Origin of the sequence: Streptomyces sp. NPDC007917 (assembly GCF_042959105.1) — a bacterium.
Classification (GTDB): Bacteria; Actinomycetota; Actinomycetes; order Streptomycetales; family Streptomycetaceae; genus Streptomyces.
This window is the reverse complement of record NZ_JBIBKK010000007.1, coordinates 1-57671: the sequence shown is the minus strand read 5'-3', so window position 1 is coordinate 57671 and position 57671 is coordinate 1. Positions and strand designations below refer to the sequence as shown.

Here is a 57671-nt window from a genome sequence, read left to right as displayed (position 1 = left end):
CGCGCTCGGTCCGCCAGAAGGCCAGGGCGGTCGAGCGGGCCTACGCCACGCTGGAGGCGGCCCTGCGCCGCACCCCCTCGGAGGCCGAGGTGGCCGCCGAGATGGACATCGGCCTCGATGAACTGCACGGGGTTTTCAGCCAGTTGTCGCTGGCCAATGTGGTCGCCCTGGAAGATCTGCTGCATGTCAGCGGGGAGGGCGGCGAGCGGCTGAGCCTCATGGACACCCTGGAGGACACCGCCGCCGACAACCCCGTGGAGGTGGCCGAGGACCGTGAGCTGCGCAGGCTGCTCGCCCGCGCCATCAACACGCTCCCCGAGCGGGAGAAGACCGTGGTCACCCTCTACTACTACGAGGGGCTCACGCTGGCCGAGATCGGTCAGGTCCTCGGAGTCACCGAGAGCCGGGTCAGCCAGATCCACACCAAGTCCGTGCTGCAGCTGCGGGCCAAACTCGCCGATGTCGGACGCTGAATCGTCCCGCCAGTATCGCTCCCGCCTGGGGGCCTTTCGTAAAGTGGTGGCGTGCCCAGGATTCGAGCGGCCTCAGTGGCCGAGCACCGGACGATGCAGCGCGGCGCCCTGCTGGACGCCGCCCGCTCCCTGCTGTCCGAGGGTGGGACGGAGGCCTTGACCTTCCCCGCCCTCGCCGAGCGCACGGGCCTCGCGCGGTCCTCCGTCTATGAGTACTTCCGCTCCCGCGCGGCCGTGGTCGAGGAGCTGTGCGCGGTGGACTTCCCGGTCTGGGCCGCCGAGGTCGAGGCGGCCATGGAGCGGGCCGACTCGCCCGAGGCCAAGATCGAGGCCTATGTGCGCCGGCAGCTGGCGCTGGTCGGCGACCGCCGCCACCGGGCGGTCGTGGCGATCTCGGCCGGGGAGCTGGACGCGGGCGCCCGCGAGAAGATCCGGGCCGCGCACGGCGGGCTGATCGCCATGGTCGTCCAGGCCCTCGGTGAGCTCGGCCATGAGCAGCCGCGGCTGACCGCGGTGCTGCTCCAGGGCGTCGTGGACGCCGCGGTCCGCCGGATCGAGCTCGGCGCCGAGGACCCCGCGGGCGTCACGGAAGCGGCCGTCACCATGGCCCTGCACGGGGTGCGCCCCTGACGCCCGCCTGTCCGGCGCCCGCCGCCCCCGCGCGGCGCAGGCGCACACCGGCCCAGGCCGCCGCGAGGGCCAGCACGGCGGGCGAGGCCAGGTCCACGGGGCCGGAGGGGCCGGCGGTGCGCGACGCGAGGGCGTAACGCACATGGCCGCCGGCTGTGGACGACCTGCCCCCGGCAGCCGCTCCCGTCGGGCCGCCCGCTCCCGTCGGGCCGCCTGCCTCTGCTGGGACACCCGCTCCCGGCGGGGCAGCCGCCCCGTGCCGGGCGCGCGCATCCGTCAGGGCGCCCCCTTCCTCCGGGACACCTGCTCCCGGCGGGGCATCCGCCCACTTCCGGGCGCCCGCATCCTCCGGCGCGTCCGCATCCACCAGGCCGCCCCCTTCCTCCGGGAGACCTGCTCCCTTCCGGCCGCCCGCATCCTCCGGGGCGCCCGGCCCTTCCGGGACGCCGAAGACCGGCAGCAGCCGGGAGGGGCCGCGGCCCAGCATCGACGGGGCGAGCAGCGACAGCGGGTCCAGATAGCGGTCCCCGCGGCGCAGGCCCCAGTGCAGACAGCCGGACGGGCAGTGGAAGGGGCCCGCGCCCAGGACGCCCACCACCTGGCCGGCCCGCACCCGCTCGCCTTTGGCCACCACGGCCCGCACCGGCTCGTAGGTCGTGCGCAGCGGCGGACGGCCGGTGCTTGACAGCTGGATCGTGAGCACCCCGCGCCCCGCGACCGGGCCCGCGAAGGACACCCGGCCCGCGGCCGCCGCCCTCACGGGCCGGCCGGTGCGGGCCGCCAGGTCCACCCCGCGGTGGCCCGCCGCCCAGGGCGTGGGCGGCGGCTCCCAGCCCCGCAGCACCGTCGGTCTGCCCGCGCCCGCCTCCGGCCCCACCGGCCAGACCCCCTCGGCACGAGCCGGGGCCCCGGGGGCCGGGGCAACGGCGGCCGGCGCCCCTGCCCCACCCGGCACCGAACCCCGGGATGCCGCCGCTGCCGTGGCCCACTCCGGCTCCGCCGCCGCCGCGGCCGGCCGGGCCGACAGCAGCGGGATCAGGCCGAATAAGACCACGAACGGCAAGGTCAGCCAGGTCGGCAACGCCGGAAGGATCAGCGCGGGCCGGTCGGGGGCCGGGGTCAGGGCCGGGCGGAGGCCGGGGTCCAGGGCGGGGCGGCGGGTCGGGCGGCGGGGTGGGTGGAGGGCCGGGGCGGTGGCGTGCGGTCGCATGGGAACACGGTGACGCGACTCGCCCGATCCGCGTGGATCATGGCCACGATCTGGGGACAACTCACGGGTTGTGGATATCGCCGTCACCCGGCACCGCACGGGTCCCGTACACTTCTTGTGGCGATCCGGGTCACCGGGTCGACTTCGCACGCCCCGCCACCGGCTCCCCGATCGGCGTCGATCCGCGCATCGATCCCCTCGGAACAGCACGGCGGCCGCGTCCCTCGGTCCTCGGACGAGCCCCCCGCAAGGGCCCCGCCCGTGGCAGACGCGCCGGGGCGTCAGGCGCGGCGGCCGCCCGGCCGCCGTGGAACCGAGCACTTCAAGGAGTACGGCCATGGCCGTCGTCACGATGCGGGAGCTGCTGGAGAGCGGCGTCCACTTCGGGCACCAGACCCGCCGCTGGAACCCGAAGATGAAGCGTTTCATCTTCACCGAGCGCAACGGCATCTACATCATCGACCTGCTCCAGTCGCTGTCGTACATCGACCGCGCCTACGAGTTCGTCAAGGAGACCGTCGCCCACGGCGGTTCCATCATGTTCGTCGGCACCAAGAAGCAGGCGCAGGAGGCGATCGCCGAGCAGGCGACCCGCGTCGGCATGCCGTATGTCAACCAGCGCTGGCTGGGCGGCATGCTCACCAACTTCTCGACCGTCTACAAGCGTCTGCAGCGCCTCAAGGAGCTCGAGCAGATCGACTTCGAGGACGTGGCCGCCTCCGGCCTCACCAAGAAGGAGCTGCTCGTCCTCTCGCGCGAGAAGGCCAAGCTGGAGAAGACCCTCGGCGGTATCCGCGAGATGCAGAAGGTGCCGAGCGCCGTCTGGATCGTCGACACCAAGAAGGAGCACATCGCCGTCGGTGAGGCGCGCAAGCTCCGCATCCCGGTCGTCGCGATCCTCGACACCAACTGCGACCCGGACGAGGTCGACTACAAGATCCCGGGCAACGACGACGCGATCCGCTCGGTCACCCTTCTCACCCGCGTGATCGCCGACGCGGTCGCCGAGGGCCTGATCGCCCGCTCCGGTGTCGCCACCGGTGACGAGAAGGCCGACAAGGCCGCCGGTGAGCCGCTCGCCGAGTGGGAGCGCGACCTGCTGGAGGGCGAGAAGAAGGCCGACGAGCCCGAGGCGGCCAAGCCCGCTGAGGCCGAGCAGCCCGCCGAGGCCGAGCAGCCGGCCGAGGCCCCGGCGGCCCCGGCCGCGGACGCCGAGCAGGCCTGACCACTCGGACCACGTGTGACGGCGGGGGAGGGTGCCTGGGGCACCACCCCCGCCGTTCCCCCGTAGAGCTTTCGACTTTCGAGAAGAGATTCACAGATCATGGCGAACTTCACCGCCGCCGACGTCAAGAAGCTCCGTGAGCTCACCGGCGCCGGCATGATGGACTGCAAGAAGGCGCTGGACGAGTCCGAGGGCCAGGTCGACAAGGCCGTCGAGATCCTGCGCGTCAAGGGCCAGAAGGGCGTGGCCAAGCGGGAGGGCCGCAGCGCCGAGAACGGCGCCGTCGTCTCCCTCATCTCGGACGACAACACCTCCGGTGTGCTGGTCGAGCTGAAGTGCGAGACCGACTTCGTCGCCAAGGGCGACAAGTTCGTGGCCGTCGCCGACGCCATCGCCGCCCACGTCGCCAAGACCTCCCCGGCCGACCTGGAGGCCCTGCTCGCCTCCGAGATCGAGGCCGGCAAGACCGTCCAGGCGTTCGTCGACGAGGCCAACGCGACCCTCGGCGAGAAGATCGTCCTGGACCGCTTCGCGCAGTTCTCCGGCGGCTACGTCGCCGCGTACATGCACCGCACCAGCCCGGACCTGCCGCCGCAGGTCGGTGTGCTGGTCGAGCTGGACAAGGAAGACGCCACGGTCGCCAAGGACGTCGCGCAGCACATCGCCGCGTTCGCGCCGAAGTTCCTGACCCGTGACGAGATCCCGGCCGAGACGGTCGAGAACGAGCGCCGGGTGGCCGAGGCCACCGCTCGTGAGGAGGGCAAGCCCGAGGGCGCCCTGCCGAAGATCGTCGAGGGTCGCGTCACCGGCTTCTTCAAGGAGAACGTCCTGGTGGACCAGGCGTTCGCCAAGGACAACAAGAAGTCCGTCCAGAAGGTGCTGGACGAGGCCGGTGTCACGCTCAAGCGCTTCGCGCGCTTCCGCGTCGGCGTCTGAGCGTCGGCGTCCGAGCCGAGCAGCGAATGACCGGCGACCCCGATAGGGTCGTAGGCAGCCAACCGTCAACCGGTCGGCCGCAGATGTGACGAGGAGGCCATTGCCGCAGAGGTCGATCAAGGACCCGTCCGGCAATGGCCTTCTTCGTATGTGCACGAGGAGATCTCCAATGAATCAGGGCGCGGGCGCCGGACAGGCCGCCGACGAGAACAACGCTCAGGGCAGGGTCAGACGCCGTCGGTTCCTGCTGAAGCTCTCCGGTGAGGCGTTCGCCGGAGGCGGGGGACTCGGGGTCGACCCGGATGTCGTGCACGCCATCGCCCGTGAGGTCGCCGCTGTCGTCCGGGACGGCGCGGAGATCGCCATCGTCATCGGTGGCGGCAACTTCTTCCGCGGCGCCGAACTGCAGCAGCGCGGCATGGACCGGGCGCGCTCGGACTACATGGGCATGCTCGGCACGGTCATGAACTGTCTCGCACTCCAGGACTTCCTGGAGAAGGAGGGCATCGACTCCCGCGTCCAGACCGCCATCACCATGGGCCAGGTCGCGGAGCCGTACATTCCGCTGCGTGCGGTGCGCCATCTGGAGAAGGGGCGCGTGGTCATCTTCGGCGCGGGTATGGGCATGCCGTACTTCTCGACGGACACCACCGCGGCCCAGCGCGCCCTGGAGATCCATGCCGAGGCCCTGCTCATGGGTAAGAACGGGGTGGACGGGGTCTACGACTCCGACCCCGCCCGGAACCCGGACGCGGTGAAGTTCGACGCCCTGGAGTACGGCGAGGTGATCACCCGCGACCTCAAGGTCGCCGACGCCACCGCCGTCACGCTGTGCCGCGACAACAAACTGCCGATCCTCGTCTTCGAGCTTCTCGCCGAAGGAAACATCGCGCGCGCGGTGAAGGGTGAGAAGATCGGCACGCTCGTGAGCGACCAGGGCTCCCGGGCCTGACGGCTCATACGGGGGATGGACAACGGCCTGCCGGTCGGACACCGTGCAGGAGAAGACGCACGCAGGGGCGAGGCTCTGCTTACTGATAACACCAGGAGCAAGTGGTGATCGAAGAGATCCTCCTCGAGGCCGAGGAGAAGATGGAGAAGGCCGTTGTGGTCGCCAAGGAGGACTTCGCCGCGATCCGCACCGGGCGTGCGCACCCGGCGATGTTCAACAAGATCGTGGCGGACTACTACGGAGCGATGACGCCGATCAATCAGCTGGCGTCGTTCTCGGTGCCGGAACCGCGGATGGCCGTGGTGACCCCGTTCGACAAGAGCGCGCTGCGCAATATCGAGCAGGCGATCCGCGACTCCGATCTGGGCGTCAACCCGAGCAATGACGGCAGCATCATCCGGGTGGTGTTCCCGGAGCTCACGGAACAGCGCCGCAAGGAATTCATCAAGGTGGCCAAGGGCAAGGGCGAGGACGCGAAGATCTCGATCCGCAGCGTCCGCCGCAAGGCCAAGGAGTCCATCGACAAGCTGATCAAGGACGGCGAGGTCGGCGAGGACGAGGGCCGCCGCGCCGAGAAGGAGCTCGACGACACCACCGCGAAGTATGTCGCGCAGGTGGATGAACTGCTCAAGCACAAGGAAGCCGAGCTGCTCGAGGTCTGATGAACGACTCATCCTGGGGGGCTCCGCCGAGCGCCCGCCTCCGGGGACCGGCCCAGCAGGGGCCCCCTCCCTCGCTTCGCGCCAAGGTGCCCTCGCCCTCGGCGGGTCCCGCGCACGACGTGGGCGAGGCGGCGCAGACTCGGCCCATGCCCACCGTGCCCCACGCAGGCGGAGACCCTTGGGATGCCGCCGACCGTGACCGGGGGGCCGCTCAGCCGAGCGGCCCCCTGTTCCGCGACGACCGGGAGCCGGAGCGCGGGCCGCGGCAGCCCGCCGCGCAACCGCCCACGCCCCCGGACCGCCCCCACCCCACGCCCTCCGGCGGCGCCGCTCAGCCCGGCGCACCGGGCAGCGCCGACCAGAGCGGGAGCGCCGACGAGATGGGCGGCTCGAAGAAGAAGAGCGCGGGCCGCAATCTGCCCGCCGCGATAGGGGTGGGCGTCGGCCTCGGCGCGCTGGTCGTCGCCTCGCTCTTCATCTACAAGCCGGTGTTCATCGGCGTCATAGCGGTCGCGGTGGTCGTCGGACTGTGGGAGCTGACCTCGCGGCTGGCCGAGCGCAAGGACATCCGCGTCCCGCTGGTGCCGCTCGCGGTGGGCGGCGTCGCCATGGTGGTCGCCGGTTATGTGCGCGGTGCGGAGGGCGCGTGGGTGGCCGTCGCGCTGACCGCCCTGGCCGTGCTCGTATGGCGGATGACCGAGCCGCCCGAGAACTACCTCAGGGATGTCACGGCCGGCGTCTTCGCGGCCTTCTATGTGCCGTTCCTGGCCAGTTTTGTCGCACTCATGCTCGCGGCCGACGACGGGCCGCGGCGGGTGCTCGTCTTTCTGCTGCTGACCGTGGTCAGCGACACCGGTGCGTACGCGGTCGGCTGGCGCTTCGGCCGCCACAAGCTCGCCCCGCGCATCAGCCCCGGCAAGACCCGGGAGGGGCTGCTCGGCGCGATCGCCTTCGCGATGGTCGCGGGCGCGCTGTCCATGCAGTACCTGATCAAGGACGGCGCATGGTGGCAGGGGGTGCTGCTCGGGCTCGCCGTCGCGATCAGCGCGACCCTCGGCGACCTCGGCGAGTCCATGATCAAGCGTGACCTGGGCATCAAGGACATGGGCAAGCTGCTGCCCGGCCACGGCGGGATCATGGACCGGCTGGACTCCCTGCTGCCCACCGCGCCCGTGGTCTGGCTGCTGCTGGTGATCTTCGTGGGGGGCGGCTGACCGGCCCCCCGACCGAAGGCTGTACGGCCTCGTGCCACGCGTGGCGCGAGGCCGTTCGCACGTCTGCGACACTGGTTGGACCATGCCCAAGCCCGGAGAACTCACATTCGTCGCGCCGCGCGGAGCCAAGAAGCCCCCGCGGCATCTCGCCGACCTCTCGCCCGCCGAGCGCCGCGAGGCCGTCGCCGCCCTCGGCGAGAAGCCCTTCCGCGCCGGCCAGGTATCGCGCCACTACTTCGCCCGCTACAGCCACGACCCGGCCCAGTGGACCGACATCCCGGCCGCCGCGCGCGAGAAGCTGGCGGCCGGGCTGCTGCCGGACCTGATGAGCGTGGTGCGCCACATCAGCTGCGACGACGACACCACCCGCAAGACCCTGTGGCGGCTCTTCGACGGCACGCTCGTGGAGTCCGTGCTGATGCGCTACCCGGACCGGGTCACCATGTGCATCAGCTCCCAGGCGGGCTGCGGCATGAACTGCCCGTTCTGCGCCACCGGCCAGGCGGGCCTGGACCGCAATCTGTCCACCGCCGAGATCGTCCACCAGATCGTCGACGGGATGCGGGCGCTGCGGGACGGTGAGATCCCGGGAGGCCCGGCGCGGCTGTCCAACATCGTCTTCATGGGCATGGGCGAGCCGCTGGCCAACTACAACCGCGTCGTCGGCGCCATCCGCAGGCTGACGGACCCGGAGCCGGACGGCCTCGGCCTGTCCCAGCGCGGCATCACCGTCTCGACCGTCGGACTGGTCCCGGCGATGCTGCGCTTCGCCGACGAGGGCTTCAAGTGCCGTCTCGCGGTGTCGCTGCACGCGCCCGACGACGAGCTGCGCGACACGCTCGTCCCGGTCAACACCCGCTGGAAGGTCCGCGAGGTCCTGGACGCGGCGTGGGAGTACGCGGAGAAGTCGGGCCGTCGCGTCTCCATCGAGTACGCCCTGATCAGGGACATCAACGACCAGGCATGGCGGGCCGACCTGCTGGGGCGGCTGCTCAAGGGCCGCCGGGTGCACGTCAACCTGATCCCGCTCAACCCGACGCCCGGCTCCAAGTGGACCGCGTCCAGGCCGGAGGACGAGAAGGCGTTCGTGGCCGCCCTGGAGGCACACGGCGTGCCCGTGACCGTGCGGGACACCCGGGGGCAGGAGATCGACGGGGCGTGCGGGCAGCTGGCGGCGGCGGAGCGCTGAGGGCCGGCTGATACGGTGCCCTGGCACCACCTCGTACACAGCTCTTACATCTCGTACAAGTGAACATTCCGACAGGGGAGCGCGAACAGCGCTGAGAGTGCGGCACGGCCGCAGACCCTCGGACCTGATCCGGGTCATACCGGCGTAGGGAGTCAGCCTCATATGAACAGCCGTCTTCGGCATGCCGTCGTCGCCGCCCTCTTCGGCTCGCTCGGCCTCACCACGCTCGTCGCCTGCGGCGAGGACTCTTCCGGCTCCTCCGGAGGCTCCGGCTCCAAGACCGTGAAACTGGTCACGCACGACTCGTTCGCCGCGTCGAAGGCCGTGCTGCGGGAGTTCACCCGGCAGACCGGCTACAAGGTGCAGGTGCTGCCGGGCGGCGACGCCGGGGCCGCTGTCAACCAGGCGATACTCTCCAAGTCGCATCCCCAGGGAGACGTCTTCTTCGGCGTCGACAACACCCTGCTCTCCCGCGCGCTCGACAACGACCTGTTCGCCCCCTACCAGGCCAAGGGCCTGGACAAGGTCCCGGCGGCCCTCCAGCTCGACCGGGCCGAGCACCGCGTCACCCCGGTCGACTTCGGCGACATCTGCGTCAACTACGACCGCGAGTACTTCGCCGACAAGAAGCTGGCCCCGCCGAAGACCCTCGACGACCTGACCAAGCCCGCCTACAAGAACCTCCTGGTCACCGAGAACGCGGCCACCTCCTCGCCCGGCCTCGCCTTCCTGCTGGGCACGGCCGCCCGGTATGGGGACGACGGCTGGCAGGGCTACTGGAAGAAGCTCAGGGCCAACGGCGTCGAGGTCGTCGACGGCTGGGAGCAGGCGTACTACGACCGCTTCTCCGGCTCGGCCGGCGGCGCCAAGGGCGACCGGCCGCTGGTCGTCTCGTACGCCTCCAGCCCGCCCGCCGAGGTGGTCGACGCCAAACCGCGGCCCGCGCAGGCCCCCACAGGGGTCGCGACGGGCACCTGCTTCCGCCAGGTGGAATTCGCCGGACTCCTCAACGGCGCGTCGAACACCAAGGGCGGCAAGGCACTGCTGGACTTCCTGCTGACCAAGCGGTTCCAGGAGGACGTGCCGCTCAACATGTACGTCAACCCGGCCCGCGAGGACGCGAAGCTGCCCGAGCTGTTCACGAAGTACGGCGTGAAGATCGCCGACTCGGCCACCCTGGAGCCCAGGAAGATCGCCAAGAACCGTGACCAGTGGGTCAAGGCATGGTCCTCGCTCGTCCTGTAAAGGGCCGCGAGCCGTCCTCGAAGACGCCCGAGGCGGCGAGCCGGCGCCCCGGGCGGCGTCGCTCGCGGCTGCGCGGGGCGGCGCTGCGGCTGGCCCTGATGGCCGTGCCCACCGCCTTCTTCGCGCTGTTCTTCCTCTATCCGGTGGCCGCCATCGTCGCCCGCGGGCTGCGCGTGGACGGCCAGTGGCGGCTGGGCCGCATCGGCGACGTGCTCACCGACCCGGCGGTCCTGGACATCCTGTGGTTCACCGCCTGGCAGGCGGCCGCCTCCACCGCCCTGACGCTGGCCGTCGCGCTGCCCGGCGCGTATGTCTTCGCCCGCTTCGCCTTCCCCGGCAAGCGGCTGCTGCGCGCCGTGGTGACCGTCCCCTTCGTCCTGCCGACCGTCGTCGCGGGCTCGGCGTTCCTGGCCCTGCTCGGCCACGGCGGGCTGCTGGACAACCTGTGGGGGGTACGGCTCGACACCACCGTATGGGCGATCCTCCTGGCCCACGTCTTCTTCAACTACGCGGTGGTGGTACGGACCGTCGGCGGGCTGTGGGCGCAGCTCGACCCGCGGCAGGAGGAGGCCGCGCGGGTGCTCGGCGCGAGCCGCCTGGCCGCGTGGCGGCGGGTGACGCTGCCGGCGCTGGCGCCCGCCGTGGCGGCAGCCGCCCTGATGGTCTTCCTGTTCACCTTCACCTCCTTCGGCGTCATCCAGATCCTCGGCGGCCCCCGGTACGCCACCCTGGAGGTCGCGATCTACCGGGAGACCGCCCAACTGCTCGACCTGCCGACCGCAGCCGTGCTGACGCTGATCCAGTTCGCGGCCGTGGCCGCGGTCCTGGCCCTGCACGCGTGGACCGTCCGGCGCCGCGAGAGCGCCCTGAAGCTGGTCGACCCCGAACAGACCGCGCGCCGCCCCCAGGGCGCGGCCCAATGGGCGCTGCTGTGGGGCGTGCTCGCCGTCGTGGCGCTGCTGATCCTGCTGCCGCTCGCCGTCCTGGTCGAGCGGTCCCTGGACGCCCCCGGCGGCTACGGCCTCGGCTACTACCGCGCCCTGCAGTCGGCCGCGGACAGCGGCGGGACGTTTTTCGTGCCCCCTGTGGACGCCCTCTGGAACTCCCTGCGCTACGCCGCCGTGGCAACCGTCTTCGCACTCGTCGTGGGCGGCCTGGCGGCCGCGGCGCTGACCAGAAAAGCGGGCAGACTGGTACGGGGATTCGACGCGCTGCTGATGCTGCCGCTCGGCACCTCCGCCGTCACCGTCGGCTTCGGCTTCCTCATCGCCCTCGACGAGCCGCCGCTGGACCTGCGCGCCTCATGGATCCTCGTACCGCTCGCCCAGGCCCTGGTGGGCGTGCCCTTCGTCGTACGGACCATGCTGCCCGTGCTGCGCGCGGTGGACCACCGGCTGCGCGAGGCGGCGGCCGTGCTCGGCGCGTCCCCGCTGCGGGCCTGGCGGGAGGTGGACCTGCCGCTGGTCGCACGGGCCCTCGGGGTCGCGGCGGGCTTCGCCTTCGCCGTATCGCTCGGCGAGTTCGGCGCGACGGTCTTCATCGCCAGGCCTGACCACCCGACCCTCCCGGTGGCCGTCGCCCGCTTCCTGGGCCGGGCCGGGCAGCTCAACTACGGCCAGGCCATGGCCCTGAGCACGATTCTGATGCTGGTGTGCGCGGGCTCCCTGCTGGTACTGGAGCGGATCCGCACCGACCGTTCGGGGGAGTTCTGATGACGCTGCTGCGCCTGGACGAGGTGACGGTCCGCTACGGCGAGCGGGCGGCGCTGGACGCCGTGGACCTCGAGGTCGCCGAGCACGAGACGGTGTCGGTGCTGGGGCCCAGCGGCGGCGGCAAGTCCACGCTGCTGCGCGTGGTGGCGGGCCTGGAGCGGGCCCACACCGGCAGGGTGTTGCTGGCCGGGCGGGACCAGGCGGGGGTGCCCACCCACCGGCGCGGCGTGGGCCTGATGTTCCAGGACCACCAGCTCTTCCCGCAGCGGGACGTGGGCGGCAACGTCGCCTTCGGGCTGCGGATGCGCAAGGTGGCGCGCGCCGAGGCGGAGCACCGGGTCGCCGAGCTGCTGGAGCTGGTCGGCCTGCCGGGCGCGCAGCGGCGCGCGGTCGCCTCGCTGTCCGGCGGCGAGCAGCAGCGCGTCGCGCTGGCCCGCGCCCTGGCCCCGCGGCCCACGCTGCTGATGCTGGACGAGCCACTGGGCCAGCTCGACCGCGGGCTGCGGGAGCGGCTGGTGGTCGAACTGCGCCAGCTGTTCGGCGAACTGGGCACCACAGTCCTCGCGGTCACCCACGACCAGGGCGAGGCCTTCGCGCTCGCGGACCGGGTGGTGGTGATGGACGACGGGCGCATCGCGCAGTCCGGCACCCCGCTGGAGGTGTGGCAGCGCCCCGCCAGCGAGTTCGTCGCCCGCTTCCTTGGCTTCGACAACCTGGTTGACGCCGTCGTACACGGCGAGAGCGCCGACACCCCCTGGGGCGAGCTGCCCGTGCCCGACGGCACTCCTCAGGGGCCGTGCCGGCTGCTGGTCCGCCCGGCCGGGGTGCGGCTCACCTCCCCCGAGAAGGGCCTGCCGTGCACGGTGGCGGCGCGCACCTTCCGCGGCGACCGCGTGGCCCTCGTCCTCCAGCCGGCCGGCGCGCCGCGCCTGGAGGCGGCGTGCGCGCTGCGGGACGCGCCGAAGGAGGGGGAGCGGGTCGGCGTCGCGTTCGACGCGGACGACGTGGTGGTGCTGGGCGCGTCGGCCGCGCATCCGGTCAGCGCCGCTCCGGCTGCCCAGGAGTAGGCGGGGGCGTCGCCCCAGCCGCGCGCCCGCCGCCCGCGGACAGAGCTCATGGCGCCATTCTCCGTACCGCGGTGGCGGGCCGCGTCACCGCACGGGATGATCCTCAAACACCGTCTTCAGCCCACGGCGTGACCCTTGGTCACACCACGGCGTGACGATGGAGTTACCCCCTCCGTGTGACGCGGCGGGGCGGCGGTCGTTCCTAGCCTCGGGCCGTATGACCGAACCGCCACGCGGGATGCCGCGCACCCTCGTGATCACCAATGACTTCCCTCCGCGCCAGGGCGGCATCGAGACCTTCGTCCACGCCATGACCAGCCGCTTCCCACCGGAGGCCGTCGTCGTCCACACCTCCTCCGAGCCGGGCGCGGCACTGTACGACGCCGATCTGCCCCACCCCGTGGTCCGCGACGGCGCCCGCACGCTGCTGCCCACCCGGCGCGCCACGAGCCGCGCGGTGGAGCTGGCCCGCCGCCACCGCTGCGACAGCGTGTGGTTCGGCGCCGCCGCGCCCCTGGGGCTGATGGCCGGGCGGCTGCGCCGCGAGGCGGGGGTGCGCCGGATCGTCGCCACCACGCACGGCCACGAGGTGTGGTGGGCCCGCACCCCGGGGGCCCGCGCGCTGCTGCGCCGCGTCGGGGCCGGGGCGGACACCGTGACCTACCTCGGAGCCGCCACCGGCGCGTCCATCGCCGCCGCCCTGGGGCCCGCCGCCGCGGCCCGGATGACCCGGCTGGCCCCCGGAGTCGACACCTCCGCCTTCCGCCCCGGGCTCGACGCGCGCCACGTGCGCGAACGCCACCGGCTCACAGGCCGTCAGGTGATCCTGTGCGCCGCCCGGCTCGTCCGGCGCAAGGGCCAGGACGCCCTCATCAGGGCGCTGCCGCTGGTGCGCCGGGCCGTCCCCGGGGCCGTCCTGCTGCTCGTCGGCGACGGCCCCGACGCGTACGGGCTGCGCCGGCTCGCCGACGCGCACGGCGTCAGGGACGCCGTGGTCTTCGCGGGCGGGGTGCGGCACCGCGGGATGCCGCCCTACTACGCGGCCGCCGATGTCTTCGCGATGCCGTGCCGCACCCGCAGGGGCGGTCTGGAGGTCGAGGGCCTGGGCATCGTCTTCCTGGAGGCGGCCGCCGCCGGGCTGCCGGTGCTCGCCGGGGACTCCGGCGGCGCGCCGGACGCCGTCCGGGACGGCGAGACCGGGCACGTCGTCGACGGCCGTGCCACGCGCGCCATCGCCGACCGGCTGATCGCGCTGCTCCGGGACCGGCCCGCCGCCCGGGCCATGGGCGAGAAGGGGCGGGCCTGGGTGCGTGAGGAGTGGAGTTGGGACACCTCGTACCGGACCCTGGCCCGGCTGCTCAGCGCGCCGGGGACGCCCCCAGGGACATGAGCGCGCCCGGAGCCTCGTCCACCGAGTCCACCAGCGCGATACGGGCCTTCATGGGCCTGCCCTCGGCGAGCGCTTCCAGCAGCGGCCAGGTCGGCAGGCGGCGCGTCCAGTGGTCGCGGTCCACGAGCACCATCGGCGTCGGTTCGCCGCGCGACTCGTAGTAGTTCGGCGTCGCGTTGTCGAAGATCTCCTGTACGGTCCCGGCGGCGCCCGGCAGGAACACCACCCCTGCGTTCGACCGCGCCAGCAGGCCGTCCTCGCGCGTGGCGTTGGCGAAGTACTTCGCGATGTGCGAGGCGAACGCGCTGGGCGGCTCGTGCCCGTAGAACCAGGTCGGAATGCCCACCGACGCGCCGCCGTCCGGCCACCGCTCGCGCACCGCGAAGGCCACCTCGGCCCACTCGCCGACGGACGGCCGGAAGGAGGGGGCCTTGGCGAGCAGTTCAAGGGACTCGTCGAGCATGTCGTCGGCGAACGGGGCCGCGTACGCGCCCAGGTTGGCCGCCTCCATCGCGCCAGGGCCGCCGCCGGTCGCGACCATGAACCCGGCCCGCGCCACGGCCCGCCCGAGCCGGGCCGCGCCCGCGTAGCCCTCGGAGCCGCGCTCCAGGGCGTGGCCGCCCATCACGCCCACCACCCGGGCCCCGGTCAGGAGTTCGTCGAGGGCGTCCGAGACGGCGTCGTCGTGGATGGAACGCAGCATCGAGGAGAAGATGTCGCCGTCGGCCTTGGTGCGCTGGAACCAGGCGTACGCCAGCGCGTCCGGCGTCCCCGCGTAGCCCCGCTCCGCCAGCCCCTCGAACAGCTCCTGCGGCGAGTAGAGGGTGCCGCGGTAGGGGTCGAACGGCAGACCGGGCACCGGCGGGAAGACCAGCGCGCCGCCGGCCCGCACCTTGGCGGCGGCCTCCGGCTCCATCGGGCAGCCGAGGAACACCGCCTCGGCGGTGTCCGTGCCGAGCAGCGCCCGCGTACGGTCGGTCAGGTCGACGGACTGGACGCGGTAACCGGCCAGGGTGCCGCGCGCCACGACCTCGTCGAACTCCCGCAGGGACTCGATCTCCCGGTCGGGACACGGGTCTTGGGCGGCGGTGGAAGCGTCGTCGGTCAGCACGGCGACATGCTACTGGCGGCGGTGCGCGCGGTCTCCTCCCGCAGGTGGGCGCGGGGAGCGGGCGGGGCGCGGGGAGCGGACGGGTGCGGAGAGCGGGCGGCCGGCATCCTGTACGGGCCCGGTCCCGCGTCCCGTCGTACGGCCCGGTCCCGCGCCCCGTGTCCCGCGCCCCGTGTCCCGCGCCCCGTACGGCCCGCGTCGTCCCTGCCGACCGGGATGGCGGCCGGACGGCGGTTGGCGCGGCCGCACGGGTCAGTGGTTGAACGGCAGCGTGCTCAGCTCCGCGACCGCCCAGGTCAGCGGTGCCAGCAGCACCAGCAGCGCCAGCCCGCGCAGGGCCGCGGCGCCCCGCAGCAGACGCGGGGGCGCGCCCAGGCGCAGCAGGGCTTCCGTCGTCCGGCCCCGCGCGCTCTTCGCCTCGAGCGCCGCCGTGAGCACCGAGGCGGTGGCGCACATCATGATCAGGGCCGCGCCGAGGCCGATGAGCGGGCCGAATGGGCGGTGCCCGGACGGGCCGGCGCCGACGCCGTACAGCTCGACCGCGGCGTACGCGGCGGTGGCGACGGCCCACAGCACGCCGACAGAGTGCCCCAGGCGCCCCGCCTCCTGCTGCAACACCCGCCCGGCGAGCAGCCGCAGTGTGCCCGGGCGCCAGGCGGCCAGCAATCTGCCGCACAGATGGGTGAGGCCGGGACCGGCCAGCACCAGCCCGACCGCCGCCAGCGCCCAGCCGCCCACCACGCCGGGCGGGCTGCCCCCGAGTTCGCCGGGCAGCGGCAGCAGCGCGTCGGGCGGAGGGGGCGGGCCGCTGTCCATGTTGTCCGTGTATGCCTCCAGGGCGACGCCCGCCGCGGTCAGCGCGATCCCCCAGGGCAGCCCCCGGGCCGCGAGCTCCGGCGGTTCGGCGCCGCGCGGCACCCGCTGGACGCCCCGCGCCCGCGCCCGGCCACCGGTCCGCGACCCCCTCGCCCCCCGCGCCCGCTGTGGTCCCCGGGGCCACAGGCGGACCGCGCAGGCCGCGGCCGCCACCGTCGGTACGACGGCGAGCAGCGTGACCGTGGCGGCCGCGGGCAGCGGATGCCCGGCGCCGAGCGGGCCGCTCACCGCCCCGCCCGCCGCCCTGCTCGCGGTATCCGCCCACAGCAGCCACGAGCCGGCCAGATCGCCCCGCAGCTGCAGGAAGACGAGCAGCGCCAGCGCACAGCCCAGCGCACACGACAGTGCGGCCGAGGCCGCCGCGAGCAGGGCCGACCTGGCCGGGCCGCCGCCGGCCGCCGCGAAGCCCGCGCCGAACGGGACGCTCGGGTCGGCGCGCGCCACCGTGATCGCGAGATGGGTCGTGGCGGCCAGCGGCACCGCGCACCACAGCAGCCGTACGACCGCTCCGTCGGTCTGCTCGGGGTGCCCGGCCGCGTACCCCAGGGCGCTCAGCAGCAGAAAGCCGGTGCCCGCCGCCGCGGTGGCGACCAGCGACCGCCGCAGCAGCGCCAGGGGCCGGGCGCCGCGGGCTAGGCGGAGACTGAGCACGCGGACCTGCCCTCGGCCTCGGCGGCGTTGACCGCGCCCACCCGGCGGCCGTCCAGCAGCGCGACGGCGCGGTCCGCCAGGGTGGCCACCTCCTCGTCATGGGTGGCCAGGAGCACCGTGATGCCGTGCGAGCGGGCCGCCGTGGTCAGGGTGCGCAGCACCTGGGCGCGGTCGGCGCGGTGCAGCGGGGCGGTGGGCTCGTCGGCGAACAGCACGGCGGGCGCGGAGGCCAGCGCGCGGGCGATCGCGACGCGCTGGCGCTGGGCCTGGAGCAGCGCGGCGGGGCGGCGGCGGGCGCAGTCGCCGACGTCGAGCCGGTCCAGCCACTCGTGGCCGGCGTTCTTGGCCTCGCGCCGCCCGGCGCCGCGCAGCATCAGCGGCAGCGCGGCGTTCTCCCAGGCGGTCAGCTCGGGGATGAGCTGCGGTTCGGTGTCGATCCACGCGAAGCGGTCGCGGCGCAGCTGTTCGCGGCCGAGGGGGGAGAGGGTGTGCACGGGGGCGCTGTTGAACCACACCTCCCCGCGGTCCGGGACGAGCAGGCCCGACAGACACTTGAGCAGGGTGGTCTTCCCGCAGCCGCGCGGGCCGGTCACGGCCAGGATCTCGCCGTCACGGGCGCCGATGGAGACATCGGCGAGGGCGGGCGACCCGCCGTAGGCGTACGTCAGGGTGCGTGCCCAGAGCACGTCGTTGTCCGGCGGAGCCACCATACGAAGCACCTCGCCTCAGCTGCGGTCGTCCGTGCGTTCCCCCAGTTGGGTGAACGAGCGCAGGGCCAATGGGTCACTGGCACGGTAAGGACTCCGCCTGCCGCCCGCGCCCAGGCTCGTCGCGGGCACGCTGTCATTTCCTCCGATCAGCCCTCTGCACGGCCGGCGCCGGCGGGGCGGCCGGGTACCGGAGCCCCGAAGCGGCCGAAGCTCCCGCCGAAGCTCTCGGTGGTCTCGGTGGGGCGCGGGCCCGCGGACTACTGTGGGTGTCTCACCCATCGGACACCTGACAGGGAGGGGTGGCACGTGACCACCGAACTGCGTCGTCTGCGCAACTACATCGACGGGGAGTTCCGGGACGCCGCGGACGGGCGGACCACGGAGGTGGTCAACCCCGCCACGGGCGAGGCCTACGCCACGGCGCCGCTCTCCGGCCCGGCCGACGTGGACGCCGCCATGGCGGCCGCCGCGGCCGCCTTCCCGGCCTGGCGCGACCTGGTCCCGGGCGAGCGCCAGAAGGCGCTGCTCAAGATCGCCGACGCCTTCGAGGCGCGGGCCGAGGAACTGGTCGCCGTCGAGTCCGAGAACACCGGCAAGCCGCTCGCCCTCACCGCGAGCGAGGAGATCCCGCCCATGATCGACCAGATCCGCTTCTTCGCGGGCGCGGCGCGGATGCTGGAGGGGCGCTCGGCCGGTGAGTACATGGACGGGCTGACCTCGATCGTCCGGCGTGAGCCGATCGGGGTGTGCGCGCAGGTCGCGCCGTGGAACTACCCGATGATGATGGCCGTGTGGAAGTTCGCCCCGGCGCTGGCGGCGGGCAACACCGTCGTCCTCAAGCCCTCCGACACCACCCCCGCCTCCACCGTGCTGATCGCCGAGATCATCGGCGGGGTGCTGACGGAGCTCGGCCACCCCCGGGGCGTCTTCAACGTCATCTGCGGCGACCGCGAGACCGGCCGGCTGATGGTCGAGCACTCCGTGCCCGCCATGGCCTCGATCACCGGCTCGGTCCGGGCCGGTATGCAGGTCGCCGAGAGCGCGTCGAAGGACATCAAGCGGGTCCACCTGGAGCTCGGCGGCAAGGCGCCGGTCGTGGTCTTCGAGGACACCGACATCGCCAAGGCCGTCGAGGACATCTCGGTCGCGGGCTTCTTCAACGCCGGCCAGGACTGTACGGCGGCCACCCGTGTGCTGGTCCACGAGTCGATCCACGACGAGTTCGTTGCCGCGCTGGCCAAGGCCGCAGCCGACACCAAGACCGGCGCCGCCGACGACGAGGACGTGCTCTACGGCCCGCTCAACAACGCCAACCAGCTGGCGCAGGTCAGCGGCTTCATCGAGCGGCTGCCCGCCCACGCCAAGGTCGAGTCGGGCGGCCACCGCGTCGGCGAGAAGGGTTTCTTCTACGCCCCCACCGTCGTCTCGGGGCTCAAGCAGGAGGACGAGATCATCCAGAAGGAGGTCTTCGGCCCGGTCATCACCGTCCAGTCCTTCACGGACGAGGCCCAGGCCGTCTCCTACGCCAACGGCGTGGAGTACGCGCTGGCGTCCTCGGTGTGGACCAAGGACCACGCGCGCGCGATGCGGATGTCCAAGGCCCTGGACTTCGGCTGCGTCTGGATCAACACCCACATCCCGCTGGTCGCCGAGATGCCGCACGGCGGCTTCAAGAAGTCCGGCTACGGCAAGGACCTGTCGGCGTACGGGTTCGAGGACTACACGCGGATCAAGCATGTGATGACCTCGCTGGGCTGACCCCAGCTGAGGGCAGGCACGGTTCCCGGGAGGCGCACGCCGTGTCCCGGGAGCCGTGCCTATCGTTGTACTGCACGGCCGCGCATCCGAAGCGTGGCGGGGAGGAGCACGGCCGTGACCATCGAGCTGACCGACAGGGTTGTACTGACCGACAGGATCGAGATGGCCGACAGGATCGCGCAGGCCGACAGCGGAGAGCTGACTCTGGACTACTTGTTCGAGCGGCTGGAGCAGATGCCAGTCCCCGAGGGCTACAAGGTCGAGATCGTCAAGGGGGCCGTCTTCATGTCGCCGCAGCGGAGGAATCACTGGGACGTCATCTTCGATGTCGCGGAGCAATTGCGTGCCCGGTATGCGAAGAAGCGCCTGACCTCGGACGTCCGGTTCGACTTCCCGGGCCTCAACGGGTTCTGCCCCGATCTGGTTGCCCTGAAGGAGGACGCGAAAGCTGACGACAAGGGCCGGTGCAGGCCCGAGGACATGGAGTTCGTCCTCGAGGTCATCTCCAAGTCGACGGCCGCCAACGACTACGGCGACAAGAAGGAGGTCTACGCCGAAGCCGAGGTGCCGGTCTACTTGATCGTTGATCCGTACACCGGCAGGTGCCACCTCCACACGCACCCCAAGGGGGGCGAGTATCTGAGCGAGCTGAAGGTCGCCTTCGGTGAGCCGATCGATCTGACGGACACGGTCGTCAAGCTCACCCTCACGACGGACGAGTTTTCCCGCGGCTGACCCTCAGCAGCGCACACAGCGCCCCGATCCGGTTCGTCGTGATCGAGTCCACCCCGGCGCGCAGCAGCCGCCCCATCGACCGCCGGGTGTCGGCGGTCCACGCGGAGACCAGCAGCCCGTCGGCGTGGTTGCGGGCGACCAGCTCCGGGGAGACCAGCCCGAAGCGGTAGTTGAGCCAGCGGGGGCGCAGACCGGCGAGCAGCGTCGGGCGGGGCGGGGTCAGCGTGGTCCAGGTCAGGGCGATCTCGGCGCCCGGGTCCGCGTGGCGCACCGCGTGCAGGGCCGCCAGGTTGCCGCAGTAGTAGACGCGGTCGGCCGCCCCCGACTCATGGACCTCGGTGAGGGCACCGCGCGCGGCCGAGACGTCGGGCAGGTCGATCATGACGCGGGTCGAGTCGGCCGCGGCGAGGGCGTCCCGCAGCGTCGGCACGCCGCCGCCGGTCAGCCCCCGTACCTCACCCGCGGTCAGCGCGGCGAGGGGGCGGTCATGCCCCCACAGCCGCTTGAGGGTCGCGTCATGGAGCAGCATCGGGACGCCGTCCCGGGTCAGCCGCACATCGATCTCCACGGCGCCGGCCCCCGCGAGCACCGCGGAGCGGATCGAGGCGAGGGTGTTCTCGCGGCACACATACGGGTCGCCGCGGTGGGCGACCGCCGTGCACGCCGTGGACGGCGTGGTCATCGGCCCGCGGCCGCCGTGTAGGCGTCGATCTCGGCCGACAGCCGCGCCTTGCCCGCCGCGTCCATGAAGGAGGCCTCGACCGCGTTCTTCGCGAGGGCCGCGACGCCCGCCGCGTCCAGGTCAAGCAGCCGGGCCGCCACCGCGTACTCGGTGTTGAGGTCCGTGCCGAACATCGGCGGGTCGTCGCTGTTGATGGTCACCAGCACCCCGGCCTCGACCATCTCCCGCAGCGGGTGCTCGTCCAGCGTGGCGACCGCACGGGTGGCGATGTTGGAGGTGGGGCAGACCTCGAGCGGGATCCGGTGCTCGGCGAGGTGCGCGAGGAGCTTCGGGTCGCGGGTCGCGCTGGTGCCGTGGCCGATGCGCTCCGCGCGCAGCTCGTTGAGCGCGTCCCAGATGGTCTCGGGCCCGGTGGTCTCGCCCGCGTGCGGGACGCTGTGCAGCCCGGCCGCGATGGCGCGGTCGAAGTAGGGCTTGAACTGGGGGCGCGCCACGCCGATCTCGGGCCCGCCCAGACCGAAGCTCACCAGGCCGGCCGGGCCCAGGTCACAGGCGATACGGGCGGTCTCCTCGGCGGACTCGAGCCCCGCCTCGCCGGGGATGTCGAAGCACCAGCGCAGCACGGTGCCCAGCTCGGCCTCCGCCGCCTTGCGGGCGTCCTCGATCGCCTCGACGAAGGCGACGTCGGGGATGCCGCGCCGCGTGGAGCTGTAGGGGGTGACGGTCAGCTCGGCATAGCGGATGTTCTGCCGGGCCATGTCGCGGGCTATCTCGTAGGTGAGCAGCCGTACGTCCTCGGCGTCGCGGACCAGGTCGACGACGGAGAGGTAGACCTCGATGAAGTGCGCGAAGTCGCGGAAGACGAAGTAGTCGGCAAGGGCCTCGGGGTCGGTGGGGACCTTGGAGTCGGGGTGGCGGGCGGCGAGCTCGGCCACGATGCGCGGGGACGCCGAGCCGACGTGGTGCACATGCAGCTCCGCCTTGGGGAGGCCGGCGATGAAGGTGGTGAGATCGGTCAACGGATCCTCCGGGAGGCGGCCGGCTGCGACGGGCTCCGGTCATCGTAATCGGGTGCCGGGAGGGGGCCGGCACGGGCTGTGACCGGCCGGGGCCCAGACCGTCGGTAGGGGGTGGGGCACAGGCCGTAGCATGGGCGGACATCACCTGGGGGAGAGCATGGCCGACCAGCCCGAGCAGTCAGAACAGCCGACGCGGCCCGACCAGCCCGAGCAGCCGGAAGAGCCGAGGCGGCCCGAGCGGCGCGAGAGCGATCCGTGGGCCCCACCGGAGCAGCGGGTGCTGCTGGACAAGCCGGCCGCGGCGCCTGCGGCGGCCGAGCCGGCGCCGGTTGTCCCCCCGGCCGCTGCCCCGGCGGCGGGCGCGCCGCCGATGCCGGGCGCGCCGGGCGCGGTGCCCCCGCCGCCTCAGGCGCCGACCGGCCCCGGCACGCCGAGCGCCTATCAGCCCCCGCCCGGGCCGTACGGGGCAGGGCCGTACGCGCCCACCGGCTACGGCCAGCCCGGGTATGGCCAGCCCGGGTATGGCCAGACCACGCACGGTCAGACCGGCCACGGCCAGACCGGCTACGGCCAGCCCCCGTACGGAGCGCAGCCCGCCTACCCCGGCTACCCGGGCTATGGCTACCCGCACCCGACCTATGGGCCCGGTGCCTTCACCCCCGACAACGGCAACGGCACCGCCGCCCTGGTGCTGGGCATCGTCGGCACCGTCCTCTTCCTCATCGTCGTCCCCGGCGTCATCCTCGGCGTGCTCGCGATCATCTTCGGGGCGCTCGGCCGCGCCAAGGCCATGCGAGGCGAGGCCGACAACGGCGGACAGGCCCTGGCCGGACTCGTCCTCGGGGTGATCGCGGTGGTCGCGAGCGTCGTGATGATCTTCGTCTACATCGCGAAGGAGGACGACGACGATCCGTACTCCGCCAACGCCCATGGACCCGGCTACAGCGGCGCCGCCGTGGTCGTGGACGCCCCGGACGCCAGCCGCTGACGGGCCTCCATCAGCGCGAAGCCCAGCAGGTTCAGCCCGCGCCAACGAGCCGGGTCCTGCGCCCGCTCGTCGTCCGCCGCCAGCCCGATGCCCCATATGCGGTCCATCGGGCTGGCCTCCACCAACACCCTCGCCCCCGTCCCCAGCAGATAGTCGCGCAGCTGCGGATCCGCGCCGAACTTGTGCACACTGCCCCGCACCACCAGCTCGAAGCGGTGCCGCTCCCACTCCGCCTGGTCGAAGCCGCGCACCGAACGCCCCGCGTCCTTGGCCTGCTTGGGATGCGACGCCTCCAGCGCCCGCCGCTCGGCGTCCGCGTCGCCGAACAGCCGGGCCTTGCCCGCCATCATCCAGTGCTCGGCCGTCGCGTAACGGACGCCGTCGACGACGAACTCCGAGGGCCACCACTGGCTGAAGCACCCGGGCCCCACACCCCCGCCGCGCGGCGGGCGGTGGCCCCAGAACCACACGTACTTGAAGCGCTCGCCGCTCCCCACCCGCTCGGTCAGCTCCGCCACCGAACGCGGCCCGCCGTCCGTCGATACCGAAACCGTCTCCCCGTTCGTCTCCATGCCCGGATTTTCGCATCCACCACTGACAGCCAAGGAGAGAAGCGGCACCACGGCTGGGCTCGAAGATCGGTCAGCCCATAACATTGCACGGCACTTGATCAGGAGGGGAGACACCCATGTCCGCCACCAACTCGCAGCCCGGCCCGTACGACCCGAACCCCTACGGCGCGCCCCAGCCGCCCGGCCAACCCCCGCAGTACCCCGGCGCCGCCGCCGGCTACCCCGCCCCGCCGCCCGTCTACCCGGGGGCCACCGGGATGCCCATGCAGCAGAGCAACGGCCTGGGTACCGCCGCGCTGGTGTGCGGCATCATCGGGCTGGTGTGCGGGATCACCTACTTCCTGTGGGTCCTGGCCATCATCCTGGGCATCCTCGCGATCATCTTCGGCTCGATCGGCAAGGGCAAGGTGAGCCGCGGCGAGGCCAACAACGGCGGCTCGGCCACCGCGGGCCTGGTCTGCGGAATCATCGGCATGGTCATCCCGGCCATCTACCTGTTGGCGCTCGGCGCCGCGCTCGACTCCATCTTCTAGCGCGGTCCCATCGGACCGGAACCGGCGATGTCGGCGCCGCCCCGGGGCCCGAAGCCCGTCGCTCGACGACGTGCGGAGGCGGGGCGGCGTGCCGACGGCGTCGCGCACGGCGTCGAGGGGAACAGCAGGAGGCCGAACGGGAATTGACCGGGCGCTTATAAGGTGACCGGGTGCACCCGGATCTCTTCGCCGCGTTGACGGCGGGCCGTACCGAGCCCTTGCGGGACTGGCTCTCCCAGCGAGACGTCAGAACCGGTCTGTTGAGAGCCCTGCCGCGCTGGGACGCCGAGGCCCCAAGGGACGGCGTGCCCACCAGCCGCAGACCTCCGGGCAGAAGAGCCGACGCGGCGGCGGAAGTGTCCGTCCAGTTGCCGCAGGCCGCGCGAGTCACCGGCGGCCCGGCCCTGCTGCTCTTGTACATCCTCCTGGAAGTCGAGGAGGCATGGGAAGTCTCGTATCACTACCGCCCCTTGTGGGACACCCTGCGCGGCGCACAAGACGCACTACGTGATCGGCTGCCGGGCCTCGCGGAGGAGGACCGGGCGGCCGCGAAGGCGGTTCTGGCGCTGATGGAGAGCCTGGACGCGCAGATCCTCACGGAAAACGCGTTGATGTGCGGGCGCTTGGCGAGCTGCGCCGACGCCGCCGAATTGGCGGTGGAAAAAGGGCGTGAAGCGGCGGACCTGGCCCTGCGGGCTGCCATCGGCCTCCCCGAACTGAGCGCATGGCTCGTGGAGGTGGCCGGACGCTACTGCCTCCTGCACGAAGCGGTCGCCCGCGCCGCGCGTGCGATCGTGGCGTTCTTCGGCACGGGCGCGTCGCTCGACGGCGCGATCTCCGCTGTCGCGGAGGCGGAGAGGGCGATGGTCGCACATCGCTCGCGCAGCGAACTGAGGGCCCATCGGGCCAGCCTCCTGGCGCTCAACCAGCACAAGGACGCCGAATGGCTGCGCATCGACCATGGAAGCGTGGTGTTCGTCTATCCCTTCGCCATCCGCGGACTCACCCCCGAGCAGGTGGTCTCGGCGGCGAACGACGACGGCGCCGGGTGGCGGCTGGCCGGGGCCACGCCGATCGACATACATGACGCACTCGACCTCGATGACATCTGGGACGGTTCGGATCCCCTGGGACGGGGATATGACGGCACCTTCCTCGAACTGCCCGACGTCACCCTACGCAGTGTCGACGGAGCCGAGCTCGGAACGGTCACCGCACAGATCCGGTTCTCCCGGCTGGGAAATCACCATGTGAGATTCCAGGCCGAACTCCTTGAATCCTCTCCCATGGATATCCACGCCATGCTGATGCGTGCCGCACCGGAACACGGGGTGGCATGCGTGGGATTTCAGGACGCCGAGCCGGACGGACAGGTCTGGCCCAGACTGTCGGATTTCGCCATGCAGCTCGTGGACGACGCGAGCGCGGCGCTGCAGGAATCCGTGCGGGGGGTTCCGGTCCGCAGCGTGGCCAGACCGGGAATGTTCCAGGTCGTCATCTCGGTGAACGAGGCATCGAAGGCATGGGGCCCGGCCGGCGGCAGCGGCAGAAGTGAAGTGCTCACCGCCGAAGAATTCAATACGGCGGTGGGAGCCCAGGTCCTCACCAGTCCGGTCGCCTCCGACATCGGATCCCTGGCCGAGTGGATCCGCTATCCGTTCCATGACACCGCGCGGATCGACGCGATGGGCCTGACGACGGATTGGACGGTGCGTACGTGCAACACCGTGCTCCTGGTGGCCCCCGGTACGCCTGAATGGGTCACCAGAACGCGCGGCAGCATGGCCGAGTTCGTGGCTTCCCTGGACGGCCTGTTCGCAGGCTGGTCCCATGAGCTGGCCAGCCACTACACGCGGGCCAAGGAATTCCAGCGCCGGGTGGCCGAGGCAGGGGCTGTGGACGATCTCCCGGCGTCCGCGCTCGGCGATCTCTCCAGCCAGCTGGACGAGGAGCGGCTGCGCCTCAACAACTTCGCCGTCGAGGCCCGCTCCACGATGGCCCTGATACGTTCACCGTCACTCGTCTCCTCTCCCGTGTGCGCCGATATGCTCGGACTGCTTCTCGACCGGTCCGGATACCACGCCCGTGTTGAGGAGATCGTCCTGAAGATCGAAGAGGTCGCTCACGAACAACTCGGCCTGACCATTGAGAAATTGTCGCAGCAGCGTGCCGACCGGGAATCCCGGGAAGAAGTCAGGGTCGAACGGCAACAGCGGGCCAAGCTCGACACCATGCTTGCCGTCATCGCCGCCGTGGGCGTCTCCGGCCTCGGCCAGATATTGCAGGCCGGGTACGACATTCAGGCCGCCGGCGCATTGACGATTATCATGGTGATCGTGATTCTGGCGGTTCTGGTGGGCGGCTGGTTCTGGCGGGCGGCCGGAAGAAGGGATTCTTAGGGTGCGTCCCGGGATACGCATGGTCGAGGTGCGCGCCGGCGATGACGCCCTGCTCACGCGGGTGTACAGGGATCTGCTGCTGCCCCACTTCCCGTCGAACGAGCTCGAGTCGTTTGACGAACTGCGGTCCGGACTCGAAAAGGACCTCAGGCTCGTCACCGCGGTCGTGAACGAGGACGGTCTGCCGATGGCTGTCGCCGTCGGTGACTGGTCACCGGAGTCGGGGGTGCTCCTGCTCGCGTACCTCGCTGTCCGTGCCGAGGCCCGCTCCGGCGGACTGGGCAGCTTGCTGGTGGAGGAGGTGAACACTGGTTGGCAACGTCGCCTTCGGCCCCTGTTGACTCTCACCGAACTCGAACATCCACTGGCCCATGAGAGCGATGAGGTGTACGGCGATCCCGTCGCCAGACTGCGTTTCTACGCACGCTGTGGCGGCCGTGCCCTCGATGTGCCGTATTTCCAGCCGGCTCTGGGCAGCGGCATGGACCGCGTTTACGGAATGCTCCTCGTGATGCTGTCCGGCAGCGCGGACGTGGGCGGGCGGTCCGGCGCCACGATCCCTCCCGGCCCGGTGCAGGAGTTCGTGGAGCGGTATTTCCTCGATACCGAGGGCGAGGTCCCGGCCGACCCGCCCGCCCGGCAGTTGCGGCAGGCGATGGAGCGGCCCGGAGGCATTCCCCTGCTCCCCCTCACGGATGTGCGGAGGCTACCCCTGTCCGTCCCCGGGTGACTCAACCGTGCGGCTTGACGCGCCGGACGCTGTCCGGCGCTCCCGCCAGCGCAGCGTCCGCCACAGCGCCCACAGCAGGCAGCCGGACAGACACCAGCTCCCGAACACGTCCAGCGGCCAGTGGTAGCCGCGCCGGACCAGCCCCGTGCCCACGGCGAGGTTCAGCAGCGCCACCGCCCCGACGAGCGCGCGACGCGCCGCCGGGCGCCGCAGATACGGACGCCGCAGATACGGACGCCGCAGATACGGGCGCAGCAGATACGGACGCCGCAGATTCGGGCGCCGCAGATTCGGGCGCCGCAGATTCGGACGCAGCAGCAGGACGGCCGCGCCGTAGGCGACCGCTGCGGTGGCGGCGTGGCCCGAGGGGTAGAAGCCGGAGCCGTCCGCGAGGGGGCCGGGCGGGCCGGGGCGGTCGACCAGGGCCTTGAGCGGGACGACGAGGGCCAAGACCGCCGCCATCGCCACGGCGGCGGCCACCGGCGGCAGCCACAGGCGCGCCGCCCCCGCGCGCCGTTCGCGCCACACCACCCAGCCGAGCACGGCCATGAGCACCGGCAGCGCCACGGCCATGTTGCCGAGGTCGGCGAAGAACTCGGCGGCGGGGGAGGGGAGGAGCGTGGGGCCGAACCCCGAGGAGGCGGTGAGTTCCCCGGCCAGCCGCTCGTCGAGTGAGCGCAGCGGGCCGCGGGCGGCCACCTGCCAGGTGACCAGCGCGAACAGGGCCACCAGGGCGAGGACCGGCGCGAACGCGAAAATGATCGGCGGCCCCGGAACAGGGGGGGTGGTTCCGGGGCCGCCGTGGTGACCGGTGTACCGCGCGCCCCGGGGGGTTTGGGGCGGGCGGCCATCCGATCGGTGAGGAGATCCGGAGCCGGAGGCTCCAGTGGTGTGCGCGAGGGCACAGCCGGGACGGGGCTGGGGAAGCACCGACTCGGCGTCGCTCGCAGTCCCCTGCGAGCGGGGTGTTTCTCTCATCTGTCACGACCGTACGGCAGCGAAGCCGCGCCCGACAGGCCGATCACCCAGCTGTCATCGCCCTCGCACATCTTCTTCACGCCGCTCATCGATCACTCACAGTCACAGCTGACCGAACGCCTCTTCGAGCACGTCCAGCCCCTCGTTCAGCAGTTCCTCGCCGATGACCAGGGGCGGCAGGAAACGCAGCACATTCCCGTACGTACCGCAGGTCAGGACCAGCAGCCCCGCGGCGTGACAGGCCTTGGCCACCGCCGCCGTCGCCTCAGGGTTCGGGTCCTTGGTGCCGGACTTCACCAGCTCGATGGCGATCATGGCGCCGCGGCCGCGGAGGTCGCCGATGATGTCGTGCTTTTCCTGGAGCGCCGCCAGGCGGGTCTTCATGACGTGCTCGATGCGCTGGGCCTTGGCGTTGAGGTCGAGATCACGCATGGTCTGGATGGCGCCGAGGGCGGCGGCGCAGGCCACGGGGTTGCCCCCGTAGGTGCCGCCGAGGCCCCCGGCGTGGGCGGCGTCCATGATCTCCGCGCGGCCGGTGACGGCGGCGAGGGGGAGCCCGCCGGCGATGCCCTTGGCGGTGGTGATGAGGTCCGGGACGAGGTTCTCGTGCTCGCTGGCGAACCACTGTCCGGTGCGGCAGAAACCGGACTGGATCTCATCGGCGACGAAGACGATGCCGTTGTCCCTGGCGAAGGCGGCGATCTTGGGGAGGAAGCCGGGCGCGGGTTCGATGAAGCCGCCTTCGCCGAGGACGGGCTCGATGATGATGGCGGCGACGTTGTCGGGCCCGACCTGCTTGGTGATCATGTCGATGGCCTGGGCGGCTGCTTCGTCGGCGCACTGGTCGGGGCCGGTGGGCCAGCGGTAGGCGTAGGCGACCGGAACGCGGTAGACCTCCGGCGCGAACGGTCCGAAGCCGTGCTTGTACGGCATGTTCTTCGCGGTCAGCGCCATGGTGAGGTTGGTGCGGCCGTGGTAACCGTGATCGAAGACGACGACGGCCTGGCGCTTGGTGTACGCGCGGGCGATCTTGACGGCGTTCTCGACGGCCTCGGCGCCGGAATTGAAGAGAGCGGACTTCTTGGGGTGGTCGCCGGGGGTGAGGGCGGCCAGCTCCTCGCAGACCTGTACGTAGCCCTCGTAAGGGGTCACCATGAAGCAGGTGTGGGTGAAATCGGCGAGCTGGGCGGTGGCGCGGCGGACAACGGCCTCGGCGCTGGAGCCCACGGAGGTCACGGCGATGCCGGAGCCGAAGTCGATCAGGGAATTGCCGTCCACGTCCTCGATCACCCCGCCGCCCGCCCGCGCGGCGAACACCGGCATGACGCTCCCCACGCCACTGGCCACCGCCGCGGCTTTGCGCGCCAGCAGCTCCTGGGACTTCGGGCCGGGGATCGCGGTGACGATGCGGCGCTCCTGTGGGAGGGAGGGGCCTCCGGACAGTTCGGTCATGGGGTGCTCCAGGTGGTCCAGGGGGAATAACGGCGCTTTTACTCGCAGGCTAGGCGGGGTACGGCGGGTGTGGCATGTTCCGTTCGGGAGCAGTGGGCGTGCCGCGTTGTCCTCGGCGGACATAGCGCGGAGCGCCGTCACCGCCGCTCCGCCGCCGCCCGCGGGACGCGGGAACCGCCGGGTCGCTGAACTCCCCGGCCGGGAACACTAGATTGGACGCCGGCACGTCGGCGCGGTGACGCGAGGCGCGAAGCACGGAGCACAGCCGGTCAGGGGGCAAGGGGCAGCAGATGGACACCGAGGGCGCATTCGACTCACGCGGCACCCACCGCAACCCACCCCCTCTCCCCGCCCCGCCCGTCGCGGGACCACCCTCATATCCTCACCAAGCACCCCCGCCCCAGCCGTCGGCTCCACCGCTCCCTCAAAGCGTGCCGGGGGCACGCCCAGGTACGCGGCCGTCCTTGATCGACTGGCTGCGCACACCGCGGCCTGAGGCGGCGCCGGGGGTGTGGACGTATGGGCACAAGCCCAAGCCGCCGGAGGATCCTGACCGGATTCCGACACGTCGATTGCTCCCCGGCGCATTGATCGCTCTTCTGTTCACCTGGCTGTTGTGGTCCCTTCTCACCGCCAAGAGCGGCTACCTGGGGACGTACTGGCAATTGCCGCTGAAGCTGGCTCAATCGGAAGGTTGGGTCGACCGTATACACGACGAGAGCGACCCGGTTCTGCGCTGGTACAAAGGAATCTGGTTCGTGATCATCGCTGCTATTTTCAGCCGCGTCGGCCACTGGGGCGAAGTCTGGCGCCGATATGTAGCCCCCCTCTTCCGCTGGGACGACTCCGACTCGCCCCCCGCCCCCACCAACCCCCAAGCCGACCCCGCCCAGTGGCCCGAGCTGCGCGCCGCCGGGGCGCACAGTGCCGCGGACCGGCTGGCCGAGGAGGTGCGGGCGGGGCGGATGAATGATGTGGATCATGCGCGGATCCAGCGGGCCTGGCAGGTCGTGCGGGACGGACGGGACTCGCTCGCCGCCTTCACCGACACCGTGCTGCGCCACGGCGCCGCCGCGCACGGGCACCCCTCGGGTGCGCGCGATCTGCCCGCCCGTACGGCGGAGCACGACCTGGTCGCCCGGCAGGTCCGCATCGGCACCGCCGCCGACGATCCCCGCAACCCCTATCAGCACCGCGGCGTCGGCCTCGCCCTCGACCCCGATGTGCTCGGTACGTCCCTGCTGGCCGTCGGGCCGGCCGGGACGGGGAAGACCGGGCGGCTGGTGCGGCCCGTGGTGGAGGCGCTGTGTCTGCAGGCACTCGCGCGGCAGGTGGCGGTGGTGGCCGTGGGGGCGGCGGGGTCGGGGCTCGGGGCCGATGAGGCGTTCGACGTCGTGGTGAAGATCGGCCGCCCGGACTCCGGCTACGACCTCGACCTCTACGGCGGCACCAACGACCCCGACGAGGCCGCCGGCGTCCTCGCCGAGGCCCTGATCGGCGACATGGCCGCGTCGCTGCCGGGCGGGGACAGCCGCCGGGCGGCCACCGCGCTCGCCCAGTTGCTCGGCCCGTACAGGGCGGCCCACGGCCGTTTCCCGTCCGTGCCCGAGCTGCGCGAGCTGCTGGACGGCTCGAAGGCCGCGATCAGCGCGCTCCGCGAGGCGCTGGACGCGGCCGGGCAGTCGGCGCAGGCGCGCGAGCTGGACGCGCGCGTGCGGCAGGCTGGTGCGCCCGGCGACGTGGGGACGCTGCTCGCCGACCGGATCGCGCTGCTGGACCGGCCGGCGTTCGCCGATTTCTTCCGTACGAGCGGCGACCGGCGCCCCTTCTCGCTGCGGGCCCTCGAGCACCCGCTGCGGGTGCGGATCGATCTGCCCGAGCGCGGTCACGTCGAGGCGTCCCGGATGCTGGCCCGCCTGGTCCTCGCGCAGTTCACCGAATGCGCCGTGGGCCGCGCCGACCGGTCGCTCTTCGCCTGCCTGGTGCTCGACGACGCCTCGCACACCGTCACCCCCGAGGCGCTGCGCGGCATCCAGCGGCTGCGTTCGGCCAACGCGGGTGTCGTCCTGACCCTGCGCACCCTGGACGACGTGCCCGAGGCGCTGCGCAGCGCGCTGCTGGGAGCGGTCGGCTGCCGGATGGCCTACGCCGGGGTGACGACCTGGGACGGGGCGCGGTTCGCCGAGGTGTGGGGCACGGAGTGGGTCGAGGCGCGGGACGTCACCGACCGGCAGATCATCGCCGAGGAGCCGTTCACCAAGGTGTTGCACTTCATCCGGAAGGTGGTCACCGGCAGGGCCGTGACCACCCAGTCGGTGACCGTGCGGAAGGTTGAGCGCGAGCGCTGGTCGGCCTCGGAGCTCGCGCACGCGGTCCCCGCGGGGCACGCCGTGCTGTCGGTGACCTCCGTCCGGGGCGAGAGCGGGCCGCCGGTGCTGGTGGATCTGCACGTCTGACGTCCGCGTGATGCGACGCCGGGGCCTGTTGGCGGGGGTGCCCATTCCGCCGACGGGCCTCCGCCGCCTGACGTCCGCGCGCAGCCGAAAATCGACGTCCTTCGATTCCCCGGATTCATCCATTGAGGCAGAATCGGTTGCAGCCGTTCATACGGGACGGCGAAGTCCCCGCGTCGACGTCGACCGAAGGTGCCATGCCTCCCACCCTCGCCTCACTGGTCCACCACACCACGCTGAAGCTGTCCGTGCTCGCTGGTGAGGACCGGTTGGAGACGCCCGTGCGCTGGGCGCATGTCAGTGAGCTCGCCGACCCCGTGCCGTACATGGAGGGCGGTGAGTTGCTGCTGACCACCGCGATGAAGCTCGACGCCGAGGACCCGGAGGCGATGCGCCGTTACGTGCGGCGGCTGGCCGGTGCGGGGGTGGTGGGGCTCGGCTTCGCGGTCGGGGTCAACCACGACGAGGTGCCCGCCGCGCTCGTCGCCGCGGCGGAGGAGGAGGGCCTGCCGCTGCTGGAGGTGCCGCGGCGCACGCCCTTCATCGCCATCAGCAAGGCCGTGTCCGCGGCCATCGCCGCCGATCAGTACCGCTCGGTGACCGCTGGGTTCGAGGCGCAGCGCGAGTTGACCCGCGCCGCGATCGGCGCCGAGGGGCCCGCCCTGCTGCTCGCCCGGCTCGCGGCGCACCTCGACGGTTGGGCGGCGCTGTACGACGCCTCGGGCGCGGTGGTCGCCGCCGCCCCCGACTGGGCGGCCCGGCGGGCCGCCAGGCTCACCGCCGACGTGGAGCGGCTGCTCGCCCGGCCGGCCCCCGCCAGCGCCGTCCTCGGCGGAGGCGGCGGTGAGGGCGACGAAGGAGGCGGGGACGGCGCGGAGCAAGGCGCTGCCGAGGGTGCGGATTCGGCCGATGAGGCGGCCTCGGACCGGGTGGAGCTGCAGTCGCTGGGCACCGGCCGTCGCACCCGTGGTGTTCTCGCGGTCGGCACGGGCGCGCCCCTTGGCACCGCCGAGCGCTACGCCGTGCACTCGGCGGTGGCGCTGCTGACACTCACCACCGAGCGTTCCCGTGCCCTGCACGAGGCCGAGCAGCGGCTGGGCGCCGCCGTGCTGCGGATGCTGCTCGCGGGCGAGCCCGACCATGCGCGGGCGGTCGCCGGGCAGTTGTACGGCTCTCTGCTCGACGCGCCGTTCCGGATGCTCGTCGCCGAGGCCGCGCCGGGGAGCGGGCCGCAGCAGCCGGGCGCGGCAGCCGCCGTCGGCGGCGTGGAGGAGGCGTCGGCGGAGAGCCTGCCGGACACCGCAGGCACGGCCCCGGGCGGTACGGCTCCGGGTGGTACGGGTCCGGGCAGTACAGGCTCAGGCGGCGCGGCCCCGGGTGGCACGGCCCCGGGCGGTACAGGCTCAGGCGGTACGGCTCCGGGCGGTACGGCGGCCCGTACCCGTAAAGGATCCGGAACGGCCCCGAGCGCGGCCCCGCCCGCCGAGGCGGTCCCCGCCGACAACCCGCTCGGCTCGCTCGCCGACGCCATGGAGACGGCCGCCGCCCGCACCGGCGAGGCCGTGCTGGTGGTGCCCGACGGCGAGCGCCTCGTCGTGCTGGCCCCGGACGGCGGCGCCGCGGTCTCCGTCTGCGCCGAGCACGCCAAGGCGGTCGACAGCCGCCGTGGCAGCGCGGTCCGTCCGCGTGACCGCGGCGCCGCGCCCCCGGGCGACGACCTCGTCATCGGGCTGTCGGCCCCGGCGGGTCCGACGGCCGCCGCGGCCGCCTACCGCCAGGCCGAGCAGGCGCTCTCGGTGGCCAGGCGGCGCGGCCGGATGCTGGTCGAGCACGAGGAGGTCGCCGCGGGTTCCGTGCTGCCCCTGCTGGCCGACGACGCCGTACGGGCGTTCGCCGACGGCATGCTGCGGGCGCTGCGGGAGCACGACGCGACGGGCCGTGGCGACCTCGTGGCCTCGCTGCGGGCCTGGCTGTCCCGGCACGGCCAGTGGGACGCGGCGGCCGCGGACCTCGGCGTCCACCGGCACACCCTCCGCTACCGGATGCGCCGCGTCGAGGAGATCCTGGGGCGGTCGCTGGACGACCCCGATGTCCGCATGGAGCTGTGGCTGGCCCTCAAGGCGACCGCGCAGGGAGCCCAGCACGGCTGAGCCCCCGCCCGCCTAGCCCCCGCCCCGGCCCTCACCCCACCAATGCGGCGCGAGGCGAGGGCCGACTGCTACGCACCGGACAAACAGCTTCCGGCCCGGCCGCGCCTACGGTGGAGGGAGAGAGACACGCACCATCACCCCACCACTTCCGGAAGGGTCGGGATCCGCTGTGCCAGACACAAACGAAGCCGCCACCCACGCGTTCTGGCTCGCCGGCCGCGAGGCCACGGGCGAGAACACCGTCGAGGTCACGTCCCCCTGGGACGGTCGCCTGGTCGGCGCGGTGAGCATTCCCACCGAGGCCCAGGTCGAGGAGGCCGTCGCGGCCGCCGCGGCCGTCCAGGACGATTTCGCCGCCACCCCCGCGTACGTGAGGGCCGCCGCCCTCGACCATGTCTCGCGGCGGCTGGGCGAGCGCGCCGAGGAGGTCGCACGGCTCATCTCCGCCGAGAACGGCAAGCCCATGAAGTGGGCGCGCGGTGAGGTCGGCCGGGCCGTGTCGGTGTTCCGGTTCGCCGCCGAGGAGGCCCGCCGGTTCAACGGCGGGGACGCGCAGCGGCTGGACACCGACCCGGGCGGCACCGGGCGGCTGGCGCTGACGCGCCGCTTCCCGCGCGGGGTCGTGCTGGGCATCGCGCCGTTCAACTTCCCGCTGAACCTGTGCGCCCACAAGGTCGCCCCGGCGCTGGCCGTCGGCGCGCCGATCATCCTCAAGCCGGCCCCGGCTACGCCGCTGTCCGCGCTGCTCCTCGGCGAGCTGCTGGCCGAGACCGACCTGCCGGCGGGCTCCTGGAGCGTGCTGCCGGTGCCCAACGACCGGATGCCCGCGCTGGTCCAGGACGAGCGGCTGCCGGTCATCTCCTTCACCGGCTCCGACAAGGTCGGCTACGCCATCAAGGAGTCCGTGCCGCTCAAGCACTGCACGCTGGAGCTCGGTGGCAACGGCGCCGCGGTCGTGCTGGGCGACTACACCTCCGAGGTCGGCCTGGAGTGGGCGGCGGGCCGCATCGGGACCTTCTCCAACTACCAGGCCGGGCAGTCCTGCATCTCCGTGCAGCGGGTGATCGTGGACGCGGCCGTCTCCGAGCGGCTCGTACCGAAGATCGTCGCGGCCGTCGAGGCCCAGGTCACCGGCGACCCCTCCGACGACGCGACCGACGTCGGCCCGCTGGTCAGCGAGGACGCCGCCAAGCGCGTCGAGGCCTGGGTGGAGGAGGCCGTCCAGGGCGGCGCGCGGGTGCTGACGGGCGGCAAGCGCGAGGGCGCGGCCTACGCCCCCACGGTCCTCGCCGATGTGCCCGCGAACGCACAGGTCTCCTGCGAGGAGGTCTTCGGCCCGGTGCTCATCGTCCGCGAGGTGGCGGGTGAGGAGGAGGCGTTCGACGCGGTCAACGACTCCAAGTACGGGCTGCAGGCCGGCGTCTTCACCCATGATCTGCAGACCGCCTTCCGCGCCCACCGCGCGCTGGAGGTCGGCGGCGTGATCGTGGGCGACGTCCCGTCGTACCGCGCCGACCAGATGCCCTACGGCGGCACCAAGAAGTCCGGCGAGGGCCGCGAGGGCGTGCGCTACGCGATGGAGGACTACACCTACGAGCGGGTCCTCGTCCTCACCGGCCTCGACCTGTGAGCCGCGGCTGACCTCATGGTGAGCGCCCACGCGGAGGGTGACGTAGGTCCTCCGCGTGGGCGCGTGGCCCGTCATACCGGGCCGGGCCCGTCGTATCGGGCCGGACCCGTCCTGTGGCGGCTCCGGACCCTCAACCGGAGAAGCCGAGACGGGCCAGTCTCAGGGCCCCGCGCAGCGTGATGTGCAGGTCGTGCACGCCCGACGGGGGAGTGGGCAGGTCGGCGCCCACGGTGGTGTAGCGGTAGGGGCCGCCGGTCGGCGGGATGGCGACCGAGGCGAGTGTGGTGCCGTCGGACAGGTGCAGCTCGACCTTCGCCGCACCGGCCGCCCCCGCTCCGTCACCACTCGGGTGCTCCGCGCGTGCCGCCTCGACGGTCACCGTCCGCGCGCCCGCCCCGAAGTCGCAGGCGCGGAAGAGCAGCCGGCCGATCGCCTCGTCCCCGCTGGCCACCGCGTCGCCGCGCACCTTGGTCAGGTCCACCAGGCTGACCCCGTCGGCCGAGTCGAAGTCCGCCGCCGCGAGGCCCCGCTCCAGCACCGGGTGCGGGGCGGGCGGCGGGCCGTCGACGGTGACGGAGGCGGTACGCCGGATGTCCGCGCTGGACGCGCCGGCGTGGATCTCGTACGTGCCCGGGTCGACGGTCCAGCGGCCGTGTGCCACATCCCAGAAGCCCAGCGCCTCTTGGACCGGGACGGTGAAGAACAGCCGCGCCGTCTCGCCCTGGCGCAGCGGGACCCGGCGGTGGGCGATGAGCCGGCGGTGCGGTCGCGGGACCCGCGCCCCCGGGGCGCTGACGTAGATCTGCACCACCTCGTCGCCGTCGCACGGGCCGGCGTTGGTGACCTCGCATTCCACCGTGAGCGCGGCCCCCTCACCCGCGCCCTCCCCCTCGGTCCGCTGCACCGACAGATCCCCGTACGCGAAGCGGGTGTACGACAGGCCGTGCCCGAAGGGGAACAGCGGCGCGCCGTCGAAGTACAGATAGGTGGCGCGGGACGCGATGATGTCGTAGTCGAGCAGGTCCGGCAGCTCTGCCTCGTCGGCGTACCAGGTCTGCGGCAGCCGGCCGGCCGGTGAGACGTCGCCGAACAGCACCCGGGCGAGCCCGGTCCCCGCCGCCTGGCCCCCGTGCGCGGTCCACAGCAGCGCGGGAAGCGCGTCGGCCGCCTCGTCCACCGCGTACGGGTAACTGGAGACCAGCACCAGGGCGGTGCGCGGATTGGCGGCGTGGGCGGCGCGCCACAGCCGGTCCTGCTGGGTGGGCAGCGCGAGGGTGGTGCGGTCCTCGGTCTCGCGGCCGTTGATGTGCGGGTCGTTGCCCGCCAGGACCAGCACGGTGGTGGCCTCAGCGGCCGCCCGCGCGACCGCGTCCTCGCCGCGTTCGACGACCTCCAGCGTGAAGACCTCCGCCCGCGACGCCTCCGACGCCTCTGTCCCCTCCGACGCCTCTGTCCCCTCCGCCTGCCTGAGCTCCGCCGACCCGCCCGGCGCGGCAACCTTCAGGCCCTCGGCGGCGACACAGACGTACCCGCCTGTTCCCCTGTGCCGGAGGAGATGTCCGTCGCCGTGCCGCTCCAGCGTGAACGTCTCCTGGACCACCCAGCCCTCGGGCTGCTCGGCCGCGGCCCGTACGAACCCGTCCTCGGCCACGGTCAGATAGCGCCCCGACGGCGCGCGCAGCGTGAGCACGCCGCCGCCCCAGTCGGCCAGGGCCAGATCGGTGGGCGCGGGTCCGACGGTCAACGGCGGCAGGTCGGTGCGGCCGGCGGTGTGCGCCGGATTGAGCGAGCCCTCCCGCGCCCGCTCCTCGACCTCCGCGTCCGGGACCCGCACCCACCCCGCCGCGGCGCGCAGCCGCACGGTGTCCGTCCCCTCCACGAACACCACGCGCTCCGCGCCGAGCCGCTCGACCAGTGCCTCGCGCGGTGTGCTGCGGCGGATCAGGCTGCCGCTGTACCAGTCGAGTTTGCACTCGTCCGCGAGCGGGCCGACCACCGCGACGGTGCCCGCCGTGGCGTCGGACAGCGGCAGCAGCCCGTCGTTCTTGAGCAGGACGACGGCCTGTTCGGCGGCCTCCAGGGCGAGCGCCCGGTGCCCCGGCGTGTCGAACCCGGCCGCCTCCACCGGCTCGGCGCCCGGCTCGGCGCCCGGTGCTGCGCCCGGCTCGGCGGGCGGGTCGAACTCCCCCAGCGCGCAGCGCATGGCCAGCAGCCGCCGCACCGCCACATCGACGGCCGACGCGTCGATCAGCCCGCGCCGCAGCGCGCCCCGCACCCGCGCGACGGTCTTCGACGCGTCCTGGTCGTGGTCGGTGAAGCTGTCGACCCCGGCCAGCAGGGCCGCGGCCACCGCCTCCTCGTGAGTGTCGAAGTAGTGCTCGGAGTCCACCAGGTTGGAGGGCGCGCCCGCGTCCGAGCAGACCACCAGCTCCTGCTCGGTCCAGGTGCGCAAGTGCTCCCGCAGATACGGGGAGACGTGGTTGGGCCGCCCGTTGACCAGGTTGCACGCGGGCATCACGCCCGCCACCGCGCCCGCCCGCACCGCCCCGCGGAAGGCCGCGAGGTCGTACTCGTGCAGCACGCGCGGCCGCACCGAGGAGGACGTGGTGTCCCGGCGGGTCTCGTTGTTGTGCGCCAGCCAGTGTTTGAGGACGGGCGCGGTGCGCCAGCGGGCCGGGTCGTCGCCGCGCAGTCCGCGGGTGTACGCGGCGGCCAGCGCCGAAGTGAGGTACGGATCCTCGGCGTAGCCCTCCTCGTTGCGGCCCCAGCGCGGGTCGCGCAGCAGGTTCACCACCGGCGCCCACACGTTGAGCCCCACCCGTTCGTCGCGGGCGCGCATGGCCCGTACCTCGGTGCCCACCGCCTCGCCGATCCGCAGCAGCAGCTCGGGATGCCAGGTCGCGCCCAGCCCCACCGCCTGCGGGAAGACGGTCGCGGGCCCCATCCGGGCCACGCCGTGCAGCGCCTCCTGCCCGGTGCGGAAGGCCGCCAGGCCCAGCCGCTCCACCGCGGGCGCGAACTGATGCAGCATCGCGATCCGCTCGTCGAGGGTGAGGCGCGCCAGCAGGTCCGCCACCCGCTCGCCGTCCGGCAGCCGCGGATCGCGAAAGGCCGGAAACGGGGGTGTCGTCGGTTCGCTGGTGGCCTGGCAGCCGCTCACGCGCGGATCCCCTCACGGAAGTCGGAGGTGTCGATGGGGTCGAAGATGTCGGTGGGGTCGGGATGTCATTGAAGCGCTTCGATGCTGGTGTGGTGTCACCCGGATGTCAAGGCTCGAAGTGGCAACAACCCCAAGACGTCATGATGTTGCGGGAATGTCACGATGAAGCAGACCCTCCCAGACCACCGCAGACCCCCTCAAGACCTCGGGGGAGCCTTCTGGGGTACCGCTCTTGCGCGACCCCACCCCCCGACTTGACCTCAGCGCAATATCGAAGCGCTTCGACCATCTATCGCACGGCGGGTACGCCACGAAGGGGTTGACGCAATGCCGAACTCCCAGGCTTCGGCCTCCACTTCCACTCCCAGCCGGAGAACCGTCCTGTCCTCCGCGGCCATCGCCGCGGTGGCCGTCGCGGGAGGGGTCCCGCTGCTGTCCGCGTGCTCCACGGAGGAGTCCACCGGCAAGGGCGGTACGACATCAGGCAAGGACCTGAAGAAGCTGCTGCCGACCTACGTGGCCACCCAAGTGGTGAAGCCGGACATCCCGAGCGTGAACGGCTCGAGCCCGGGCTTCACCCAGGCCAAGCCCGCCGCCGACCTGGTCGCCTCCGTCAAGGGCAAGCCGGGCCACGGCGGCAGCTACACCGTCTTCGAGCCACTGTGGGGCACCCCGCCGCCCAAGGACAGCGCCTACTACAAGGCCGTCAACGAGGCCCTCGGCGCGAAGATCACCTTCCAGCCGCAGGACGGCAACACCTACGGCGAGAAGCTCAGCGCGGTCCTGGCCTCCGGGGACATCGCGGACATCGTGATGATCCCGCAGTGGGAGATGGGCGGAAAGCTGCAGGGCGCCATCAGCGCCAAGTTCGCCGACCTCGGCCCGTATCTGTCCGGCGACAAGGTCAAGAAGTACCCCAACCTCGCCGCCATCCCCACCGCCGCCTGGCAGATGTCGGTCTTCGGCGGCAAGCTCCGCGGACTGCCCATGCCCGCCCGCCCGCTCGGCGGCGTGGTCCCCTTCTACCGGGAGGACATCTTCAAGAAGGAGGGCTACGAGGTCCCCAAGAGCGCCGATGAGTTCCTCGCCCTCGCCAAGGAGATCACCCGGCCCAAGAGCAAGGTGTGGGCGTGCGAGGACATGTGGTGGTCGGCGCAGATCTTCTTCGGCTGCCCGGGGGAGAAGCCGTTCTACTGGGTGGAGAAGGACGGCAAGCTCGTCCACAAGGTCGAGCTGGACAACTATCTCGAGGCCCTGGAGTGGTGCCGCAAGCTCTTCAAGAGCGGCTATGTCCACCCCGACGCGGTCGCGGGCAAGGCCAACGACTCGCTCACCCGCTTCACCTCCGGCCAGTCGCTCATCATGAACGACGGCGACGCCAAGTGGTACGGCGCCACCTTCGAACAGGCCGAGCCCAACCCCGACTTCAAGATCCAGGGGATGGACTTCTTCGGCGCCGACGGCGGCGATCCCACCCTCTACCTGGGTCCGCCCGCCGCGATCTGGTCCTTCCTCAACAAGAAGCTCTCCAAGGACCGGATCGAGGAGATCCTGGCCGTCGCCAACTACATCGCCGCGCCCTACGGCACCAAGGAGCAGCGTCTGATCGACTACGGCGTCGAGGGCGTGCACCACACCATGAAGCACGGCGCCCCGGTCAAGAACTCCAAGGGTGTCACCGAGGTCCAGGACACCTACCGCTTCATTGTCTCGCCCGAGGCCACCGTCGCGTACCCGGACTTCCCGCAGATGGTGAAGGACTACTGCGGCTGGATGCAGCGCATGGGCAAGTTCGCCAAGAAGCCCCTCTTCTACGGCATGCAGATCCAGGAGCCCAACCGCTACGCCTCCCTCTACACCCCCTTCGAGGACCTGGCCAAGGACGTCGTACGCGGCCGCAAGTCCATCCGCGACGCCCAGAGCGCCATCAGCGACTGGCGCAGCGGTGGCGGTGACAAGCTCCGCGACTGGTACGCCAAGATCCTCGAGAAGAACGGCAGCGGCGCCTGATGGCCCCCGGCCACGGCTGGGAGGCGCCCCCCGTGGACACCGGCGGCCAGGCCGGAAAGCCGCGCCGCGCGAGCTCCGCGCGGCGCGGCGGCGCCGATGGCCCGGATGGCCCCGCCGCGCCCGCCACGCCGCCCGCCACACCGCCCAGCCCGCCGACCGCCGTGCCGGACGGCGGCATCCGGTGGTGGCAGCGGCTGCGCCGGGACCGCACCCTGCTGCTGATGGTGGTGCCCGCCGTCGGTCTGCTCGCGCTGTTCAACTACGTCCCGCTGATCTGGACCACGGTCGCCTTCAAGGACTATGACCCGTTCACCCAGGGCCTGTGGACCAGCCCCTGGGTCGGCCTCGACAACTTCACCCTCCTCTTCGACGACAGCCGCTTCTGGGACGCCTTCGCCAACACCCTTGGCATCACCTTCATCCAGCTGGTGCTCTTCTTCCCGATCACCCTCGCGCTCGCCCTGCTGGTCAACAGCGTGCTCAGCGAGCGGATCCGGGGCGTGGTGCAGTCGATCCTGTATCTGCCGCACTTCTTCTCCTGGGTGCTGGTCATCACCGTCTTCCAGCAGATGCTGGGCGGGGCCGGGCTGCTCGCCCAGCAGCTGCGCCGCCACGGGTACGAGGGCTTCGACCTGATGACCGACCCCGGCGTCTTCAAGTACCTGGTCACCGCGCAGCTGGTGTGGAAGGACGGCGGCTGGGGCGTCATCGTCTTCCTCGCCGCCCTCTCCGCCGTCAGCCAGGACCTGTACGAGGCGGCGGCGGTGGACGGGGCGAACCGCTGGCGCCGGATGTGGCACGTCACGCTGCCCGCGCTGCGCCCGGTGATCGCCCTGCTGCTGGTGCTGCGCGTCGGTGACTCGCTCACCGTGGGCTTCGAGCAGATCCTGCTGCAGCGCGACGCGGTGGGGCCGGGCGCCTCCGAGGTCTTCGACACCTATGTGTGGTGGGTCGGCATCGCGAACACCGACTACGGGATCGCCGCCGCGGGCGGCCTGATCAAGGGCGCCTTCAGTCTGGTGCTCGTCCTGATCGCCAACAAAGTCGCCCACATGCTCGGCGAGCAGGGGGTCTACCAGAAATGACGACGACCCCGGTGACCGTGAAGAGCGCGCCCGCGCCGCCCGCCCCGGCCGCGCCGCGGCGCCGTAACAGCAGCCGCCCGGCGTGGGAGGAGGAGCCGAGCAAGGCCGGCCAGGGGCTCAAGGGTGCCACCCTGGCCGGGGTGTGTCTGGCCGTCCTCGGGCCGCTGTGGGTGGTGGTGGTCACCAGCCTCTCCGACCAGAAGGCCATCACCGAGGCCGGCGGGCTGGTGATCGTGCCCCAGACGATCAGCTTCCGGGCCTACTCCGAACTGCTCGGCGGCGGCACGGTCACCCGCGCGGCGATCGTCAGCCTCGCCCTGACGGCCGTGGGCACGGTGATCAGTACGGTGGTCTCGATCCTGTGCGCGTACGGCCTGTCGCGCCGCGGGTCCTTCCTGCACCGGCCGATCCTGATGGTGCTGCTCGTCACCATGTTCTTCAACGCCGGTCTGATTCCGACCTATCTGCTGGTCACCGGGGTCGGCCTGGAGGGCAGCTACTGGTCGATGATCCTGCCCGGCGCCATCTCGGTCTTCAACATCCTGGTGCTGCGCTCCTTCTTCCAGACCACCGCGCCCGAACTGATCGACAGCGCCCGGATCGACGGCGCGGGGGAGTGGCGGATCCTGCTGCAGATCGTGATGCCGCTGTCCAAGGCGGTCATCGCGGTCGTCTCGCTCTTCTACGCGGTCGGCTACTGGAGCCAGTGGTTCAACGCGATGCTCTACCTCAACGACCAGGACATGTGGCCGCTGCAGATGATCCTGCGCCAGCTGGTCATCAAACAGCAGGCGCCCCAGGGCATGTCCCAGATGATCTCCAGCAGCCAGGTCCCGGGCCTGGCGGTGCAGATGGCCGTCATGGTGCTCGCCCTGATCCCGGTCGTGGTGCTCTACCCCTTCGTCCAGAAGCACTTCACCAAGGGCATGCTCACCGGCGCCATCAAGGGCTAGCCCTGGGCTAGCCCGCCTCCCCGCACCACCGCCCTCTGCCGTCCTCCGGCCACCGCTGGGCGGTGCCCCCTGACCCGAAGCGAGAGAGCGATGCCCGAGCTGAGCGATGTCACCCGCGGCCGCATCCTCTACGGCGGCGACCACAACCGCGAACAGTGGCCGCGGAGCGTCTGGCGCGAGGACGTACGGCTGATGCGCGAGGCCCAGGTCACCACGGCCACCGTCGGGGTCTTCTCCTGGGCCCGGCCGCGACCCCGCGGTCGTCCCCCTCCCGTCCGCGCGGACCGATCTGCTCACCGGCCGCGTGTACGACACACAGGTCGGCCTCGACCGCCGCGCGGCCGTGGTCCTCGCGCCGCATGATTCCCCCCCCCGAAGGGAGCAGCACCGTGCACAGAAACGCCCGAAAGCTCTTCCTGACCCCGCTGTTCGCGCTCCTCGCGCTCATCGGCTTCGCCGCCGCCCCCGCCCACGCCGCCACCTGGTCCTCCTCGGACCAGTGGGGCAACTGGTCCAACGGCGGCTACACGCTCTACAACAACATCTGGGGCTCAGGAGCCGGATCGCAGACCATCTGGGCCAACTCGTACACCGACTGGGGCGTCTGGGCCAACCACCCCAACACCGGCGGCATCAAGTCCTATCCCAACGCCAAGCGGGTCGTCGGCAAGAAGGTCAGCGCCCTGGGGAGCCTGAAGAGCAGCTACAACGTCACCGTGCCGTCCTCCGGCGCGTACAACACCTCGTACGACATCTGGGACAGCAATTACGACTACGAGATCATGCTCTGGATGAACAAGACCGGCCCGGTCGGTCCCCTCGGCACCTCCCAGGGCAGCCTGACCCTCGGCGGCCACAGCTGGACCGTCTACAAGGGCAGCAACGGCGCCAATGAGGTCTTCTCCTTCATCCGCACCTCAAACTCCACCTCCGGCTCCGTGGACATCAAGGCCATCGTGAACTGGATCAAGAACACCAAGGGCTGGTTCGGCGACGTCACCATCGGCGATGTCCAGTTCGGCTACGAGATCACGTCCTCGTCCGGCGGTCTGGACTTCAAGACCAACAGCTTCAACGTCTCCTTCAGCTGACCCCACCGGCCAGGCGCCGCCGCTCCTCCGGCGGGCGGCGGCGCCCGGCGCTCATGAGCGCCGGGCGCGCCTCCGGCGCAGGCCCGCCGCGCACACTCCGCACAGGGCGCCCCAGAGGGCGTTGGTGGCGAGGAGCGGGACGATCGCGATCGGATGGGCGAGCGGTCCCTGCAGCCGCCCGGTCAGCACGGGCGAGAGGACGCCGCTCAGCACGATGACGGCGAGCGCGTATCCGAGGCCGGCGGCGACAAGCGTCGGCACGGGCTCGTGCACGCGGCCGAGGCCCACCACGAGGATCCAGATCAGCGAGATGGCCGCGGTGAGGATCAGGGGCGTCGCCGGTCTGCCCAACGCGTCACTCACGCCGACGACGGAGCACAGCGGCCGGATCAGCGCGACGGCGGTCAGGCCCGCCACCAGCGGCGGATGGAGCCGGCGGTACCAGGGCGCGGGGCGGCGGCGCTTGTCGTACGCGTTCATGCCCGCAGCGTGGCGGACCGGACCCCGGCCGGGCATCGGTCCGCGGCCGACACCCGCCGTACCCCTCCGGTTGTCACCGCGGCGCCCCGCGTACTCCCCAAGTCGCGGCAGCGGCCGCCTCATTACCACCGAGCGGAGGAGGGGCGGGTGCCCGAGCCGACCCTAGGGTGGGCGTATGGTCTCTCACGGCTCCCTCGCCCGGCTGTGGCCGCCACGCGGCCGGTGGGCGGACGCGATGCCGGCCGGCGGGGTCTTCGTACTGGCGGCCGCGGGCGGCACGAGGTCGCTCATCGGCGAGCGCGCGGAGCCCTGGCCGGTCACCGTCTTCGGCTGGGCGATGATCGCCGCCGCCTGCGGGGCGCTCTGCTTCCGCCGCCGCCATCCGGTGGCCACAGCCCTCGGCGTGCTGGCCGCCACCGCCGCCTACTACCTCACCAGCGCCTACGACGGGCCGCTCCTGGTCGCGTTCGTCGTCGCGCTGTACACGGTCGCCGCCCGGGGACGGCCGCGGGCGGCCGTCGCCATCGCCGCGCTGAGCGTCGTCGCCGTCGGCGCCGGCACGCTGGAGGGCAACGACGACGTCAACGGGGTCGGCCTGTTCATGCTCACCGGCTGGCTGGTCGCGGTGGTCGCGCTCGGCTGGGTGCGCCACACCCGCCTGGCCTACGTCCACGAGGTGGAGCAGCGCGCGGCCGGCGAGGAGCGGCTGCGCATCGCCCGGGAGCTGCACGACGTCATCGGCCACCACATCTCCCTCATCAGCGTGCAGTCCTCGGCCGCCCTGCACCGCATCGAGAAGGACCCCGGGCAGGCCCAGACGGCCCTCGCCGCGATCAAGAAGTCCAGCCGTGAGGCGCTGCGCGAGCTGCGGACGACCCTCGGCCTGCTGCGGCAGGTCGACGAGGACGCGCCCACGGCACCGCCGCCGGGCCTGGCCAGGATCGGCGAACTCGTCGAGTCGGCGCGGTCGGCCGGGTTCGACGTGCGCGCGCACACCAGCGGCGAGCCGGTGCCGCTGCCCACCGAAGTGGAGCTCGCCGCGTACCGCATCGTCCAGGAAGCGCTCACCAACGTGGCCCGGCACTCCCGGGCCACCGCGGTCACCGTCCACGTCGAACACGCGCCCCGGGAGGTCCGGATCGAGATCGCGGACAACGGGCGCGGCCCGGACCGGACCGCCCCCGGCAGCGGCATCAGCGGCATGCGCGAGCGCGCCCGCGCGCTGGGCGGCGAGCTGGCCGTCGGCCCCAGGGGACCCGGGCCGGACGGCGGCTTCGCCGTACGGGCCCGGCTGCCGCACCGGAACGGAGCATCATGGCAGGCATGATCAAGGTTTTGCTGGCGGACGACCAGCGGCTGGTGCGCGCCGGATTCCGCTCGATCCTGGAGGACGAGGACGACATCACGGTGGTCGCGGAGGCGGGCGACGGCGACGAGGCCGTCTCGGCCTGCCGCGAGCTGCGCCCCGACGTGGCGCTGCTGGACATCCGGATGCCCGGGACCGACGGCCTCCAGGCGGCCCGGCGGATCACCGCCGACCCCCGCCTGGAGGGCGTCAAGGTCGTCATCCTGACCACCTTCGACCTGGACGACTATGTGTACGGCGCGCTGCGCGCCGGCGCCACCGGCTTCCTGGTCAAGGACACCGAACCGGAGGAGCTGATCCACGCCGTGCGGGTGGCGCACCGCGGCGACGCGCTGATCAGCCCCTCCGTCACCCGCCGGCTGATCGCGGAGTTCGCCGGGCGGGTCCGGGCCCCCGAGCCGGGCCCGAGGCTGCGTGCCCTCACCGGCCGCGAGCGCGAGGTGATGGAGCTGGTGGCCGCCGGGCTGACGAACGACGAGATCGCCGCCCGGCTGGTGCTCAGCCCGGCCACCGCCAAGACCCATGTCAGCCGCATCATGACCAAGCTGGACGTCCGGGACCGCTCCCAACTGGTGGTGCTGGCCTACGAGTCCGGGATGGTCAGCCCCGGCTGGCTGGCGGGGTAGCGCGGCCCCTTCCGCGACCCCTTTCCGCGGGCCGTTCCGCTTTCCGCGGCCCCTTCCGCGGCCTCGAGCGCGACCGGGGGAGTATCCGGGCCCGGGACCCGGCAACCCGTGGGGTACGCCGGGTGTCGACCCCGGGCCGATGCCCCGGGGCGGGCCGGGCCCGGATGCTTCCGGCCCATGAGCGCACCTCCCTTCTCCGCCAAGGCCGCGGACACCGGCGTCTTCGGGCGCCTCGCCGCCTGGTCCCAGACCCACCGCTGGGGCGCCCTGCTGCTGTGGATCCTCGTGGTGGCCGCCATCACCGTCGGATCGCAGGCGGCCGGCAGCGCCTACCGCAACGACTTCACCCTGCCGGGCACCGACTCGCAGACCGCCACCGACCTGCTGAGCGAGCACGGCTCCCGGCAAGCGGGGGACAGCGTGCAGATCGTCTTCAAGGACGAGGGCGGGCTGCGCGCCGAGCGCGGCGCCATCGAGAAGACCCTCGACCGGGTCCGCGGCCTGCCCTCCGTCACCGAGGTGCGCGGCCCGTACGCGGACGCCTCCGCACTCTCCCGGGACGGCACCGTCGGCTACGCGACCGTCACCCTCGACGGCAAGGCGGAGGAGGTACCCAAGGGGGACGTCACCCGGATCATCGACACCGCGAAGGCCGCCGAGAAGCACGGCCTGGAGGTCGCGCTCGGCGGCGAGGCGGTGCGCGGCGCCGAGGAGGAGGCGGGCGGCGCCGCCGAGGGCGCGGGCATGCTCGCGGCGCTGGTCATCCTCGTCCTGCTGTTCGGCTCGCTGGTGGCGGCTGCGCTGCCGCTGGTCACCGCGGTGTTCGCGGTGGGCGGCGCCATCGGTCTGATCGCCCTGGCCTCACACCTGTTCACGGTCGCCGACTTCACCCCGCCCATCATGATGCTCGTCGGGCTCGGGGTGGGCGTGGACTACGCGCTCCTGATCTTCTACCGCTACCGGCACGAACTCATCCGCGGCGCCGAGCGCCACACCGCCGCCCGCACCGCGCTGGACGCCGCCGGCCGTACGGTCTTCTTCGCCGGCTGCACCGTCATCATCGCGCTGCTCGGCCTGGTCGCCCTGGGGCTGGGATCGCTGCAGGGCGTGGCGCTCGCCGTCGCGCTGACCGTGCTCGTCACCATGGCGGCCGCCCTGGTCCTGCTGCCCGCGCTGCTGGCCGTACTCGGCGGGCGCGTCCAGCGCCAGGTGCTGCGGCGCGCCGACCGGGCCCGGGCCAAGGGCAAGGAGGAGGGCCGGCGCTGGCGGGCCCTGGCCGCCGCCGTGCAACGGCGCCCGCTGCCCGCGCTGCTGGCCGCCGTCGTCGCGCTGCTCGCGCTGTCCGCCCCGGCCCTGAGCCTGCGCCTGGGCTTCGCCGACGCGGGCAACGACCCGGCCACCTCCACCAGCCGCCGGGCCTACGACCTGCTCGCCGAGGGCTTCGGGCCGGGGTTCAACGGCCCCCTGGTCGTGGTGAGCCGGGGCGACGCGGCGGCCGCCCGCGAGCTGCGGACCACCCTCGCCCGCACCGACGGCATCGCCGCCACCACACCGCCGCTGCCCTCCGAGGACGGCGCCGTCTCCACGGTCCTCGCCTTTCCCCGCACCTCCCCGCAGGACGAGGGCACCGCCGACCTCGTCCACACGCTGCGCGACCGCGTCCTGCCCCGGCTCGCCGAACGCACCGGCGCCGACTACCTGGTGGGCGGGCCCACGGCCGCCGCGCAGGACTTCGCCGACTCCGTCGCCGACCGGATGCCGCTGTTCGTCGCCGTCGTCGTCGGCCTCTCCGCGCTGCTGCTCATGGTGGTCTTCCGCTCCCTGCTGATCCCCCTGAAGGCCGCGCTGCTCAACCTGCTGTCCATCGCCGCCGCGCTGGGCGTGATCACGCTGGTCTTCCAGCACGGCTGGTTCGGGGCACAGCCCGGCCCGGTCGAGGCGTTCATCCCCGTGATGATCTTCGCGATCGTCTTCGGCCTCTCCATGGACTACGAGGTGTTCCTCGTCTCCCGCATCCACGAGGAGTGGGAGCGGACGAAGGACCACTCCCACGCGGTCCGCGAGGGCCTGGCGGCCACCGGCAAGGTGATCACGGCGGCCGGCGCCATCATGATCGTGGTGTTCGCCGCCTTCGTGCTCAGCCCGAGCCGCATGCTCCAGCAGTTCGGACTGGGGCTCGCGGTGGCGGTCCTGCTGGACGCGGTGGTCATCCGCTGTCTGATCGTGCCGGCCGTCATGCGGCTGCTCGGCAGGCACGCCTGGTGGCTGCCCGCGCCCCTCGCCCGACGGCTGCCGAAGGTGGCGCTGGAGCGCCCGGACGCCGACGAGGCGATCTGAGCCGGGCGGAACCGGCCGGCGCGCCCGGGCAGAGCCCCGGGCGCGTCGACGGGCGGCCGGCGACCGCCCGTCAGGGCTCCCGCACCGGCAGCCGCGCGTCGTCGCGGAGGAACAGCGGGATCCGCTCCAGCGGGGCGGGCACGGTCACCGTCGTGCCGCCCGCCCAGCTCTCGCCCGTCCAGGCGTCCGTCCAGCGCGCCCCCGCCGGCAGATAGGCGGTCCGCTCGGTAGCGCCCGCCTCCAGGACCGGGGCGACCAGCAGGTCGGGGCCCAGCAGAAAGGCGTCCGCGACGCTCCAAGCCGCCTCGTCGCCGGGGAACTCCAGGAAGAGCGGGCGCATGGGCGGCAGCCCTTCCTCATGGGCGGCGCGCATCTGTGCCAGCACATACGGCTTGAGGCGTTCGCGCAGCCGCAGATACGAGCCGAGGACGCGCTCGGCCTCCTCGCCGTACGACCACACCTCGTTCGGGCCGCCGGTCATGCCGGGCCCGAGCGGAAGCCCCGGCTCGCGGAAGCCGTGCAGCCGCATGATCGGCGACAGCGCGCCGAACTGGAACCAGCGGATCAGCACCTCGCGGTACGCCGGGTCGTCCGGATCGCCGCCGTGGAAGCCGCCGATGTCGGTGTTCCACCACGGGATGCCGCAGAGGGCGACGTTCAGGCCGGCGGCGATCTGCCGGCGCAGCGTCGCGAAGTCCGTGCCGATGTCGCCCGACCACAGGGCGGCCCCGTGGCGCTGGCTGCCCGCCCACGCCGAGCGGTTGAGGGTCACCACCTCCTCCTCGCCCGCCGCGCGCAGGCCCTCGTGGACCGCGCGGGCGTTCTCGCGCGGGTAGAGGTTGCCGACCTCCAGGCCCGGCCCCGCGTGGTAGCGCAGATTCGCCGAGAAGCCGGGCTTGAGCTCCGGTTCGCAGGCGTCCAGCCAGAAGGCGCGGATTCCGTACGGCTCCAGATAGTTCTCCCGCACCCGCGACCACATGAACTCGCGGGCCTCCGGATGGGTCGCGTCGTAGAAGGCGACGTGGATGTGCTCACCCTCGCGCACATCGGGCCAGTCGGCGTGCGCCGTGGGCCCGTACTCGGTGCCGACCAGGAGGCCCCGCTGGTCCATCGTGGAGTGGTTCTCGCTCAGCGGGGAGACCGAGGGCCACACCGAGACCACCAGCTTGATGCCCAGCTCGTCCAGCTCCCGGGTCATCGCCGCCGGGTCGGGCCATTCCACCGGGTCGAACTTCCAGTCGCCCAGGTGCGTCCAGTGGAAGAAGTCGCAGACGATCGCGTCGATCGGCAGCCCGCGCCGCTTGTGCTCGCGGGCCACGGTCAGCAGCTCCTCCTGGGTGCGGTAGCGCAGCTTGCACTGCCAGAACCCGGCCGCCCACTCCGGCAGCATCGGCGCGCGGCCGGTCACCGCGGAGTAGCGGCGCTGCGCGGCCGCCGGGTCCCCGGCCGTGATCCAGTAGTCGATCTGGCGTGCGCTGTCGGCGACCCAGCGGGTGCCGGTCGCGGCCAGCTCGACCCGCCCGACGGCCGGGTTGTTCCACAGCAGGGTGTAGCCGCGGCTGGAGGTGAGGACCGGGATCGACACCTCGGAGTTGCGCTGCACCAGGTCGATCACGGCGCCCTTCTGGTCCAGCAGACCGTGCTGATGCTGGCCCAGGCCGTAGAGCCGCTCGCCCTCGTACGCCTTGAAGCGCTGCTCGATGCGGTGGTAGCCGTTGCCCGTGGCGGTGCGCAGCCGCGGCCCCGGCCACCAGAAGTGGGCGCGCTCCTCGGCCAGGAGCTCCCGGCCGTCCTCGGTGGCCTCGAACCGGATCATGCCGTCCGCGCCGATCCGCGCGGTGATCGCGCCGCAGGTCAGCGACGCCTCCCCGGCCTCGATCGCGACGCTCGCGGCGGCCTTCGGCGGACCGTCGAGCAGCGCGCCGGGCAGGTCCTCGAGCAGCGGCCCGCCGAGCCGGGAGCGGACCCGGATCGCATCGGGCCCCCACGGTTCCAGGCGTACGGTCTCCTGCCGCCCGGTCCACTCCAGCGCGCCGTCGCGCTCGCCGAAGCTGCCGACGGTGGGGGAGGACTGGGCGAGCGACGCTGAGGCGGTGGCCGGTGGTGATGGGTTCACGGGGCGCTCCTCGGGATGCGGCGGTGGACGTACGGGGGGAGAGCTTTACGGGCGTATCGCTTCGGGACGTACGGCTCGGGGGACGCTGCGAGGGCGGGACTTCGGCGGGGCCGCCGCGGGCTTCGGCAGGGCCTCGGGGGCTTCGGCGGGGCAGCCGCCGGCTTCGATCGATGGCTTGGGGGACAGGGTGCGCGGCAGGCGGCCGCTACGGGGCGGCGCCGGGTCAGGGCGCGGCGTTCGGTGCCGGGCCCGAGCTCTCCCGTACGGCCAACTCGGGCTCCAGCAGCGCCACCTCGTCCGAGCCGCGCCCCTCCAGCTTGGACACCACCAGCTCCACCGCCCGCCGCCCCATCTCATGCGCGGGGATCGCGACCGAGGTCAGCCGCACCGAGGCCTGGGTGGCCACCTGGTCGGGGCAGATCGCCACCACCGAGACGTCCTCGGGCACCGCGCGGCCCTGCTGGCGCAGCAGGCTCAGCAGCGGGTCGATGGCGGCCTCGTTCTGCACCACGAACCCCGTGGTGGCGGGGCGCTCGTCGAAGATCCGGGCCAGCGCCCCGGCCATGGACTCATAGCTGCCCTCGCACGGGCGGTGCAGCAGGCGCAGCCCCAGGTCGCGGGCGCGGCCGCGCAGCCCCTCCAGGGTCCGTACGGCGAAGCCGGTGTGGCGCTCGTACACCGCCGCCGCCTCGCCGACCACGGCGATCTCGCGGTGGCCGAGCCCGGCCAGATGGTCAGCGCACAGCGCCCCGGTCGCTGTGAAGTCCAGGTCGACGCAGGTCAGTCCGACGGTGTCGGCGGGCAGTCCGATCAGCACGGTGGGCTGGCGGGCGTCCCGCAGCAGCGGCAGCCGCTCGTCCTCCAGCTCCACGTCCATCAGGATCATGGCGTCGGCGAGCCCGCTGCCGGTGACCCGGCGCACGGCCGCCGGGCCCTCCTCGCCGGTCAGCAGCAGCACGTCATAGCCATGGGCGCGGGCGGTGGTGGCCACCGCGATGGCGACCTCCATCATCACGGGCACATACATATCTGTCCGCAGCGGCACCATCAGCGCGATGATGTTGGAGCGGCTGCTGGCGAGCGCGCGGGCGCCGGCGTTCGGGTGGTAGCCGAGTTCCTTGATGCTCTGCTCGACCCGCTCGCGGGTGGGGCCCGAGATCGAGCGCTTGCCGCTGAGAACGTAACTCACCGTGCTGGCGGAGACTCCGGCGTGCCGGGCGACCTCGGCGAGGGTGACCATGCGGGACTCCGTCCGGATCATTGAAGCGCTTCGACTGACTCGCCGAGTGATACTTGGCAGGCTGCGCGGATCGACAGTAATCCTGTCCGGGTTCGCTGTCCAGGTAGTCGAAGCGCTTCAACTGGCTTTTTCCACCGCCTGGGGCCACACGCTTTGCCGCCCCGCCGCACCGGAGGCACACTGGCACCGTACGTGCCGGTAATGTCACGAGATTGTCTATTCGCGGCAAGGGAGCACCCATGACCGCATCATCCGTCAGGCCGGTGTCCGAGCGCGAAGCGCGCCGGGTCGCCGAGGCAGCCCGCGAGCAGGTATGGCACAAGCCGAGCTTCGCCAAGGAACTGTTCCTCGGCCGCTTCCGGCTCGATCTGATCCACCCCCACCCCGCCCCCGCACCGGACGACGTACGGCGCGGTGAGAAGTTCCTCGAGAAGCTGCGCGAGTTCTGCGAGACCCGCATCGACGCCGCCCGCATCGAGCGCGAGGCCAAGATCCCCGACGAGACGGTCGAGGGCCTCAAGGAGCTCGGCGCGCTCGGCATGAAGATCGACCCCAAGTACGGCGGGGCCGGCCTGACCCAGGTCTACTACAACAAGGCCCTGGCCCTCGTCAGCTCGGTGAGCCCGGCCATCGGCGCGCTGCTCTCGGCCCACCAGTCCATCGGCGTTCCGCAGCCGCTCAAGCTGTTCGGCACCCAGGAGCAGAAGGACGCCTTCCTGCCCCGCTGCGCCCGCACCGACATCTCGGCCTTCCTCCTCACCGAGCCGGACGTGGGCTCCGACCCGGCCCGGCTCGCCACCACCGCCGTGCCCGAAGGCGACGACTACATCCTCGACGGGGTGAAGCTGTGGACGACCAACGGGGTGGTCGCCGACCTCCTCGTGGTCATGGCCCGCGTCCCCGCGTCCGAGGGGCACAAGGGCGGCATCACCGCCTTCATCGTCGAGACGGCCTCCGAGGGCGTCACCGTCGAGAACCGCAACGCCTTCATGGGCCTGCGCGGCCTGGAGAACGGAGTGACCCGCTTCCACGGGGTCCGCGTCCCCGCCGCCAACCGCATCGGCCCCGAGGGCGCAGGGCTCAAGATCGCCCTGACGACCCTCAACACCGGCCGGCTCTCGCTGCCCGCGATGTGCGCGGGCTCCGGGAAGTGGTGTCTGAAGATCGCCCGCGAGTGGTCCGCGGCCCGTGAGCAGTGGGGCAAGCCGATCGCCCGGCACGAGGCCGTCGGCGCCAAGATCTCCTTCATCGCGGCGACCACCTTCGCCCTGGAGGCCGTCATCGACCTCGCCTCCCAGATGGCCGACGAGGACCGCAACGACATCCGTATCGAGGCGGCGCTGGCCAAGCTGTACGGCACCGAGATGGCCTGGCTGATGGCCGATGACCTGGTCCAGATCCGCGGTGGCCGCGGCTTCGAGACCGCCGCCTCGCTCGCCGCCCGCGGTGAGCGGGCCGTCCCGGCCGAGCAGATGCTCCGCGACCTGCGCATCAACCGCATCTTCGAGGGCTCGACGGAGATCATGCACCTGCTGATCGCCCGCGAGGCCGTGGACGCCCATCTGTCGGTCGCGGGCGACCTCATCGACCCGGACAAGTCCCTGTCCGACAAGGGCAAGGCGGCCGCCAAGGCCGGCGGCTTCTACGCCCGCTGGCTGCCGGGCCTGGTCACCGGCCCCGGCCAGCTCCCCCGCGCCTACGCCGAATTCCGCCCGCCCCGCCACCGCGACCTCTCCCCGCATCTGCGCTACGTCGAGCGCTCGGCGCGCAAGCTCGCCCGGACCACGTTCTACGCCATGTCCCGCTGGCAGGGCCGGATGGAGACCAAGCAGGGATTCCTCGGCCGCATCGTGGACATCGGCGCGGAGCTGTTCGCCATGAGCGCCGCCTGTGTACGGGCCGAGATGCTGCGCACCACGGGCGACCACGGCGTCGAGGCCTACCAGCTGGCCGACGTCTTCTGCCGGCAGGCGCGGATCCGCGCCGAGGAGCTTTTCGCCCGGCTGTGGACCAACACCGACGAGCTCGACCGCAAGGTCGTCTCGGGCGTCCTGTCGGGCTCGTACGCCTGGCTGGAGGACGGCGTGCTCGACCCCAGCGGCGACGGCCCCTGGATCGCCGACGCCACCCCCGGCCCGGCCAGGAAGGAAAACGTCCACAGGCGCATTGGCCCCCGCGCCTGAGCCGGCGGAGCCTCCTTTGCGCCTAAACCGGCGCCGCTCTCGCGGAGGGGGTTGCTGTCCTTGGGGGTTGCTCAATTGATGGTTGCGCCCGGACAGGGGAGAACCCGGGCGCAACCACGGGGCCCGGTTCGGGTGGCGCTGCCGGACCCGGTCACCCGGGCCGTGCGTGAAGGGCAACAATGGGGCAATGACGGATTCCCTCGCTGACCCGCATCTCCGCTTTCCGGCGGCCACCGCCGCCACCGGAGGCCCGCGCGACATCGTGATCCTCGGTTCCACCGGATCGATCGGTACCCAGGCCATCGACGTGGTGCTGCGCAACCCCGACCGCTTCCGGGTGACCGGACTGTCCGCCGCCGGCGGGCGCGCCGGGCTGCTCGCCGAGCAGGCTCACCGGCTCGGGGTGCGGGTGGTCGCGGTGGCACGGCCGGAGGCCGTGTCCGAGGTGCGCGAGGCGCTGGCCGCGCGGTACGGGGCGGGGGAGCCGCTGCCGGAGATCGTCGCGGGGCCGGACGCGGCCACCGAGCTGGCCCGCTCCGAATGCGACACCGTGCTCAACGGCATCACCGGCTCCATCGGCCTGGCGCCCACCCTCGCCGCGCTCGAGGCCGGCCGGGTGCTCGCGCTGGCCAACAAGGAGTCGCTGATCGTCGGCGGGCCGCTGGTGAAGGCCCTGGCCAAGCCCGGGCAGATCGTGCCGGTCGACTCCGAGCACTCCGCCCTCTTCCAGGCGCTGCTCGGCGGCTCCCGGCAGGAGGTCCGCAAGCTGGTGGTCACCGCGTCCGGCGGGCCGTTCCGGGGCCGTACGAAGCAGGAGCTGACCGAGGTCACGCCCGAGCAGGCGCTGGCCCACCCCACCTGGGACATGGGCCCGGTGATCACGATCAACTCCGCGACCTTGGTCAACAAGGGGCTGGAAGTCATCGAGGCGCATCTGCTCTATGACATTCCCTTCGATCGGATTGAGGTGGTGGTGCACCCGCAGTCGTATATCCACTCGATGGTCGAATTCATTGACGGCTCCACCCTGGCGCAGGCGAGTCCGCCCGATATGCGGATGCCGATCGCGCTCGGTCTCGGCTGGCCGGACCGGGTGCCGGACGCCGCGCCGGGCTGCGACTGGACCAAGGCGCACACCTGGGAGTTCTTCCCGCTGGACAACGACGCGTTCCCCTCGATCGGCCTCTCCCGTCACGTCGGCGCGCTCGGCGGCACCGTGCCCGCCGTCTTCAACGCGGCGAACGAGGAGTGCGTGGACGCCTTCCTGGCCCGGAAGCTGCCGTTCAACGGAATCGTCGATACGGTCGCCCAAGTGGTGGCCGAACACGGCACCCCCACCGCGGGAACCCGGCTCACGGTCGAGGACGTCCTCCAGGCAGAGGCCTGGGCCCGCGCCCGCGCCCGTGAACTGGCCGCCCGCGCGGCCAAAGCGACTCCGGAGGCTCGCGCATGACGGCACTGATGACGGTCCTCGGCATCGTCGTATTCGTCCTGGGACTGCTCTTCTCGATCGCCTGGCACGAGCTCGGCCATCTCTCCACGGCCAAGCTCTTCGGCATCCGGGTGCCGCAGTACATGGTCGGCTTCGGCCCGACGATCTTCTCCCGGAAGAAGGGGGAGACGGAGTACGGCGTCAAGGCGGTCCCGTTCGGCGGCTACATCCGCATGATCGGGATGTTCCCGCCCGGCGACGACGGGAAGATAGCGGCCCGTTCCACCTCGCCGTGGCGCGGGATGATCGAGGACGCCAGGTCGGCCGCCTATGAGGAGCTGCAGCCCGGCGACGAGACCCGGATGTTCTATACGCGCAAGCCGTGGAAGCGCGTGATCGTGATGTTCGCCGGGCCGTTCATGAATCTGGTGCTGGCCGTGGTGATCTTCCTCGGTGTGATGATGTCCTTCGGCGTCAACACCCAGACCACCACGGTGGGAACCGTCCAGAAGTGCGTGGTCCCGGCCTCCGCCGACACCGACAAGTGCCCCAAGAGCGCCAAGGACACCCCGGCCAACACCGCCGGGCTGCGGGCCCGCGACAAGATCGTGGCCTTCAACGGCGAGTCGACCCCGGACTGGAGCACCCTCCAGCAGCGCATCCGCGAGACCGTCGGCCCCGCGACGATCACCGTCGAGCGGAACGGCGTCCGCAAGGACCTGCACGCGGTCCTCATAGAGCACCAGGTCGCCAAGACGGACGGGCGGGGCGGCTATGTGGAGGGGAAGTACGTCACCGCGGGCTTCCTCGGCTTCACTCCTGCGAGTGGCGTGGTCAAGCAGTCCTTCGGCCAGTCGGTGGACCGTATGGGCAATATGGTGCAGGACGGCATCGACTCGCTGATCGCCCTCCCCTCGAAGATCCCCGACCTGTGGAACGCGGCGTTCGGTGACGGTGAGCGCAAGGCGGACTCCCCGATGGGCGTCGTCGGCGCGGCGCGGGTCGGCGGTGAGGTCGCCAACCTCGACATTCCGGCCTCCCAGCGGGTCGCCACCATGCTGTTCCTGGTGGCCGGCTTCAACCTGTCGCTCTTCTTGTTCAACATGCTGCCGCTGCTGCCGCTGGACGGCGGGCACATCGCGGGCGCTGTGTGGGAGGGCGTGCGGCGCCACACCGCCCGGCTGGTCCGCCGGCCCGACCCGGGGCCGTTCGACGTGGCCAAGATGATGCCGGTCGCCTATGTGATCGCCGGGGTGTTCATCTGCTTTACCTTGTTGGTGCTGGTGGCCGACGTGGTGAATCCGGTGAAAATCTCCTGATGGTGCGAGATGTTCCGAAGTGCGCCTTTGGGTGCACTTCGGGTTCGCAATGTGCCCGGCCCCTCTACGGTGCCGTAACCTCGGACACCGGAGCCCGCCGATCTCGGGACCTTCATTCATGACCTTGGGGTTGCTCGCCAGATGACAGCGATTTCGCTTGGAATGCCATCCGTTCCGATCAAGCTCGCCGACCGCAGAGTCAGCCGGAAGATCCAGGTCGGGTCGGTGGCGGTGGGCGGGGACGCGCCGGTGTCGGTGCAGTCGATGACGACGACGGTGACGGCGGATATCGGTGCGACGTTGCAGCAGATCGCGGAGCTGACCGCGTCGGGGTGCGAGATCGTGCGGGTGGCGTGTCCGTCGCAGGATGACGCGGACGCGTTGCCGGTGATCGCGAGGAAGTCGCAGATTCCGGTGATCGCGGATATTCATTTCCAGCCGAAGTATGTGTTCGCGGCGATTGATGCCGGGTGTGCGGCGGTGCGGGTGAATCCGGGGAACATCCGGCAGTTCGACGACAAGGTGAAGGAGATCGCGAAGGCGGCGTCGGACGCGGGCACTCCGATCCGGATCGGGGTGAACGCGGGGTCGTTGGACAAGCGGCTGCTGGAGAAGTACGGGAAGGCGACTCCGGAGGCGTTGGTGGAGTCGGCGTTGTGGGAGTGCTCGCTGTTCGAGGAGCACGGGTTCCGGGACATCAAGATCTCGGTGAAGCACAACGATCCGGTGGTGATGATCAACGCGTACAAGCAGCTGGCGGAGCGGTGTGACTATCCGCTGCACTTGGGTGTGACGGAGGCGGGGCCGGCGTTCCAGGGGACGATCAAGTCGGCGGTGGCTTTCGGTGCGCTGCTCAGTGAGGGGATCGGGGACACGATCCGGGTGTCGTTGTCGGCGCCTCCGGTGGAGGAGGTGAAGGTCGGTATCCAGATCCTGGAGTC

The 57671-nt window shown here is 72.2% G+C and carries 45 protein-coding genes, 1 pseudogene and 1 riboswitch (1 of these 47 running past the window's edge); of the genes and pseudogenes, 33 read left to right on the top strand and 13 right to left on the bottom strand.

The window, feature by feature from the left end; translation table 11 throughout:
- Both whiG and ACFZDL_RS15360 read left to right on the top strand, forming a co-directional pair.
- On the top strand, positions 1-473 hold the 3' portion of the coding sequence (whiG, locus tag ACFZDL_RS15365) for an RNA polymerase sigma factor WhiG (RefSeq protein WP_353595329.1). The gene continues 361 nt to the left of window position 1, outside the view; only the last 473 of its 834 coding nucleotides appear in the window; its start codon lies off the left edge, out of view; it ends in the stop codon at positions 471-473.
- Between the two features lie 75 nt (positions 474-548).
- Positions 549-1103, top strand: a complete 555-nt coding sequence (locus tag ACFZDL_RS15360) for a helix-turn-helix domain-containing protein (RefSeq protein WP_353595388.1) — start codon at positions 549-551, stop codon at positions 1101-1103.
- Here the strand turns inward: ACFZDL_RS15360 and ACFZDL_RS15355 are convergent.
- Positions 1072-2313 (bottom strand): peptidoglycan DD-metalloendopeptidase family protein, encoded by a 1242-nt coding sequence (locus ACFZDL_RS15355; RefSeq protein WP_391191226.1) that lies wholly within the window; start codon positions 2311-2313, stop codon positions 1072-1074. The genes ACFZDL_RS15360 and ACFZDL_RS15355 overlap by 32 nt on opposite strands.
- Positions 2314-2650: 337 nt before the next feature.
- On the opposite strand from ACFZDL_RS15355, the gene rpsB reads away from it, so the two are divergent.
- From rpsB to ACFZDL_RS15305, 10 genes are all read left to right on the top strand, one after another.
- Positions 2651-3538, top strand: a complete 888-nt coding sequence (gene rpsB, locus ACFZDL_RS15350; protein WP_353595328.1) for a 30S ribosomal protein S2 — start codon at positions 2651-2653, stop codon at positions 3536-3538.
- 99 nt (positions 3539-3637) lie between these two features.
- On the top strand, positions 3638-4474 hold the full coding sequence (gene tsf / locus ACFZDL_RS15345) for a translation elongation factor Ts (protein ID WP_353595327.1): 837 nt from the start codon (positions 3638-3640) through the stop codon (positions 4472-4474).
- A 169-nt stretch (positions 4475-4643) separates the two neighbouring features.
- A complete protein-coding gene (gene pyrH, locus ACFZDL_RS15340) occupies positions 4644-5426 on the top strand; it encodes a UMP kinase (protein WP_353595326.1) in 783 nt (260 codons plus the stop codon).
- A 104-nt stretch (positions 5427-5530) separates the two neighbouring features.
- Complete coding sequence (gene frr, locus ACFZDL_RS15335) at positions 5531-6088, top strand: ribosome recycling factor (RefSeq protein WP_089510938.1); 558 nt, start codon at positions 5531-5533, stop codon at positions 6086-6088.
- Entirely contained in the window at positions 6088-7302 is a 1215-nt protein-coding gene (locus ACFZDL_RS15330; protein WP_353595325.1) for a phosphatidate cytidylyltransferase, read from the top strand. Before frr ends, ACFZDL_RS15330 begins: the two co-directional genes overlap by 1 nt.
- 82 nt (positions 7303-7384) lie before the next feature.
- Positions 7385-8491 carry a 23S rRNA (adenine(2503)-C(2))-methyltransferase RlmN gene (gene rlmN, locus ACFZDL_RS15325; RefSeq protein WP_353595324.1) on the top strand — a complete coding sequence of 369 codons (1107 nt, stop codon included), beginning with the start codon at positions 7385-7387 and terminating at the stop codon, positions 8489-8491.
- A gap of 63 nt (positions 8492-8554) precedes the next feature.
- Positions 8555-8659: riboswitch (TPP riboswitch) on the top strand.
- A complete protein-coding gene (locus ACFZDL_RS15320) occupies positions 8654-9736 on the top strand; it encodes a thiamine ABC transporter substrate-binding protein (protein WP_353595323.1) in 1083 nt (360 codons plus the stop codon). (Overlaps the previous riboswitch by 6 nt.)
- 98 nt (positions 9737-9834) lie before the next feature.
- On the top strand, positions 9835-11448 hold the full coding sequence (locus ACFZDL_RS15315) for an iron ABC transporter permease (RefSeq protein WP_353595387.1): 1614 nt from the start codon (positions 9835-9837) through the stop codon (positions 11446-11448).
- Positions 11448-12515 (top strand): ABC transporter ATP-binding protein, encoded by a 1068-nt coding sequence (locus ACFZDL_RS15310; RefSeq protein ID WP_353595322.1) that lies wholly within the window; start codon positions 11448-11450, stop codon positions 12513-12515. Before ACFZDL_RS15315 ends, ACFZDL_RS15310 begins: the two co-directional genes overlap by 1 nt.
- Before the next feature lie 238 nt (positions 12516-12753).
- The gene (locus ACFZDL_RS15305; RefSeq protein WP_353595386.1) at positions 12754-13905 is read left to right on the top strand and encodes a glycosyltransferase family 4 protein; all 1152 of its coding nucleotides are present in this window, start codon (positions 12754-12756) and stop codon (positions 13903-13905) included.
- On the opposite strand, the gene ACFZDL_RS15300 is transcribed toward ACFZDL_RS15305, so the two are convergent.
- The 3 genes from ACFZDL_RS15300 to ACFZDL_RS15290 form a co-directional block, all read right to left on the bottom strand.
- Complete coding sequence (locus tag ACFZDL_RS15300; RefSeq protein WP_353595321.1) at positions 13874-15016, bottom strand: Rossmann fold nucleotide-binding protein; 1143 nt, start codon at positions 15014-15016, stop codon at positions 13874-13876. The genes ACFZDL_RS15305 and ACFZDL_RS15300 overlap by 32 nt on opposite strands.
- Positions 15017-15268: 252 nt before the next feature.
- A complete protein-coding gene (locus ACFZDL_RS15295; RefSeq protein ID WP_353595320.1) occupies positions 15269-16543 on the bottom strand; it encodes a hypothetical protein in 1275 nt (424 codons plus the stop codon).
- A complete protein-coding gene (locus ACFZDL_RS15290) occupies positions 16525-17253 on the bottom strand; it encodes an ATP-binding cassette domain-containing protein (RefSeq protein WP_353595319.1) in 729 nt (242 codons plus the stop codon). Before ACFZDL_RS15290 ends, ACFZDL_RS15295 begins: the two co-directional genes overlap by 19 nt.
- A 306-nt stretch (positions 17254-17559) precedes the next feature.
- Between ACFZDL_RS15290 and ACFZDL_RS15285 the strand changes: the two genes are divergently transcribed.
- Together ACFZDL_RS15285 and ACFZDL_RS15280 are read left to right on the top strand one after the other, a co-directional pair.
- Positions 17560-19011 carry a gamma-aminobutyraldehyde dehydrogenase gene (locus ACFZDL_RS15285; protein WP_353595318.1) on the top strand — a complete coding sequence of 484 codons (1452 nt, stop codon included), beginning with the start codon at positions 17560-17562 and terminating at the stop codon, positions 19009-19011.
- Positions 19012-19173: 162 nt separating this feature from the next.
- On the top strand, positions 19174-19746 hold the full coding sequence (locus ACFZDL_RS15280) for a Uma2 family endonuclease (protein ID WP_353595385.1): 573 nt from the start codon (positions 19174-19176) through the stop codon (positions 19744-19746).
- Here ACFZDL_RS15280 and ACFZDL_RS15275 read toward each other — a convergent pair.
- Together ACFZDL_RS15275 and ACFZDL_RS15270 are read right to left on the bottom strand one after the other, a co-directional pair.
- Positions 19718-20428 carry a glycerophosphodiester phosphodiesterase gene (locus tag ACFZDL_RS15275; protein WP_353595317.1) on the bottom strand — a complete coding sequence of 237 codons (711 nt, stop codon included), beginning with the start codon at positions 20426-20428 and terminating at the stop codon, positions 19718-19720. The genes ACFZDL_RS15280 and ACFZDL_RS15275 overlap by 29 nt on opposite strands.
- Entirely contained in the window at positions 20425-21447 is a 1023-nt protein-coding gene (locus ACFZDL_RS15270) for an adenosine deaminase (protein ID WP_353595316.1), read from the bottom strand. The genes ACFZDL_RS15275 and ACFZDL_RS15270 overlap by 4 nt, the downstream gene beginning before the upstream one ends.
- A gap of 130 nt (positions 21448-21577) precedes the next feature.
- Here ACFZDL_RS15270 and ACFZDL_RS15265 point away from each other — a divergent pair, with 130 nt between their 5' ends.
- On the top strand, positions 21578-22435 hold the full coding sequence (locus ACFZDL_RS15265; protein WP_353595315.1) for a DUF4190 domain-containing protein: 858 nt from the start codon (positions 21578-21580) through the stop codon (positions 22433-22435).
- On the opposite strand, the gene ACFZDL_RS15260 is transcribed toward ACFZDL_RS15265, so the two are convergent.
- Entirely contained in the window at positions 22387-23007 is a 621-nt protein-coding gene (locus ACFZDL_RS15260) for an NADAR family protein (protein WP_353595314.1), read from the bottom strand. The genes ACFZDL_RS15265 and ACFZDL_RS15260 overlap by 49 nt on opposite strands.
- 116 nt (positions 23008-23123) lie before the next feature.
- Between ACFZDL_RS15260 and ACFZDL_RS15255 the strand changes: the two genes are divergently transcribed.
- The 3 genes from ACFZDL_RS15255 (at position 23124) to ACFZDL_RS15245 (ending at position 26669) form a co-directional block, all read left to right on the top strand.
- Positions 23124-23540, top strand: coding sequence for a DUF4190 domain-containing protein (locus ACFZDL_RS15255; RefSeq protein ID WP_353595313.1), 417 nt, complete (start codon positions 23124-23126; stop codon positions 23538-23540).
- Between the two features lie 170 nt (positions 23541-23710).
- Positions 23711-25939 (top strand): hypothetical protein, encoded by a 2229-nt coding sequence (locus ACFZDL_RS15250; RefSeq protein ID WP_353595312.1) that lies wholly within the window; start codon positions 23711-23713, stop codon positions 25937-25939.
- Between the two features lies 1 nt (position 25940).
- On the top strand, positions 25941-26669 hold the full coding sequence (locus tag ACFZDL_RS15245; RefSeq protein ID WP_353595311.1) for a GNAT family N-acetyltransferase: 729 nt from the start codon (positions 25941-25943) through the stop codon (positions 26667-26669).
- On the opposite strand, the gene ACFZDL_RS15240 is transcribed toward ACFZDL_RS15245, so the two are convergent.
- Together ACFZDL_RS15240 and gabT are read right to left on the bottom strand one after the other, a co-directional pair.
- Positions 26646-27398, bottom strand: a complete 753-nt coding sequence (locus ACFZDL_RS15240) for a phosphatase PAP2 family protein (RefSeq protein ID WP_353595310.1) — start codon at positions 27396-27398, stop codon at positions 26646-26648. The genes ACFZDL_RS15245 and ACFZDL_RS15240 overlap by 24 nt on opposite strands.
- Before the next feature lie 351 nt (positions 27399-27749).
- Positions 27750-29099, bottom strand: a complete 1350-nt coding sequence (gabT, locus tag ACFZDL_RS15235; protein ID WP_353595309.1) for a 4-aminobutyrate--2-oxoglutarate transaminase — start codon at positions 29097-29099, stop codon at positions 27750-27752.
- 290 nt (positions 29100-29389) lie between these two features.
- Here gabT and ACFZDL_RS15230 point away from each other — a divergent pair, with 290 nt between their 5' ends.
- The 3 genes from ACFZDL_RS15230 to ACFZDL_RS15220 all read left to right on the top strand — a co-directional run bounded on the left by ACFZDL_RS15230 (position 29390) and on the right by ACFZDL_RS15220 (position 35332).
- Positions 29390-31555 carry an ATP-binding protein gene (locus ACFZDL_RS15230; RefSeq protein WP_353595308.1) on the top strand — a complete coding sequence of 722 codons (2166 nt, stop codon included), beginning with the start codon at positions 29390-29392 and terminating at the stop codon, positions 31553-31555.
- A 194-nt stretch (positions 31556-31749) separates the two neighbouring features.
- Positions 31750-33702 carry a PucR family transcriptional regulator gene (locus ACFZDL_RS15225; protein ID WP_353595307.1) on the top strand — a complete coding sequence of 651 codons (1953 nt, stop codon included), beginning with the start codon at positions 31750-31752 and terminating at the stop codon, positions 33700-33702.
- Between the two features lie 169 nt (positions 33703-33871).
- Positions 33872-35332, top strand: coding sequence for an aldehyde dehydrogenase family protein (locus ACFZDL_RS15220; protein WP_353595306.1), 1461 nt, complete (start codon positions 33872-33874; stop codon positions 35330-35332).
- A 130-nt stretch (positions 35333-35462) separates the two neighbouring features.
- Here the strand turns inward: ACFZDL_RS15220 and ACFZDL_RS15215 are convergent, their stop codons facing one another.
- Entirely contained in the window at positions 35463-38492 is a 3030-nt protein-coding gene (locus ACFZDL_RS15215) for a glycoside hydrolase family 3 C-terminal domain-containing protein (protein WP_353595305.1), read from the bottom strand.
- Positions 38493-38819: 327 nt separating this feature from the next.
- Between ACFZDL_RS15215 and ACFZDL_RS15210 the strand changes: the two genes are divergently transcribed.
- The 5 genes and pseudogenes from ACFZDL_RS15210 (at position 38820) to ACFZDL_RS15190 (ending at position 43631) form a co-directional block, all read left to right on the top strand.
- Positions 38820-40502 carry an extracellular solute-binding protein gene (locus ACFZDL_RS15210; protein WP_353595304.1) on the top strand — a complete coding sequence of 561 codons (1683 nt, stop codon included), beginning with the start codon at positions 38820-38822 and terminating at the stop codon, positions 40500-40502.
- A complete protein-coding gene (locus ACFZDL_RS15205) occupies positions 40502-41587 on the top strand; it encodes an ABC transporter permease subunit (RefSeq protein ID WP_353595303.1) in 1086 nt (361 codons plus the stop codon). Before ACFZDL_RS15210 ends, ACFZDL_RS15205 begins: the two co-directional genes overlap by 1 nt.
- Positions 41584-42540, top strand: a complete 957-nt coding sequence (locus ACFZDL_RS15200; RefSeq protein WP_353595302.1) for a carbohydrate ABC transporter permease — start codon at positions 41584-41586, stop codon at positions 42538-42540. The genes ACFZDL_RS15205 and ACFZDL_RS15200 overlap by 4 nt, the downstream gene beginning before the upstream one ends.
- Positions 42541-42630: 90 nt before the next feature.
- Positions 42631-42798 (top strand): annotated as a pseudogene (locus ACFZDL_RS15195) (beta-galactosidase); the annotation flags it as partial.
- Positions 42799-42929: 131 nt separating this feature from the next.
- Complete coding sequence (locus ACFZDL_RS15190) at positions 42930-43631, top strand: hypothetical protein (protein WP_353595301.1); 702 nt, start codon at positions 42930-42932, stop codon at positions 43629-43631.
- A 51-nt stretch (positions 43632-43682) separates the two neighbouring features.
- Here the strand turns inward: ACFZDL_RS15190 and ACFZDL_RS15185 are convergent, their stop codons facing one another.
- The gene (locus ACFZDL_RS15185) at positions 43683-44111 is read right to left on the bottom strand and encodes a hypothetical protein (protein ID WP_353595300.1); all 429 of its coding nucleotides are present in this window, start codon (positions 44109-44111) and stop codon (positions 43683-43685) included.
- A gap of 175 nt (positions 44112-44286) precedes the next feature.
- Between ACFZDL_RS15185 and ACFZDL_RS15180 the strand changes: the two genes are divergently transcribed.
- From ACFZDL_RS15180 to ACFZDL_RS15170, 3 genes are all read left to right on the top strand, one after another.
- Positions 44287-45438 carry a sensor histidine kinase gene (locus ACFZDL_RS15180; RefSeq protein ID WP_353595299.1) on the top strand — a complete coding sequence of 384 codons (1152 nt, stop codon included), beginning with the start codon at positions 44287-44289 and terminating at the stop codon, positions 45436-45438.
- Entirely contained in the window at positions 45435-46103 is a 669-nt protein-coding gene (locus tag ACFZDL_RS15175) for a response regulator transcription factor (protein ID WP_353595298.1), read from the top strand. Before ACFZDL_RS15180 ends, ACFZDL_RS15175 begins: the two co-directional genes overlap by 4 nt.
- Positions 46104-46280: 177 nt before the next feature.
- Positions 46281-48440: an MMPL family transporter gene (locus tag ACFZDL_RS15170; RefSeq protein WP_353595297.1), complete on the top strand. Its 2160-nt coding sequence runs from the start codon at positions 46281-46283 to the stop codon at positions 48438-48440.
- Between the two features lie 70 nt (positions 48441-48510).
- On the opposite strand, the gene ACFZDL_RS15165 is transcribed toward ACFZDL_RS15170, so the two are convergent.
- Both ACFZDL_RS15165 and ACFZDL_RS15160 read right to left on the bottom strand, forming a co-directional pair.
- The gene (locus ACFZDL_RS15165; protein ID WP_353595296.1) at positions 48511-50556 is read right to left on the bottom strand and encodes a glycoside hydrolase family 31 protein; all 2046 of its coding nucleotides are present in this window, start codon (positions 50554-50556) and stop codon (positions 48511-48513) included.
- A 223-nt stretch (positions 50557-50779) separates the two neighbouring features.
- Positions 50780-51796, bottom strand: a complete 1017-nt coding sequence (locus tag ACFZDL_RS15160; RefSeq protein WP_353595295.1) for a LacI family DNA-binding transcriptional regulator — start codon at positions 51794-51796, stop codon at positions 50780-50782.
- Positions 51797-52035: 239 nt separating this feature from the next.
- Between ACFZDL_RS15160 and ACFZDL_RS15155 the strand changes: the two genes are divergently transcribed.
- From ACFZDL_RS15155 to ispG, 4 genes are all read left to right on the top strand, one after another.
- Complete coding sequence (locus ACFZDL_RS15155; RefSeq protein ID WP_353595294.1) at positions 52036-53979, top strand: acyl-CoA dehydrogenase family protein; 1944 nt, start codon at positions 52036-52038, stop codon at positions 53977-53979.
- Between the two features lie 187 nt (positions 53980-54166).
- Positions 54167-55432 carry a 1-deoxy-D-xylulose-5-phosphate reductoisomerase gene (gene dxr, locus ACFZDL_RS15150; protein ID WP_353595293.1) on the top strand — a complete coding sequence of 422 codons (1266 nt, stop codon included), beginning with the start codon at positions 54167-54169 and terminating at the stop codon, positions 55430-55432.
- Positions 55429-56730, top strand: a complete 1302-nt coding sequence (locus tag ACFZDL_RS15145) for a site-2 protease family protein (RefSeq protein WP_353595292.1) — start codon at positions 55429-55431, stop codon at positions 56728-56730. The genes dxr and ACFZDL_RS15145 overlap by 4 nt, the downstream gene beginning before the upstream one ends.
- A 141-nt stretch (positions 56731-56871) precedes the next feature.
- Positions 56872-57671 (top strand): flavodoxin-dependent (E)-4-hydroxy-3-methylbut-2-enyl-diphosphate synthase (ispG, locus tag ACFZDL_RS15140; RefSeq protein ID WP_391191212.1); only part of this gene is annotated, 800 nt, incomplete at its 3' end.

What these genes read in the sequence shown, in the direction of transcription:
- ACFZDL_RS15355 (WP_391191226.1), bottom strand. Translation starts at nt 2,313, where the DNA reads ATGCGACCGCACGCCACCGCCCCGGCCCTCCACCCACCCCGCCGCCCG.
- rpsB (WP_353595328.1), top strand. Translation starts at nt 2,651, where the DNA reads ATGGCCGTCGTCACGATGCGGGAGCTGCTGGAGAGCGGCGTCCACTTC.
- tsf (WP_353595327.1), top strand. Translation starts at nt 3,638, where the DNA reads ATGGCGAACTTCACCGCCGCCGACGTCAAGAAGCTCCGTGAGCTCACC.
- pyrH (WP_353595326.1), top strand. Translation starts at nt 4,644, where the DNA reads ATGAATCAGGGCGCGGGCGCCGGACAGGCCGCCGACGAGAACAACGCT.
- ACFZDL_RS15330 (WP_353595325.1), top strand. Translation starts at nt 6,088, where the DNA reads ATGAACGACTCATCCTGGGGGGCTCCGCCGAGCGCCCGCCTCCGGGGA.
- rlmN (WP_353595324.1), top strand. Translation starts at nt 7,385, where the DNA reads ATGCCCAAGCCCGGAGAACTCACATTCGTCGCGCCGCGCGGAGCCAAG.
- ACFZDL_RS15320 (WP_353595323.1), top strand. Translation starts at nt 8,654, where the DNA reads ATGAACAGCCGTCTTCGGCATGCCGTCGTCGCCGCCCTCTTCGGCTCG.
- ACFZDL_RS15315 (WP_353595387.1), top strand. Translation starts at nt 9,835, where the DNA reads ATGGCCGTGCCCACCGCCTTCTTCGCGCTGTTCTTCCTCTATCCGGTG.
- ACFZDL_RS15310 (WP_353595322.1), top strand. Translation starts at nt 11,448, where the DNA reads ATGACGCTGCTGCGCCTGGACGAGGTGACGGTCCGCTACGGCGAGCGG.
- ACFZDL_RS15305 (WP_353595386.1), top strand. Translation starts at nt 12,754, where the DNA reads ATGCCGCGCACCCTCGTGATCACCAATGACTTCCCTCCGCGCCAGGGC.
- ACFZDL_RS15290 (WP_353595319.1), bottom strand. Translation starts at nt 17,253, where the DNA reads ATGGTGGCTCCGCCGGACAACGACGTGCTCTGGGCACGCACCCTGACG.
- ACFZDL_RS15280 (WP_353595385.1), top strand. Translation starts at nt 19,174, where the DNA reads ATGGCCGACAGGATCGCGCAGGCCGACAGCGGAGAGCTGACTCTGGAC.
- ACFZDL_RS15275 (WP_353595317.1), bottom strand. Translation starts at nt 20,428, where the DNA reads ATGACCACGCCGTCCACGGCGTGCACGGCGGTCGCCCACCGCGGCGAC.
- ACFZDL_RS15265 (WP_353595315.1), top strand. Translation starts at nt 21,578, where the DNA reads ATGGGCGGACATCACCTGGGGGAGAGCATGGCCGACCAGCCCGAGCAG.
- ACFZDL_RS15260 (WP_353595314.1), bottom strand. Translation starts at nt 23,007, where the DNA reads ATGGAGACGAACGGGGAGACGGTTTCGGTATCGACGGACGGCGGGCCG.
- ACFZDL_RS15255 (WP_353595313.1), top strand. Translation starts at nt 23,124, where the DNA reads ATGTCCGCCACCAACTCGCAGCCCGGCCCGTACGACCCGAACCCCTAC.
- gabT (WP_353595309.1), bottom strand. Translation starts at nt 29,099, where the DNA reads ATGACCGAACTGTCCGGAGGCCCCTCCCTCCCACAGGAGCGCCGCATC.
- ACFZDL_RS15230 (WP_353595308.1), top strand. Translation starts at nt 29,390, where the DNA reads ATGGACACCGAGGGCGCATTCGACTCACGCGGCACCCACCGCAACCCA.
- ACFZDL_RS15225 (WP_353595307.1), top strand. Translation starts at nt 31,750, where the DNA reads ATGCCTCCCACCCTCGCCTCACTGGTCCACCACACCACGCTGAAGCTG.
- ACFZDL_RS15210 (WP_353595304.1), top strand. Translation starts at nt 38,820, where the DNA reads ATGCCGAACTCCCAGGCTTCGGCCTCCACTTCCACTCCCAGCCGGAGA.
- ACFZDL_RS15205 (WP_353595303.1), top strand. Translation starts at nt 40,502, where the DNA reads ATGGCCCCCGGCCACGGCTGGGAGGCGCCCCCCGTGGACACCGGCGGC.
- ACFZDL_RS15200 (WP_353595302.1), top strand. Translation starts at nt 41,584, where the DNA reads ATGACGACGACCCCGGTGACCGTGAAGAGCGCGCCCGCGCCGCCCGCC.
- ACFZDL_RS15185 (WP_353595300.1), bottom strand. Translation starts at nt 44,111, where the DNA reads ATGAACGCGTACGACAAGCGCCGCCGCCCCGCGCCCTGGTACCGCCGG.
- ACFZDL_RS15180 (WP_353595299.1), top strand. Translation starts at nt 44,287, where the DNA reads ATGGTCTCTCACGGCTCCCTCGCCCGGCTGTGGCCGCCACGCGGCCGG.
- ACFZDL_RS15175 (WP_353595298.1), top strand. Translation starts at nt 45,435, where the DNA reads ATGATCAAGGTTTTGCTGGCGGACGACCAGCGGCTGGTGCGCGCCGGA.
- ACFZDL_RS15170 (WP_353595297.1), top strand. Translation starts at nt 46,281, where the DNA reads ATGAGCGCACCTCCCTTCTCCGCCAAGGCCGCGGACACCGGCGTCTTC.
- ACFZDL_RS15160 (WP_353595295.1), bottom strand. Translation starts at nt 51,796, where the DNA reads ATGGTCACCCTCGCCGAGGTCGCCCGGCACGCCGGAGTCTCCGCCAGC.
- ACFZDL_RS15155 (WP_353595294.1), top strand. Translation starts at nt 52,036, where the DNA reads ATGACCGCATCATCCGTCAGGCCGGTGTCCGAGCGCGAAGCGCGCCGG.
- dxr (WP_353595293.1), top strand. Translation starts at nt 54,167, where the DNA reads ATGACGGATTCCCTCGCTGACCCGCATCTCCGCTTTCCGGCGGCCACC.
- ACFZDL_RS15145 (WP_353595292.1), top strand. Translation starts at nt 55,429, where the DNA reads ATGACGGCACTGATGACGGTCCTCGGCATCGTCGTATTCGTCCTGGGA.